This is a genomic window from Dolomitihabitans soli (assembly GCF_022213955.1).
Classification (GTDB): Bacteria; Actinomycetota; Actinomycetes; order Streptosporangiales; family Streptosporangiaceae; genus Streptosporangium_A; species Streptosporangium_A soli.
This window is the reverse complement of sequence record NZ_JAKNTW010000006.1, coordinates 173,015-230,685: the sequence shown is the minus strand read 5'-3', so window position 1 is coordinate 230,685 and position 57,671 is coordinate 173,015. Positions and strand designations below refer to the sequence as shown.

At 70.0% G+C, this 57,671-nt stretch carries 49 protein-coding genes and 1 tRNA gene (2 of these 50 running past the window's edge); 24 read left to right on the top strand and 26 right to left on the bottom strand.

Features of this window, described 5'->3' with window-relative positions; translation table 11 throughout:
• Positions 1-827 carry the 5' portion of an ABC transporter ATP-binding protein gene (locus MBA17_RS14445; RefSeq protein ID WP_238496947.1) on the bottom strand. It extends 79 nt beyond the left edge of the window, so only the first 827 of its 906 coding nucleotides appear in the window; it begins with the start codon at positions 825-827; its stop codon lies beyond the left edge, outside the window.
• A 197-nt stretch (positions 828-1,024) separates the two neighbouring features.
• On the opposite strand from MBA17_RS14445, the gene MBA17_RS14440 reads away from it, so the two are divergent.
• Positions 1,025-1,930, top strand: coding sequence for an alpha/beta fold hydrolase (locus tag MBA17_RS14440; protein ID WP_238496946.1), 906 nt, complete (start codon positions 1,025-1,027; stop codon positions 1,928-1,930).
• Positions 1,931-1,978: 48 nt separating this feature from the next.
• Here MBA17_RS14440 and MBA17_RS14435 read toward each other — a convergent pair.
• Positions 1,979-2,050 (bottom strand) — tRNA-Gln (locus MBA17_RS14435).
• Positions 2,051-2,204: 154 nt separating this feature from the next.
• On the opposite strand from MBA17_RS14435, the gene MBA17_RS14430 reads away from it, so the two are divergent.
• Genes MBA17_RS14430 through MBA17_RS14420 form a run of 3 tightly spaced genes read left to right on the top strand, consistent with a single transcriptional unit; the run spans position 2,205 to position 4,811 of the window.
• A complete protein-coding gene (locus tag MBA17_RS14430) occupies positions 2,205-4,190 on the top strand; it encodes a M3 family metallopeptidase (RefSeq protein ID WP_238496945.1) in 1,986 nt (661 codons plus the stop codon).
• Between the two features lie 40 nt (positions 4,191-4,230).
• Positions 4,231-4,473, top strand: coding sequence for a ribbon-helix-helix domain-containing protein (locus MBA17_RS14425; protein WP_238496944.1), 243 nt, complete (start codon positions 4,231-4,233; stop codon positions 4,471-4,473).
• On the top strand, positions 4,467-4,811 hold the full coding sequence (locus MBA17_RS14420; RefSeq protein ID WP_238496943.1) for a type II toxin-antitoxin system PemK/MazF family toxin: 345 nt from the start codon (positions 4,467-4,469) through the stop codon (positions 4,809-4,811). The genes MBA17_RS14425 and MBA17_RS14420 overlap by 7 nt, the downstream gene beginning before the upstream one ends.
• 39 nt (positions 4,812-4,850) lie before the next feature.
• Here the strand turns inward: MBA17_RS14420 and gltX are convergent, their stop codons facing one another.
• Both gltX and MBA17_RS14410 read right to left on the bottom strand, forming a co-directional pair.
• Positions 4,851-6,176: a glutamate--tRNA ligase gene (gene gltX, locus MBA17_RS14415; protein ID WP_238497170.1), complete on the bottom strand. Its 1,326-nt coding sequence runs from the start codon at positions 6,174-6,176 to the stop codon at positions 4,851-4,853.
• 28 nt (positions 6,177-6,204) lie between these two features.
• Entirely contained in the window at positions 6,205-6,981 is a 777-nt protein-coding gene (locus MBA17_RS14410) for a fumarylacetoacetate hydrolase family protein (RefSeq protein ID WP_238496942.1), read from the bottom strand.
• A gap of 247 nt (positions 6,982-7,228) precedes the next feature.
• Here MBA17_RS14410 and MBA17_RS14405 point away from each other — a divergent pair, with 247 nt between their 5' ends.
• The 8 genes from MBA17_RS14405 (at position 7,229) to MBA17_RS14370 (ending at position 12,153) form a co-directional block, all read left to right on the top strand.
• Positions 7,229-7,705, top strand: coding sequence for an Asp23/Gls24 family envelope stress response protein (locus tag MBA17_RS14405; protein ID WP_455432764.1), 477 nt, complete (start codon positions 7,229-7,231; stop codon positions 7,703-7,705).
• A complete protein-coding gene (locus MBA17_RS14400; RefSeq protein ID WP_238496941.1) occupies positions 7,702-8,112 on the top strand; it encodes an Asp23/Gls24 family envelope stress response protein in 411 nt (136 codons plus the stop codon). The genes MBA17_RS14405 and MBA17_RS14400 overlap by 4 nt, the downstream gene beginning before the upstream one ends.
• Positions 8,109-8,297, top strand: a complete 189-nt coding sequence (locus MBA17_RS14395; RefSeq protein ID WP_238497179.1) for a hypothetical protein — start codon at positions 8,109-8,111, stop codon at positions 8,295-8,297. The genes MBA17_RS14400 and MBA17_RS14395 overlap by 4 nt, the downstream gene beginning before the upstream one ends.
• A complete protein-coding gene (locus MBA17_RS14390; RefSeq protein ID WP_238496940.1) occupies positions 8,294-8,692 on the top strand; it encodes an Asp23/Gls24 family envelope stress response protein in 399 nt (132 codons plus the stop codon). The genes MBA17_RS14395 and MBA17_RS14390 overlap by 4 nt, the downstream gene beginning before the upstream one ends.
• Complete coding sequence (locus tag MBA17_RS14385; RefSeq protein WP_238496939.1) at positions 8,689-9,291, top strand: DUF6286 domain-containing protein; 603 nt, start codon at positions 8,689-8,691, stop codon at positions 9,289-9,291. Before MBA17_RS14390 ends, MBA17_RS14385 begins: the two co-directional genes overlap by 4 nt.
• Before the next feature lie 27 nt (positions 9,292-9,318).
• Positions 9,319-9,897 (top strand): alkaline shock response membrane anchor protein AmaP, encoded by a 579-nt coding sequence (locus MBA17_RS14380; RefSeq protein ID WP_238496938.1) that lies wholly within the window; start codon positions 9,319-9,321, stop codon positions 9,895-9,897.
• 82 nt (positions 9,898-9,979) lie between these two features.
• Entirely contained in the window at positions 9,980-10,345 is a 366-nt protein-coding gene (locus MBA17_RS14375; RefSeq protein WP_238496937.1) for an antibiotic biosynthesis monooxygenase family protein, read from the top strand.
• Between the two features lie 125 nt (positions 10,346-10,470).
• Complete coding sequence (locus MBA17_RS14370) at positions 10,471-12,153, top strand: heparinase II/III family protein (protein ID WP_238496936.1); 1,683 nt, start codon at positions 10,471-10,473, stop codon at positions 12,151-12,153.
• Positions 12,154-12,372: 219 nt separating this feature from the next.
• Here the strand turns inward: MBA17_RS14370 and cimA are convergent, their stop codons facing one another.
• Complete coding sequence (gene cimA, locus MBA17_RS14365) at positions 12,373-13,950, bottom strand: citramalate synthase (RefSeq protein ID WP_238496935.1); 1,578 nt, start codon at positions 13,948-13,950, stop codon at positions 12,373-12,375.
• Between the two features lie 365 nt (positions 13,951-14,315).
• Between cimA and MBA17_RS14360 the strand changes: the two genes are divergently transcribed.
• Positions 14,316-14,894 carry a Uma2 family endonuclease gene (locus tag MBA17_RS14360; RefSeq protein WP_238496934.1) on the top strand — a complete coding sequence of 193 codons (579 nt, stop codon included), beginning with the start codon at positions 14,316-14,318 and terminating at the stop codon, positions 14,892-14,894.
• Positions 14,895-14,945: 51 nt separating this feature from the next.
• On the opposite strand, the gene MBA17_RS14355 is transcribed toward MBA17_RS14360, so the two are convergent.
• The 3 genes from MBA17_RS14355 to MBA17_RS14345 all read right to left on the bottom strand — a co-directional run bounded on the left by MBA17_RS14355 (position 14,946) and on the right by MBA17_RS14345 (position 19,808).
• A complete protein-coding gene (locus tag MBA17_RS14355; RefSeq protein WP_238496933.1) occupies positions 14,946-16,043 on the bottom strand; it encodes a branched-chain amino acid aminotransferase in 1,098 nt (365 codons plus the stop codon).
• 169 nt (positions 16,044-16,212) lie between these two features.
• Positions 16,213-17,256 (bottom strand): 3-isopropylmalate dehydrogenase, encoded by a 1,044-nt coding sequence (locus tag MBA17_RS14350; RefSeq protein WP_238496932.1) that lies wholly within the window; start codon positions 17,254-17,256, stop codon positions 16,213-16,215.
• 602 nt (positions 17,257-17,858) lie between these two features.
• The gene (locus MBA17_RS14345) at positions 17,859-19,808 is read right to left on the bottom strand and encodes a PQQ-binding-like beta-propeller repeat protein (protein ID WP_238496931.1); all 1,950 of its coding nucleotides are present in this window, start codon (positions 19,806-19,808) and stop codon (positions 17,859-17,861) included.
• A 355-nt stretch (positions 19,809-20,163) separates the two neighbouring features.
• Between MBA17_RS14345 and MBA17_RS14340 the strand changes: the two genes are divergently transcribed.
• Complete coding sequence (locus MBA17_RS14340; protein ID WP_238496930.1) at positions 20,164-22,101, top strand: PQQ-binding-like beta-propeller repeat protein; 1,938 nt, start codon at positions 20,164-20,166, stop codon at positions 22,099-22,101.
• A 253-nt stretch (positions 22,102-22,354) separates the two neighbouring features.
• Here MBA17_RS14340 and serA read toward each other — a convergent pair whose 3' ends face one another.
• Entirely contained in the window at positions 22,355-23,944 is a 1,590-nt protein-coding gene (serA, locus tag MBA17_RS14335) for a phosphoglycerate dehydrogenase (RefSeq protein WP_238496929.1), read from the bottom strand.
• Positions 23,945-24,164: 220 nt separating this feature from the next.
• Between serA and MBA17_RS14330 the strand changes: the two genes are divergently transcribed.
• The 3 genes from MBA17_RS14330 to MBA17_RS14320 all read left to right on the top strand — a co-directional run bounded on the left by MBA17_RS14330 (position 24,165) and on the right by MBA17_RS14320 (position 27,385).
• On the top strand, positions 24,165-25,031 hold the full coding sequence (locus MBA17_RS14330) for a hypothetical protein (protein WP_238496928.1): 867 nt from the start codon (positions 24,165-24,167) through the stop codon (positions 25,029-25,031).
• A 252-nt stretch (positions 25,032-25,283) separates the two neighbouring features.
• Entirely contained in the window at positions 25,284-26,630 is a 1,347-nt protein-coding gene (locus MBA17_RS14325) for an MFS transporter (RefSeq protein WP_238496927.1), read from the top strand.
• Positions 26,627-27,385: a class I SAM-dependent methyltransferase gene (locus MBA17_RS14320; RefSeq protein ID WP_238496926.1), complete on the top strand. Its 759-nt coding sequence runs from the start codon at positions 26,627-26,629 to the stop codon at positions 27,383-27,385. Before MBA17_RS14325 ends, MBA17_RS14320 begins: the two co-directional genes overlap by 4 nt.
• On the opposite strand, the gene MBA17_RS14315 is transcribed toward MBA17_RS14320, so the two are convergent.
• From MBA17_RS14315 to MBA17_RS14285, 7 genes are read right to left on the bottom strand one after another with little or no spacing between them, the layout of a single operon-like run.
• Complete coding sequence (locus tag MBA17_RS14315; RefSeq protein WP_238496925.1) at positions 27,378-28,355, bottom strand: glycine betaine ABC transporter substrate-binding protein; 978 nt, start codon at positions 28,353-28,355, stop codon at positions 27,378-27,380. The two genes, MBA17_RS14320 and MBA17_RS14315, sit on opposite strands and share 8 nt — an antisense overlap.
• Complete coding sequence (locus MBA17_RS14310) at positions 28,356-29,117, bottom strand: ABC transporter permease (RefSeq protein WP_238496924.1); 762 nt, start codon at positions 29,115-29,117, stop codon at positions 28,356-28,358.
• A complete protein-coding gene (locus tag MBA17_RS14305) occupies positions 29,114-30,289 on the bottom strand; it encodes an ABC transporter ATP-binding protein (RefSeq protein WP_238496923.1) in 1,176 nt (391 codons plus the stop codon). Before MBA17_RS14305 ends, MBA17_RS14310 begins: the two co-directional genes overlap by 4 nt.
• Positions 30,282-30,911, bottom strand: coding sequence for an ABC transporter permease (locus tag MBA17_RS14300; protein ID WP_455432763.1), 630 nt, complete (start codon positions 30,909-30,911; stop codon positions 30,282-30,284). The genes MBA17_RS14305 and MBA17_RS14300 overlap by 8 nt, the downstream gene beginning before the upstream one ends.
• Before the next feature lie 58 nt (positions 30,912-30,969).
• Positions 30,970-33,519: an ABC transporter permease gene (locus MBA17_RS14295; protein ID WP_238496921.1), complete on the bottom strand. Its 2,550-nt coding sequence runs from the start codon at positions 33,517-33,519 to the stop codon at positions 30,970-30,972.
• 14 nt (positions 33,520-33,533) lie between these two features.
• Entirely contained in the window at positions 33,534-34,232 is a 699-nt protein-coding gene (locus MBA17_RS14290; protein WP_238496920.1) for an ABC transporter ATP-binding protein, read from the bottom strand.
• Entirely contained in the window at positions 34,229-34,753 is a 525-nt protein-coding gene (locus tag MBA17_RS14285) for a PadR family transcriptional regulator (protein ID WP_238496919.1), read from the bottom strand. Before MBA17_RS14285 ends, MBA17_RS14290 begins: the two co-directional genes overlap by 4 nt.
• An 80-nt stretch (positions 34,754-34,833) precedes the next feature.
• On the opposite strand from MBA17_RS14285, the gene MBA17_RS14280 reads away from it, so the two are divergent.
• The 3 genes from MBA17_RS14280 (at position 34,834) to MBA17_RS14270 (ending at position 38,114) form a co-directional block, all read left to right on the top strand.
• Entirely contained in the window at positions 34,834-35,385 is a 552-nt protein-coding gene (locus MBA17_RS14280) for an FHA domain-containing protein (protein WP_238496918.1), read from the top strand.
• 103 nt (positions 35,386-35,488) lie between these two features.
• The gene (gene dacB, locus MBA17_RS14275; protein WP_238496917.1) at positions 35,489-37,036 is read left to right on the top strand and encodes a D-alanyl-D-alanine carboxypeptidase/D-alanyl-D-alanine endopeptidase; all 1,548 of its coding nucleotides are present in this window, start codon (positions 35,489-35,491) and stop codon (positions 37,034-37,036) included.
• Positions 37,037-37,268: 232 nt separating this feature from the next.
• Positions 37,269-38,114, top strand: coding sequence for a CAP domain-containing protein (locus MBA17_RS14270; protein ID WP_238496916.1), 846 nt, complete (start codon positions 37,269-37,271; stop codon positions 38,112-38,114).
• A 296-nt stretch (positions 38,115-38,410) separates the two neighbouring features.
• Here MBA17_RS14270 and ilvC read toward each other — a convergent pair whose 3' ends face one another.
• The 4 genes from ilvC to MBA17_RS14250 form a co-directional block, all read right to left on the bottom strand.
• On the bottom strand, positions 38,411-39,397 hold the full coding sequence (ilvC, locus tag MBA17_RS14265; RefSeq protein WP_238497168.1) for a ketol-acid reductoisomerase: 987 nt from the start codon (positions 39,395-39,397) through the stop codon (positions 38,411-38,413).
• A 25-nt stretch (positions 39,398-39,422) separates the two neighbouring features.
• Positions 39,423-39,947, bottom strand: a complete 525-nt coding sequence (ilvN, locus tag MBA17_RS14260) for an acetolactate synthase small subunit (protein ID WP_238496915.1) — start codon at positions 39,945-39,947, stop codon at positions 39,423-39,425.
• Between the two features lie 6 nt (positions 39,948-39,953).
• Positions 39,954-41,735: an acetolactate synthase large subunit gene (locus MBA17_RS14255; RefSeq protein WP_274385404.1), complete on the bottom strand. Its 1,782-nt coding sequence runs from the start codon at positions 41,733-41,735 to the stop codon at positions 39,954-39,956.
• A 219-nt stretch (positions 41,736-41,954) separates the two neighbouring features.
• Positions 41,955-44,591 (bottom strand): putative bifunctional diguanylate cyclase/phosphodiesterase, encoded by a 2,637-nt coding sequence (locus MBA17_RS14250; protein ID WP_238496913.1) that lies wholly within the window; start codon positions 44,589-44,591, stop codon positions 41,955-41,957.
• 597 nt (positions 44,592-45,188) lie between these two features.
• Here MBA17_RS14250 and MBA17_RS14245 point away from each other — a divergent pair.
• Entirely contained in the window at positions 45,189-46,319 is a 1,131-nt protein-coding gene (locus MBA17_RS14245) for a PQQ-dependent sugar dehydrogenase (protein WP_238496912.1), read from the top strand.
• Here MBA17_RS14245 and MBA17_RS14240 read toward each other — a convergent pair.
• From MBA17_RS14240 to MBA17_RS14230, 3 genes are all read right to left on the bottom strand, one after another.
• On the bottom strand, positions 46,305-48,362 hold the full coding sequence (locus MBA17_RS14240) for a VanW family protein (protein WP_238496911.1): 2,058 nt from the start codon (positions 48,360-48,362) through the stop codon (positions 46,305-46,307). The genes MBA17_RS14245 and MBA17_RS14240 overlap by 15 nt on opposite strands.
• An 85-nt stretch (positions 48,363-48,447) precedes the next feature.
• Complete coding sequence (locus tag MBA17_RS14235) at positions 48,448-49,119, bottom strand: response regulator (protein WP_238496910.1); 672 nt, start codon at positions 49,117-49,119, stop codon at positions 48,448-48,450.
• Positions 49,116-50,693, bottom strand: a complete 1,578-nt coding sequence (locus tag MBA17_RS14230; protein WP_238496909.1) for an ATP-binding protein — start codon at positions 50,691-50,693, stop codon at positions 49,116-49,118. Before MBA17_RS14230 ends, MBA17_RS14235 begins: the two co-directional genes overlap by 4 nt.
• A gap of 180 nt (positions 50,694-50,873) precedes the next feature.
• Here MBA17_RS14230 and MBA17_RS14225 point away from each other — a divergent pair, with 180 nt between their 5' ends.
• The 3 genes from MBA17_RS14225 to MBA17_RS14215 all read left to right on the top strand — a co-directional run bounded on the left by MBA17_RS14225 (position 50,874) and on the right by MBA17_RS14215 (position 54,148).
• Positions 50,874-51,845: a tripartite tricarboxylate transporter substrate binding protein gene (locus tag MBA17_RS14225; protein ID WP_238496908.1), complete on the top strand. Its 972-nt coding sequence runs from the start codon at positions 50,874-50,876 to the stop codon at positions 51,843-51,845.
• Positions 51,846-51,910: 65 nt separating this feature from the next.
• A complete protein-coding gene (locus MBA17_RS14220) occupies positions 51,911-52,639 on the top strand; it encodes a tripartite tricarboxylate transporter TctB family protein (protein ID WP_238496907.1) in 729 nt (242 codons plus the stop codon).
• Entirely contained in the window at positions 52,640-54,148 is a 1,509-nt protein-coding gene (locus tag MBA17_RS14215; RefSeq protein WP_238496906.1) for a tripartite tricarboxylate transporter permease, read from the top strand. It begins immediately after the preceding gene.
• A gap of 374 nt (positions 54,149-54,522) precedes the next feature.
• Here the strand turns inward: MBA17_RS14215 and gatB are convergent, their stop codons facing one another.
• The 3 genes from gatB to MBA17_RS14200 all read right to left on the bottom strand — a co-directional run.
• Positions 54,523-56,028, bottom strand: coding sequence for an Asp-tRNA(Asn)/Glu-tRNA(Gln) amidotransferase subunit GatB (gene gatB, locus MBA17_RS14210; protein ID WP_238496905.1), 1,506 nt, complete (start codon positions 56,026-56,028; stop codon positions 54,523-54,525).
• Between the two features lie 68 nt (positions 56,029-56,096).
• Positions 56,097-56,750 carry a DUF4276 family protein gene (locus MBA17_RS14205; RefSeq protein ID WP_238496904.1) on the bottom strand — a complete coding sequence of 218 codons (654 nt, stop codon included), beginning with the start codon at positions 56,748-56,750 and terminating at the stop codon, positions 56,097-56,099.
• A protein-coding gene (locus MBA17_RS14200) for an AAA family ATPase (protein ID WP_238496903.1) crosses the window boundary here: on the bottom strand, positions 56,747-57,671 show its 3' portion. 428 nt of this gene lie beyond the right edge of the window; only the last 925 of its 1,353 coding nucleotides appear in the window; the start codon falls outside the window, past its right edge — the gene reads right to left on this strand; the stop codon is at positions 56,747-56,749. The genes MBA17_RS14205 and MBA17_RS14200 overlap by 4 nt, the downstream gene beginning before the upstream one ends.

Here is a 57,671-nt window from a genome sequence, read left to right as displayed (position 1 = left end):
ATCTGGTGCCTGGCGAGCACCGAGGTCACCACGTGCAGCAGGTCGCCGGTGCCGGCGACCTCGACGCGGGGGCCGTGCACGGTCACGGACGCCACCCCCGGCAGCTCCGCGAGCAGCGACTCCGCCACGGGACTCGACGGCCGGAACCTGATCCGCTGCTCCGGGAGCGTGCCGGCGATCAGGCCGGCCGGGGTGTCGATCGCGGCCACCCTGCCGCGGTCGACGACCATGAGCCGGTCGCACAGCCGCTCGGCCTCCTCCATGAAGTGGGTGACGAGCACGACCGTGACGCCGCGCTCCCCGATCCGCTCCACCAGTTCCCAGGTGTCCCTCCGGGCCTGCGGGTCCAGCCCGGTGGTGAGCTCGTCGAGCACGACGACCTCGGGGTCGCCGATCAGCGCGAGGGCGATGAACAGCCGCTGCTTCTGTCCGCCGGAGAGCTTGCCGAAGGCCGTGTCGCGCTTGGCCGCCAACCCCCATTCGTCCAGCAGCCGCCGCCAGTCGGCGGGCCGGGGATAGAAGGAGCTGTACAGGTCCAGGACCTCCGCCACCTTGAGCCGGTCGGGAAGGTGGCTCTCCTGGAGTTGGACGCCGACCCGGCGGCGCAGCTTCGCCCCGTCCGTCCGCGGGTCCATGCCGAGCACGTTGACCGTGCCGCCGTCGGGCCGTCTGAGCCCCTCGACGCACTCCACCGTGGTGGTCTTGCCGGCTCCGTTGGGGCCGACGATGCCGAAGATCTCACCGCGCTCCACGGTGAAGGACACGTCGTCGACCGCGACGTGCTCGCCGTACCTCTTGTGCAGGTTGTGCACCTCTATGACCGTCATGGTCCGAGCGTGCTCCTGGACGGGGGGCGCGCGGATCGCCCTGGTGAGGGCTCGATCGGTGGATCGGCGGCATCAACCGATCGGTGGAGGCGGGTCCACCGGACGACGGGCCGTGCAGGCGATCCGGGAGGCGGGTCCGGGTGGTCATCCTCGGGTCAGGAGGTAACACCATGTCAGAAGTAACGCGTCGTGGCGCAATGAAGATCGCATCAGTGGCGGGGGTGGGCGCGATGGCTCTGGGGCCGGCGGCCGAAAAGGAGAAGGTCACCACGTATCTGTTCGTCACCGGTGCGAACGGCGGCACGGCCGGTGACGCGGAGCTCGCGTTGCGCGGCCACCGTACGGTGGGGGTGGAGTTGCCGGGGCACGGCCCCGACACCCTGCAGTTCCGCAAGGCGTACCAGGCGCCCCAGGATCTGAAGGCGCTGGCCGCCGAGCCGTCCGCGATGGCCGGCATCACTCTCGACGACTACGTCGAAGCCGCGGTCAAGGCGGTACGGCGAGCGGCGAAGCACGGCCCGGTGATCCTGGTCGGCGGCAGCATGGGCGGTGCGACGATCACCGGCGCGGCCAACGAGGTGCCGCACCTGATCGACCGGCTCGTCTACATCTCGGCGTTCTGCTGCACGAGGTTGAAGAGCATCGACGAATACCTGGCGACGCCCGAGGGGAAGGCGAGCAAGCTGGGCGCGATCATCGGCGGCCTGGTCGGCGATCCCGCGAAGCTGGGGGCGGTCAGGGTCAACTGGCGTAGCGCCGACCCGAAGTTCCTCGCCGAGACCAAGGCCGCGCTCAGCGCGGACGCGAGCGACGCGGAGTTCATGGCGATGCTCAACAGTTCGCTGCCCGACGACACGCTGCACGTCTCGGGTGCCGACTCGCGGGGGCGTAAGGCGACGTGGGGACGGGTGCCGCGGACCTATATCCGGCACTCGCAGGACATGTGCATCCCGGTGCCGCTGCAGGACCGGATGATCGCCGACGCGGACGCGCTCACCCCGGGCAACACGTTCGACGTGCACACCGTGCGGGCGGCGCACGCCCCTTCGCGGGCCTCCTGGGCGAAGATCGTGGACATCCTCGACAAGCTGGCCAGGTCCTGAGAAACACGAAAGGCGGGTGTCTCCGTTGGGAGACATCCGCCCTACCTGCTGGGGTACCAGGACTCGAACCTAGACTAACTGAACCAGAATCAGTCGTGCTGCCGATTACACCATACCCCATCGCGCTGACAATCCCGGATGGGGCTTGCTTGGCGACCTCCGAAAGAATAGCCCAGCTTGGGTGCCAAGACCAAAACGAATACCGACTTGGCGCGGATCTGCGAGTCAAGTAGGAAGGATGGGTCCCAGGACGCCCCGTGAGGAGACCCCGATCTTGGCCGTGAACCCGTTCTTCGCACCCAGCTCCCTCCCCTATCGCCTGCCCGCCTTCGCGGACATCGAGGAGGAGCACTACCTGCCGGCCTTCGAGCGAGGGATGCGCGACCACCTCGCCGAGGTCGAGAGCATCACCGCCGACCCGGAGCCGCCGACCTTCGAGAACACGGTCGCGGCCCTGGAGCGGTCGGGCAGGCTGCTCGACCGGGTCAGCGCCGTCTTCTTCAACAAGTCCTCCGCCGACAGCACTCCCAGGTTGCGGGAGATCCAGCAGGAGGTCACGCCGAAGCTCACCAAGCACAGCGACGCGATCCGTCTGAACGCCGAGTTGTTCGCCCGGTTGCGCACGTTGCCCCGCGAAGGCCTCGCCGACGACGAGGCGTGGCTGCTCGATCGCTACCTGATCGACTTCGTCCGCGCGGGGGCTGAGCTGGGCCCGGCGGACAAAGAGCGTCTCGTCGAGCTGAACGAGGAGCTGTCGCGGCTGGCGACCGCCTTCGAGCAGAACCTCCTGGCCGACACCAACGCCGCCGCCGTGGTGGTCGAGGACCCGGCGCTGCTGGACGGCATCTCCGTGGAGGCCGCGGCGGCGACGGCCGGATCCCGCGGTCTGGAGGGCGGCTACGCGCTCGCCCTGAGCCTGCCGACCGGCCAGCCGGCGCTCGCCGATCTCACCGACAGGGGAATGCGCGAGCGCCTGCACAAGGCGTCGGTCGGCCGGGGCGCCACGGTGAACGCCGAGATCGTGGTCCGCGCGGCCCGGCTCCGCGCCGAGCGGGCCAAGCTGCTCGGTTATGCCAACCACGCCGAGTACGTCGTGGCCGACCAGACCGCGCCGAGCACCGAGGCGGTGACGGAGATGCTCGCCAAGCTGGTCCCGCCGGCCGTGGCGAACGCCCGCGCCGAAGCCGACGATCTGCGCGCCGAGGCGGGTTTCGACCTTCAGCCGTGGGACTGGGCCTACTACGCGGCGAAGGTCCGCGCCGCCCGCTACGACCTCGACAGCACCCGGATGAAGCCCTACTTCGAGCTGGAACGCGTGCTGCGCGACGGCGTGTTCCACGCCGCGGGCGAACTGTACGGCGTGACCTTCACCGAGCGTCCCGACCTGCGGGGCTACCACCCGGACACGCGGGTCTTCGAGGTCGCCGACCATGACGGCTCGCCGCTGGGCCTCTTCCTCGGCGACTACTACGCCCGCGAGTCGAAGCGCGGTGGCGCCTGGATGAACAGCCTGGTCAGGCAGTCGGAACTGCTCGGCGAGAAGCCCGTCGTGGTGAACAACCTGAACATCGTCAAGCCGCCGGCCGGTGAGCCGACGCTGATGACGTTCGACGAGGTCACCACGATGTTCCACGAGTTCGGCCACGCCCTGCACGGCCTGTTCTCCGACGTCCGCTTCCCGCGCTTCTCGGGTACGGCGGTGCCGCGCGACTTCGTGGAGTATCCCTCGCAGGTGAACGAGATGTGGGCGGTCTGGCCGGAGATCCTCGCCAACTACGCCAAACACCACGAGACCGGCGAACCGATGCCCCAGGCCATGGTCGACCGGATGCTGGAGGCCGAGAAGTTCAACCAGGGCTACACCACCGTCGAGTATCTCGCGGCGACCCTGCTCGACTGGGCCTGGCACACCTTCGAGGAGCCGCCGGCCGACTGGGAGTCCTTCGAGCGGACGGCGCTGGCCGACGCCGGGGTCGACCTGCCGCTGGTCCCGCCGCGCTACCGCAGCACCTACTTCGCGCACATCTGGTCGGGCGGCTACAGCGCCGGCTACTACTCCTACATCTGGAGCGAGGTCCTCGACGCCGAGAGCGTGGAGTGGTTCAAGGAGAACGGCGGCCTGCGACGCGAGAACGGTGACAGGTTCCGCCGCGAACTCCTCGCCAGGGGCGGCAGCATCGACCCGATGACCGCGTTCCGCAACTTCCGCGGCCGCGACCCCCACATCGAGCCCCTCCTCGAACGCCGCGGCCTCGGCTGACCACGAGCGCACACGGGTATGACCGGGTTATACTTCTCGTATGAAAACCGCGATCTCCATACCTGACGAGACCTTCTCCAAGGTTGAGCAACAGGCTGCGGCACTCGGTATGAGCCGATCGGAGTTCTACACCCGTGCCGCACAGGAGTACCTCCAGCGCCTCGAACAGAAGACTCTGACCCGCCAGATCGATGCCGCTCTCGAACTGGCGGGGTACGACGACTCAGGGGCCGTCGCAGTGGAAGCCGGTCGCCGTGTCCTCTCAGCCGACGACGAATGGTGATCCGGCGAGGCGGCATCTACTGGGCCGACCTCGGGGAGGCAGCCGGAAGCCGACCGGCCAAGCGCCGCCCAGTGATCGTGATACAGGCCGGCTCTTACAACGCGAGCAGGCTTGCTACTGCGATAACGGCAGTGATCACTACGAACACCGGCCTCGCGGCCATGCCGGGGAACGTCTTTCTCCCCGCCCTGTCCACCGGTCTGAAACGAGACTCGGTCGTCAACGTGACCTCCCTGGTCACGGTCAACAAAAATGATCTCGATGGGCCCGTAGGCCAGGCTCCCGAAGCGCTGCTTCAGGACATCGACGCCGGACTGCGCCGGGTCCTGGGACTCTGAGTACGGCTCGCGCCGGGTGGTGGCGCGAGCCGTACGGGGTCAGAGTTTGGCGAGGGCCGTGCGGATACGGTCGATGGTGCGTTCGCGGCCGAGGACCTCGATCGACTCGAAGAGCGGCAGGCCGACGGTCCGGCCGGTGACGGCGACGCGGACGGGGGCCTGGGCCTTGCCGAGTTTGAGGCCGTGCTCGGTGCCGACCTCCTCCAGGGCGGTCTTGAGCGACTCGGGGTCGAAGGAGACGGTCTCCAGCCGGGCGAGGTAGCCGGTGAGGATCTCCTTCGGGGAGTTCTTCATCCCCTTGTCCCAGCTCGCCTGGTCGAACACCGGCTCGGGGAGGAAGAGGAAGTCGACGTTCGCGGTGATCTCCGAGAGCACCGCGACCCGGGTCTGCGCCAGCCCCGCGACCTTGGCGAACACCTCAAGGTCCCAGCTCGGGTCGAGGTACGACGCGCAGCGGGCGATGAACTCCTCCGGCGGCAACGCCCGGATGTACTCCCCGTTGAAGGCGCGCAGCTTCTTCTCGTCGAAGAAGGCGGAGGACGGGATGACGTCCTCCAGGCGGAACAGCGGCATCATCTCGGACCAGGGCATGATCTCCCGGTCGTCGCCGGGGCCCCAGCCGAGCAGCATCAGATAGTTGACCATCGCCTCGGCGAGGTAGCCCTCGTCGCGGTAGGACTCCAGGGCGACCTTGTCGCGACGCTTGGAGAGCTTCTTGCGCTGCTCGTTGACGATCACCGGCAGGTGCGCCCACACCGGCGGGGTGGCGCCCAGGGCCGGCCACAGGAGCTGCTGGCGGGCGGCGTTGGACAGGTGCTCCTCGCCGCGGATGACGTGCGTGATCGCCTGGGTGATGTCGTCGACGGCGTTGGCCAGGACGTAGAGCGGGGAGCCGTCGCCGCGCGCGATGACGAAGTCTTCCTGGGCGTCGTTGGGGAACTCCACCCGGCCCCTGACCACGTCGTCGACGACGACGACGCCCTCGTCGGGAGTGCGGAACCGGACCGCGCCCGCGCTGAGCCCGCGGTCGCGGCAGTGGCCGTCGTAGCCCTTGTGCTCGGAGCCGGTGCGGGCCTGGACCTGCTCACGGGTGCAGTCGCAGAAGTAGGCCTTGCCGTCGGCCAGCAGCTTGGCGACGGCCTCGCGGTGCTGCGGCTCGTTGGCCGACTGGAAGTAGGGGCCCTCGAAGACCGGGTTCTCGCCGTTGATGCCGATCCAGGCGAGCGCGGAGATGATGCCCTCGGTCCACTCCGGCCGGTTGCGCGCGGCGTCGGTGTCCTCGACGCGCAGGACGAAGCGGCCGCCCTCCCGCTCCGCGAGGGCCCAGTTGAACAGTGCGGAACGGGCGCCGCCGACATGGAACATGCCGGTGGGCGAGGGAGCGAAACGAACCCTAATCACGGGAGACCACCCGGTTTGTGAGAGTGCCGATTCCTTCGATGCCGACGCCGACCTCGTCGCCGACGGCCAGCGGCCCGACCCCGGCGGGGGTGCCGGTGAGGATCACGTCGCCGGGGATCAGTGTCATGACCGCGCTCACGTAGGCGACCAGCGCGGGGATGTCGTGCAGGAGTTGCGAGGTGCGGGCGCTCTGCCGGATGTCGCCGTTGACCGTAGTGGTGATCGCCAGGTCGGCGGGGTCGAGCTCGGTCTGGATCCACGGGCCGAGCGGGCAGAAGGTGTCGAACCCCTTGGCCCTGGTCCACTGGCCGTCCTTGGCCTGCAGGTCGCGGGCGGTCACGTCGTTGGCGCAGGTGTAGCCGAAGATGACCTCGCTCGCCCGCTGAGCGGGCACCTCCCGGCACAGGCGGCCGATCACCACGGCCAGCTCGCCCTCGAAGTCGACCCGCTGCGACAGCTTCTCGGGGTAGGCGATCGCCTCGCCGGGCCCGATCACCGAGGTGGACGGCTTGCTGAAGATGACGGGCTCGGCCGGCGGCTCACCGCCCATCTCCCGGGCGTGCTCGGCGTAGTTCTTGCCGATGGCGACGATCTTGCTGGGAAGCATGGGCGCGACCAGCCTGACCTCGGCGAGCGGAAACCGCTCCCCGGTGAACTGGATCGTGCCGAAGGGATGCCCCGAGACCGCGGAGACGAACTCCTCGCCCTGGTCCCCCTCGACCACCCCGAACGTCACGCCCTCGCCGGTCGAGAACCTCGCTATGCGCACTGGTGACTGCCTTACGAAAGTCGGATGTCGTACGGCACGAGCCTACTGAGGTGCGGACGTGCTCGCAGACGGGCGCGGCGGGCAATGACCGGTCATCCCGAGGGAAAAAGCCCATCAAGTCCTGATTATGCCTATGACCTGGGGTATTACCGCTGTACATCGCTTTTTAGGACGACATGTCCGGAAGTAGGGCTGATGGCCAGGTGACCGCCGCGCGCGCCGGTCGCCGACGGGGGAAGGAATCAACGTGTCCGACACCATGCATCAGGGAACCGCGGTACCCCGCGCCCGAACGCAGGAAGGCGGCAAGCCACTCGCCTCCGGCAAGGGAATCACCACCATCGGCGACAGCGTGGTCGCGAAGATCGCGGCGCTCGCCGCGCGCGAGGTCTCCGGCGTCCACGAGATGGGCAGCGGGGGCGCCCGTGCGCTCGGCACCATGCGCGGGATGGTGGGCGCCGGGAAGGGCACCACGCAGGGCGTGTCCGTCGAAGTGGGCGAACGGCAGGCGGCCGTCGACATCGACCTCGTGGTCGACTACGGGGTCGGCATCCCCGACCTGGCCGCCGGCGTACGGCGCAATGTGATCTCGGCCGTGGAGCGGATGTGCGGCCTGGAGGTGACCGAGGTCAACATCAGGGTGGACGACGTCCACCTGCCCGGTGACGACCAACAGGACAAACAGGAGAAGCAGAGCAGACAGGAAGAGCCGCGAGTCCAGTGAGCGAAGTCGCCCACACCGGGGCCCACACCGGGGCTCACACCGAGGCTCACACCGAGCCGGACCAGTCCCAGCCCCAGGACCGATCCCAGGACCGATCCCAGGACCTGGTCCAAGCCGTGGTGAAGGCGGTGGAGGGCTGCCCGGATGTCGCCAGGCTGTCCCCGGGCCCCTTCGGCGCGGTCGCGACCTACCTGCCCGGGATCAGGATCTCGGGCGTGGCCGTGCGCGACGACGAGGTGGAGATCGCCATCGTCGCCCGCCACGGACGGCCGCTCCCGGCGATCGCCGACCAGGTACGGCAGGCCGTCGGCCCGCTCCTGGAGGGGCGACCGGTGAACGTGACGATCGACGACGTGGTGACAGACGTGGCGACTGAAGAGGCGACTGAAGAGAGAGGTCGACAATGAACTCCTTTCCGCTGTGGCCGATCGTCGGCCTGACCGTGGGCATGGTGCTCGGCATCGTCGGCGCGTTCGGCGGGCTGGGCGCGTTCCTGCTGGTCCTCGTGCTGGGGGCGGTCGGCCTGCTGGTCGGGCGCATCCTTGAGGGCGGGACGATCGACCTGTCCCAGTTCGCGATGAGACGTCGATGAGCGTCCCACCCGAGCGGCGTGGCAGGACCCACATCCCGGAGAACGTCGTCTCGAAGATCGCGACCCGGGCGGCCCAGGAGGTCGGCGGGGTGGTCGAGGTACGCCGTCGCGGCCCGGTGCCACGGGGCAGGGCCGCCGACGCGACCGTCCACGGCGGGCTCGCCTCGTTGCGGCTGGACGTGTCGGTGGCCTACCCGGTCCCGATCCGAAGCGTCGCCGACCAGCTCCGCCGCCATGTCGCCACCCGCGTGCACCAGATGACCGGGCTGGCCATCGGCCACGTCGACATCGACGTGGCCGCCCTGGTCCCCGGCGCGCGCCCGGCGCCCGGCCCTGAACCGGCGGCCGGGACCGTCGACGAGACGGCCGACACGCGACCGGAGGTGCCGGCATGACCACCACGGGCGCCCACCGCGTCGCCACGCCGACCCTGCCGGGGTCCGGCGGCGCGAACCGCGCGGCGGCCCGCGCCTTCCGCCCCCGGCGGTCCTGGCCCGCGGTCATCGCCGCCGTCGCCCTCCTCGTCGTCGGCCTCGTCGTCGCACTGGAGATCATCTCGGCGCTGCTGCAGAATCCCGCGCGGCTGCTGCCGTACGACAGCGTCCAGGGCTGGGCCAACGCGACCCGGTGGAACGACACCGGCGTGATCGTCACCGCCGCCGTCGTGACCGCGCTCGGCCTGCTCCTGCTCCTGATCGCGCTGATCCCCGGCCGGCCCAGGTACGTGCCGCTGCTGACCGGTGACCGCGACCTCATCATCGGGCTGCGGCGCCGTAGCTTCGCCCGTGCCCTGTCCCACGCGGCCGAAGGGGTCGACGGCGTGAGCGGCGCGAGGACCCGGGTGCACGGCAACCACGTCCACGTCACCGCCACGACCCCGCTGCACGAGACCGGCGGCCTGGACGACGCGATACGGCAGGCGGTGTCCTCCAAGCTCACCTCGCTGGCGCCCGCGAGTTCGCCGCACCTGTCGGTCTCCCTGCGCAACAAGTAGCCGAGACGAGCAGAGGAAGCAGACATCATGGAGCGAAAGACCGCACGTGGAAACCGGCTGGGCCTGGCGTTGCTCGGCCTGCTGCTGTTCGTCGTCGGCGGACTCTCGCTCGCCAGAGCCCTGGGCGCCTTCGGCCGGCTCGCGTCGATGGAGCGCGTCGTCGGACTCAGGGAGATCGTCTTCTTCGCCCGCAACCCGTGGATGTGGTGGGTGCTCGCCGCCCTCGGCCTGATCGCCGCGATCCTCGGCCTGCGCTGGCTGCTCGCCCAGGCCCGCAACGACACCGTGCGCGGCCTCCGCCTCTCCGAGGACGCCACCGGGATCACCGAGGTCGAGTCCGGCGGCGTCGCCGAGGCCCTCGAAGCCGACCTCACCGGGCACCCGTCCATCCTGCGCGCCCAGGCCGCCCTCACCGGCACCAGAACCGAGCCGGCCGTACGGCTCCGCCTGGTCGCCGACGAGGCCGCGACGATCGACACCCTCCGCGACCACCTCTCCACCCAGGCCATCCCCCGGATGCGCCAAGCCCTCGAAGTCGACCGCCTGCCCGCCCTCGTCCAGCTCACCTTGCGGGAGTCCGGCAGCCGGCCACGCCAGATCCACTGATCGGGCACGACACGCCGAGCGAGCGCCCCGTGGTGACCGTAGGGTGATCGTGGTCGATCACTCATCGCTACGAGGAGTCCCCATGGCTTCGGTCGTGAAGATCAACGTTTTGACGGTCCCGCCGGAGATGCGCGAGGAGCTCGAACGCCGGTTCGCCGGCCGTGCGGGCATGGTGGAGTCCTCCGACGGCTTCGAGTGGTTCGAGCTGCTGCGGCCGGTCGACGACTCCGGCCGCTACCTCGTCTACACCCGCTGGCGCAGCGAGGCCGACTTCGAGCGCTGGCAGAGCAGCCAGGCCTTCCAGGAGGGCCACGCCAAGGCGGCCCAGGGACACGGTCAAGGACACGGCCACGGGCAGGGGCATGGGCACGGGCAGGGGCCGGCGTCCTCGGCGGCGGAGCTGTGGGCCTTCGAGGTGGTCGAGAGCGCCGGGCCCAAGCAGCCCTGAGGTCGCTTCGGCCCAGCTGTGAGACTGATAACGATGTGGCTTTGGCGACGCCTGTGACTTGACCGGACATATGGGATTCGGAAAGCATGATCCGCCCCCCTTGTCCGGCCAGGAAGGAAACTGGCGTGCTCCGCCGCAGCCATGCCCTCGGTCTCTCCCTCATGCTCCTGCTGACCTGTGGCGGAGTGGTGAACGCCGCGCAGGCCGCGGTCGTGAAACGTACCTCGGAATGCCAGGGTGACTGGTTGCCCGCCACTCCGACCTCGGACGACGTCATGAACGGCGAGCTCTCCTTCCTCGGGTTGCCGCCCGCGAAGGTCGGCAAGAACGTCAACTGGCGCTGGAGCCCGTACCGCAACCGCTCCTGGGACATGGTGTTCCACTCGCTGCGGTGGATGGGCAGGCTCGTCGCCGACTACGAGACGAACGGCAAGGAGGCCTACCTCGCCAGGGCCAAGGAGATCGCCAAGGACTGGGTGGCGGACAACCCGCGCGGGAGCAGGAACACCAGCCCGTACGCCTGGGCGGAGCACCCGATCGCGCTCCGCGCCCCCGCGCTGGTGTGCCTGAGCAAGCACGTCAAGGAGAGCTGGCTGACCCAGAGCCTGGCCGAGCACGCCAGAATGCTGGCCGACCCGAGGCTGTACGAGAAGGGCCACAACCACGGGATCGACCAGGACATCGCACTGCTGGGCATCGGATGCAGGTACAAGCGGCCCGAATGGTCCAATCTGGCGATCAAGCGGCTGACCGAGACCGTCAGGCTCGACGTCGACTCCCAGGGCGCGCTGCGCGAACAGGCCCCCCGGTATGCGATCTACGTCCACCAGCGGCTCAAGGTCGCGATGGACAACATCAAGTCGTGCGACCGCAAGGTGCCTTCGACGATCTCCAAGCGATGGGCGTCGCTGGAGTCGTTCATCACGCACTCCACCCAGCCGAACGGGCAGATGGTCCCGATCGGCGACGGCGGCGCCGACGTACGGCCCGCCGGCTACGAGCACCCGAAGCAGACGGTGAAGGTGTTCGGCGGGGCGGGATACATCTACGGGCGTACGGCGTGGGACAAACCGGAGTCGGCCTACTACTCGATCAGGTTCGGCCCCGGGATGAAGTACCACGGGCACGAGGACCACATGGGCGTCACCTACTACGCCCATGGCCGTGACGTGCTGGTCGACGTGGGTTTCCACTCCTACGAGAACACGCCCTACCGCCGCTGGACGATGTCGCCGCAGGCCCACAACGTGCCGGTGGTGGCGGGCGCCGCCTTCCGCGGGCAGACGGTCACCAAGCTGGAGAAGTCGTCGGCGAGCAAGAACCGGCAGAGCTACCGGCTCACCGACAAGGCGTACGGCGTGAGCCGTACCAGGTCGGTTCTCGTCAACCACGGCGAGGACCTGATGGCGGTGCTCGACTGGGCGCCGGGCAGCTCCCGGATCAGCAACCTCTGGCACCTCGACCACAAGCTGACGGCGTCCAATCCGAAGGGCGGCAGGGTCGCCCTCAAGGACAAGTCCGGCTGGAAGGCCACGCTCATCCAGCTCGCACTGCCCTCGTGCGACCCGGTCAGCGGGCTGAAGGTCGTCAGGGGAGCCAGCAGCCCCTTCCAGGGCTGGGTCTCCCCGGCCTACCTGCGCAAGGAGGCCGCGCCCGCGGTGCTCTCCCCCGCCTCGGCCGACCCGCTGCTCACCATCGTGGTGCCGGGGACCGGCGACCCGAAGGTCAAGTGCGGCGGCGGCAAGGTCACGGTGGAGACCTCGGACGGCCCGGTGACGTTCCGGGCCACCGCGTCCGGCCTGGCCTGACCTCGTTCGGTGGCTCCGGCAGGGGCCACCGAAGGCGCCCTTCGTACGGCCCGGCAGGGACCGCCGGGCCGTAACTACAGGCCCCGGACGTGGTGGACTCCGCCCGACGGGCTACCTTTCACGCTGGTCGCGGATGGCCGCACCCCGCGAACGATCGGCCGCACCCCCTGCGAACGACCCGGTCTCGTGGGCCCGCCTGATGTCGCGGCCCCCTGACGGCTACTCGACCTCGCGGCCCGCGCGGAGCAGGCCGTAGGTCACGGCCTCCTCCAGGGCCTGCCAGGAAGCCTCGATGATGTTCTCGCCGACGCCCACGGTCGCCCACTCGGCGGAGGCGTCGCTGGACGTGATCAGCACCCGCGTTATCGCGTCGGTGCCGTGCGTGCCCTCGAGGATGCGCACCTTGAAGTCGACGAGCTCCAGACCGGCCAGCTCGGGGTAGAGCTTCTCCAGCGCCGACCGCACCGCCCGGTCCAGGGCGTTGACCGGGCCGTTGCCCTCGCCGGTCGCGACGATCCGCTCGCCCTTGGCGTGCAGCTTGACCGTGGCCTCGCTCACCACCTCGCCGGTGGGGAGACGCTCGACGATGGTCCGCCACGACTCCACCGTGAAGTGGCGCTTGCGCTCGCCGCTCAGCGTGTCGCGGAGCAGCAGTTCGAAGGAGGCGTCGGCGGCCTCGAAGGTGTAGCCCTTCGACTCCAGGTCCTTGACCCTGTCCACCAGCTCGCGGGACTCCGTGGCGTTCAGCTCGTAGCCCAGCTCGCGGCCCTTGAGCTCCACGGAGGCGCGCCCGGCCATGTCGGAGACGAGCATGCGCATGTCGTTGCCGACCTCGGCGGGGTCGATGTGCTGGTACAGGTTGGGATCGACCTTGATCGCGCTGGCGTGCAGCCCGGCCTTGTGCGCGAAGGCGGACACGCCGACGTAGGGCTGGTGGGAGTTCGGGGTGACGTTGGTGACCTCGGTGATCGCGTGCGCGATCCGGGTCATGTCGGCGAGCGACTCCTGGGGAACCAGCTCGAAGCCGCGCTTGAGCTGGAGGTTCGCCATGACCGTGAACAGGTTGGCGTTGCCCGAGCGCTCGCCGTACCCGTTCGCGCAGCCCTGCACGTGCGTCGCGCCGGCCTTGACGGCGGCGAGCGTGTTGGCGACGGCGCAGCCGGTGTCGTCGTGGCAGTGGATGCCGACCCTGGCGCTGGTCCTGGCCACCGCCTGCACCACCTCGGCCAGCTCGTCGGGCAGCATCCCGCCGTTGGTGTCGCACAGGGCGATCACGTCGGCCCCGGCCTCGGCCGCCGTCCTGACGACCTCCAGAGCGTAGGCTGGGTTGGACTTGTAGCCGTCGAAGAAGTGCTCGGCGTCGAGGAAGACTCGCTGGCCCTCCGCACGAAGGTGCGAAACCGTGTCGCGGATCATCGCGAGGTTTTCCTGGAGAGTCGTGCGAAGGGCCAGCTCCACGTGCCGGTCGTGACTCTTGGCGACAAGGGTCACGACCGGCGCGCCGGATTCGCGCAGTGCGGCCACCAACGGGTCGTCGGCTGCCTTCCCCCCGGCCCGGCGGGTCGCGCCGAACGCGGTGAGCTGCGCGTGCTTCAGGTCGAGCTCTGTTTGAGCCCGCCGGAAGAATTCGGTGTCCTTGGGATTGGCGCCCGGCCAGCCACCTTCGATGAAGCCGACTCCCAGGCCGTCAAGGTGCCGCGCCACGAGGAGCTTGTCGGCGACGGTGAGGTTGAGGCCCTCCTGCTGCGCTCCGTCGCGCAGAGTGGTGTCGTACACATGGAAGCTGTCGTCAGCCATGGTGTCGTCTCCCTAACGGTCTTCGGGTCAGTCGCCGCGCGCCCAAACAAAAAGACCCCTCACGGACGTGAGAGGTCTGCGCGCCGGCGTGGTCCTTTAAGTGCCGGCGCGCCTGCTGATAATGAGCAGACCGTTCAACATGGTGTCTGTAGTCTGCCACACGCACCCACCATCTGGCACATCGATCTCAGAATCCGAGACCTCGGCGCGTGTCTCCGCCCTCTGCACAAGGAGGGGCCACGATCGCGCCGTACTTCACCAACGGCGACTTTCTCGAACTCCTGTGCGGGACCGCCTGTCGGTGACTACTTTGAGTATCGCACCGAACACGTGGTGCCTGGTCATCCGGAGGAGATGATGGAAACATGGTCAAGGTGCTGGACCGACCTATGCAGGAGACGTTTCAGTCAGACACGGACCAGATCTATCGGCGTACCTGCGATCTGTTCCCGGATAGCCGAGTCGAGGTCATCAACGGGCGGGTCGTGGTCGGCGAAATGACCACCGGCGATCACAGCAGCCTAGTGTTCCGCCTCCTCGCCCAGCTCCTCCCCACGGTGACGCAGCAGGGGTGGGAGATCTGGCAGGGAATCATCCTGTTCCTCGGCCCTCAAATGGATCGTTACATCCCCGATCTGACCGTGGTGCCGGAAAAGCCGAGAATGTGGGGGTCCGATCACGTCTACGCGGACGGGATCTGCCTTGCGGTGGAGGTCGTCTCAAAGAGCAGCTCACACGATGATCACGTCATCAAACCGCGGAACTGCGCTACGGCCAACGTGCCTCTCCTCCTGGTGGTGGATCAGTTCCAGGGCACGGCCAAGCTCTTCAGATACCCAAGCGAAGACGGTTACGCACACGTGACAGAGGTCCGCTTGGGCGGTGCGCTTCGACTTCCGGAGCCGTGGGACCTCACCATCGACACCGGCAAGCTCATCGGTTGAGCCGAATCAGGACGGCCCGGACCGAATGGGCCGGGCCGTCCGAAGTCCGGGTTAGCAGATCTTGTGGATCCAGTCGTGGGTGTCCGGGCGCGCACCGTACTGGATGCCCACCAGTTCCTCGCGGAGTTTGAGGGTGACCGGGCCCGGGGTGCCGTCGCCGACGGTCCAGGCGCGGTCGGCGCCCTTGACCGAGCCGACGGGGGTGATGACGGCGGCGGTGCCGCACGCGAAGACCTCGGTGAGCTCGCCCGACTCGCAGCCCGCCTGCCACTCCTCGATGGAGAGCCGGCCCTCCTCCGGCTTCAGCCCCAGTTCCGTGGCGAGGGTGAGGACCGACTCGCGGGTGATGCCGGGGAGCAGCGTGCCGGTGAGCGCCGGAGTGAGGAGCCTGTCGCCGTAGACGAAGAAGAGGTTCATGCCGCCCATCTCCTCCACGTAGCGGTGCTCGATGGCGTCGAGCCAGACCACCTGGTCGCAGCCCTGCGCGACGGCCTGACGCTGAGCGACGAAGGCCGCCGCGTAGTTGCCGCCGCACTTGGCGAACCCGGTGCCGCCCGGTGCCGCCCGGGTGTACTCCGTGGAGAGCCACACCGACACGGGGCTGACCCCACCGGAGAAGTACGACGCCGCGGGCGAGGCGATGACCATGTACTTGTAGTTACGCGAGGGGTAGTTCACACCGAGCCCCGCCTGCGTGGCGATCATGAACGGGCGCAGGTAGAGGCTGTGCCCCTCGGTGGTCGGCACCCAGTCGCGGTCGGTCTGGACCAGCAGCTCCAGGGACTCGACGAACACGTCCTCCGGCAGCTCCGGCATCGCCATCCGCAGCGCCGACCTGTTGAACCGCCCGGCGTTGGCGAATGGCCTGAAGGACACGATCGACCCGTTGACCTGCCGATAAGCCTTCAGACCCTCGAAGAGCTCCTGCGCGTAGTGGAAGACCGAGGTCGCGGGGTCCAGGCTCAGCGGGCCGTACGGCATGAGCCTGGCGTCGTGCCAGCCGACGCCCTCCGTGTAGTCGACCGAGATCATATGGTCGGTGAAGATCTGCCCGAACCCGGGGCTCGCCAGTACCTGCTCGCGCTCGGCCGCGGTGCGCGCGTGGTCGGAGAGCTGCACGTCAAAGCTGAGCTTCGGAGCGGTGGTCATGACGAGGGTCCTTCTCTTCTCTGTGGATGGCACCTGACTCCATTGTGCGATGGAACAGGTAACGGGAAACTACTGCATCAAGTGAGACAACCGGCAGGCGCGGGCATACGAAAACGCGCATGGCGGCCCTCGCGGGGCCGCCATGCGCGTGAGACGTAGGTGGCCCGCCCTAGCCGGCTACTCGGGCGGTGATGTCGTCGCCGATCTGGCGGGTGTCGCGCGCGGGCTTGCCGCCGCGCTCGATCAGGTCGTCGGCCACGGCCTGCTCGACCCTGGCGGCCGCGTCGCCGCGCCCGAGGTGGTCGAGGAGCATGGCGACCGAGAGGATCGTGGCGGTCGGGTCGGCCTTGCCCTGACCCGCGATGTCGGGCGCGCTGCCGTGGACGGGCTCGAACATGCTGGGCGCGGTGCGGTCAGGATTGATGTTGCCGCTGGCGGCGAGGCCGATGCCGCCGGCGATGGCCGCGCCGATGTCGGTGAGGATGTCGCCGAACAGGTTGTCGGTGACGATCACGTCGAAGCGCTCAGGCTGGTTCACGAAGAACATGGAGGCCGCGTCGACATGGCAGTAGTCGGTGGTGACCTCGGGGAACTCCGCCGCGACCCGCTCCGTCGTGCGGGCCCACAGGTCACCGGCGTAGGTGAGCACGTTGGTCTTGTGGACCAGGGTGAGCTTCTTCCTGCTGCGCCCGCGCGCCTTCTCGAACGCGTAGCGCACCACCCGTTCCACGCCGAAGGCCGTGTTGAGGGATTCCTGCGTGGCGATCTCGTACGGCGTGCCGCGACGCATCGTGCCGCCGGCCCCGGCGTACGGACCCTCGGTGCCCTCGCGGACCACGATCATGTCGATGTCGTCGGGCCCGGCCTGCCCCAGCGGCGTCGCCACACCGGGGTACAGCTTCACCGGGCGCAGGTTGACATAGTGGTCGAGTTCGAACCGCAGCCGCAGCAGCAGTTCACGCTCCAGCACCCCCGGCGGCACACTCGGGTCGCCCACGGCGCCCAGCAGGATCGCGTCGTACTCCCGCAACTCCGCCAGCACCGCGTCGGGGAGCGTCTCCCCGGTGGCGTGATAGCGCTTGGCGCCAAGGTCATAGGTGGTCGACTCCACCTTGGACCCGACCGCCTCAAGCACCTTGAGACCCTCATCGACGACCTCGGCCCCGATCCCGTCTCCGGGGATGACGGCCAGCCGGACACTACGTGACTCCATGGGCCCACCCTACCGGCCCGTCTCGGGTGTCGAACACCCATCTCACAATTCGGGACAACCCCAACATCCAGCGGACGCGAGGCGACCAACCGCTAACGAGCGGGCGAACCACCGTTGTCGCGACGGTCCAGTGCGAACTGAACGGCGTCCACGGCCTCTTCGTTCTCATCGTCGAAACGGTTCCAGGGATACATCTCGTACATGGGCACATCTCGTTCTCGATAGGCGCGTACGGCTGGCACACGCGAAAAGACGGGCGAAGGAGAGCCGGATCCGGTCGGGAATCCGCAGCCGGTACTGCTGCCGGAGATCCGGGTCACGGACTCCGGGCGAGAACCGACGGCCGGCGGACGCGCACTCCACGACGGGTCGCCGGCCTGCCCTGGTCAGGCCCCGTCGCCGCAGGCGATCAAGGGGAACACCTGCCGTATTTCCAGCCAGGGTACCCCGGCATATCAGATCCGTCTCGTTGGACGTCAGAACATCTCACATGGCGAGACGCCCGGCCGGCCGTACATGGCGTGGACCGGGCGACGTCAGCGGTCTTCGAAGGCCGGACAGGTGGCGAGGCCGAGCATGATCGGCCTCGCCACCGACGGCGCTCAGGGTGTCAGAGGCGGGCAACTCGGGTCGAGCCAGAGCCGGGCGAGGTCCCTGCCGACCAGCCCCCACGCCCACCAGGAGCCGGGCTCGAAGGCGAGTTGCGGGTTGGTGTACCAGTCGTCGCCGAGGCCGGTCGCGATCAGCTGGGGCTCGTCGAGCCCGGGGCCGAGGCGGTGGATGTTGCCGCCGCCGAAGAAGGTCGCGGCGAACACGTTCCCGCGGTGGACGTGCAGCTCGCCGTACCCGGTGAGCGGGCCTTTACGGAGCACGGCGCGGGTGGCGAGGTCCATCACGAACCAGCTCGCGTTGCGTTTGTAGACGCCGTAGAGGAGGCCGTCGTGCACCTTGAGGTCCTGGAAGGTGCGGTAGCCGGGCACCGGGTCGGTCCGCCAGAGCACCTTGCGCGTCTGCAAGTCGAAGGCGGCCACGGAGGCGGCCGTGCCGACGGGCGGGACGCCGCCGCCGCCCAGCACGTCGCCGCCCAGGTAGACGATGCCGCGCGGTTCGTCGAGCGAGAGGGTCATCAGGCTCTGGTCCGGGATCACGTCGAGGTAGGTGTCCATCGCGCCGGTGTCGGGGTCCACCAGGGTCAGCGCGCCCTTGAGCTTCGGGCCCAGCGGGGCCGAGGCGACCAGCAGCTTGTCGGTCCGCGGGTCGTACTCCAGGTCCCAGGGGCGCTGCTGGCCGTGGCCGAGGAAGCCGAGGCTGCGGATCGCGTCGGTGCGCCGGTCGAGTTCGATGATCTCGCCGCTCGGGTATATGGCCGCGTAGATCTTGCCGCCCCTGCGCACCATCACCTTCGGCTCGCCGGACACCCGGATCCTGCGCTTCTCCCCCGACCGCAGGTCACGGACCTCGATGGCGTAGTGGCCCGCGACGTACACCGCCTTGCCCGGATCCAGCAGGAGCGACTGGGGGCGCTCCGCCCCGGTGGGGATCCCGGCGTCGATCAGGTCGGTGAACTCCGACTCGCCGGTGCTCAGGTCCATGGTCCACATGCCGCCGCTGCCCGAGAAGCCGAGCAGCGTGCCGTCGCCGTTCAGCACCATCCTGCGGGTCTCGTCGCCGGGCGAGGGCGGATCGCCGACCCTGGTGAGCGTGTCGTCGCCGGTGCGGTAGCGGTAGATCGCGCCGTCCGGCCGCGCCGAGGCGTAGACCGTGCCGTCGGCGGCGACGACGAGCCCGTCCAGACTGCCGGAGTCGAGGGAGACGGTTCTCTTGTCCGTCCCGTCCTTGCGGATGTCCACGAGTACGGCCCCGCTCGTGCCCAGGACGCGGTCGCCGTGGTCGGCGATCGCCCCGAAACCGGTGGAGCCGGTCGCCAGCTCGCGGGCCGTACCGTCGGCACGGTCGATCGCCAGCAGTTTGCCCTTGTCGAGCAGCCCGGCGTAGACGTTGTCGTCGTCGGCCCCGATTGCCCGCACATAACGCTCACCGGGCACGAACGGCCCCATGCCACGCACCGCGCCGGTTTCCGGGACGTACTCCCAGACCTTGCCGTCGGGGTAGGTCCCCGCGTAGATGGTGCCGTCGGGAGAGGCGGCGAGGCTCCAGATGAACCCGCCCTCCCGGCCGAACGAACGCAGGTGCTCCACCTCCCCGGTCGCCGGATCGAACCGGTAGAGATCGGGCACCGGGTAGGTGCCGACGTAGACCTTCCCGCCGGACACGACCGTGGCCCACCCGCCCTCGGCGGCACCGGCGGCCGGGCCGTCCGGCAACCGCACGCTGCGGACGACCTTGCGGGTGGCCAGGTCGATCTCCGCGAGCACCGGCGGCTTGATACCGCGCGTCACCACGTACCCGCGCCCCTCGTGTACGGCGGCGCCGACGATGGCCCCGGTGACCGACGCCTCGCCGAACCGCTGCACCCGAGGGGCCGCGCAGTCCTGCACCGCCCCTGCTTCCAGGTACGGCCGGCCGACCGGCAGGTCAGCCCCGGCCGGCACGCCGGCGGTCGTATCGGCCGCAGACGCCGGGCCGACCGTCGCGTCGGCCGTGGCAGGGATCGGTAGGAGTAGGGCCGGGAGTAACCCGGCGAGGAGGGCCAGACGGGAAAGGCGAGATCTTGGCATGCCGTACCTCCCGGAGGCGCACCGCCGCCGAAGGCCGCGCTGCGCAATCTTGCTCAATTATGGCCCAGACCGTAAATTGATGAGCATCGGCTGTCAAGCCTTGTAGTTTTCGCGGCGGGGGGATTATGGTCACGACCGGTATCCACACGATCAACTCCGGCGTCCCGGGCCAGGCCGACCGGCGAGCCGATCGCACGCGAAGCCACCCCGAACGCCCCTAGGAGCCCCCTTGATCCCCCGCCGTCACTTCCTCCAGCTCGCCGCCGTCGCCACCGGCGGGGCGGCAGCCGCCGGCGCCCTGCCCGCCGTCGCCCACGCCGAAGGGTCACCCGAGGGCACGATCACCGACCTCGGCCCGGCCAGCGTCACCACTCCGCTCGGCAACGGCGAGTTCGTCGGCGGCGTGCTGTACGCGGGCACCAGGGGCCTGTCCCCGAACGTGGTCGGCGCCTACGACCTGGCGAAGGACACGGTGACCGCGCACTTCGACATCGCCACCGGCATCGGCGTCTGGGCGATGTGCGCCGTCGGCACCGACGTCTACGTGGGCACCCACTCCCGCTCCGACCTCTACAAACTCGACACCATCACCGCGACGGTCACCAAGGTCGGCGAGTATCCGGATCACTTCATCTGGAACGTGGCCGCCTCCCCCGACGGCAAGGTCTTTCTCGGCATGTCCGAGCCGGGCCGGATCGTGGAGTACGACCCGGCCACCGGCACGAGCCGCGATCTGGGCCAGCCGACGCCCGGCGAGGCGTACGTGCGCAGCCTCGCCGCCGACGAGACCACCGTCTACGCGGGCGTCGGCGCGCACGCCCACCTGGTGGCGATCGACCGGGCGACCGGCGAGAAGCGGGAGATCCTGCCCGCCGCCCTGGCCGGCCGCGACATGGTGGGGAGCATGGCCATCTCCGGCACCCACCTCGCGTGCGGCATCACCTCCAAGGGCGAGCTCCTGGTGATCGCCAAGGACGACCCCGCCGACCACCGGATCATCACGACCGGCGACAAGTACCTCACCTCCGTCGTCATCCATGACGAGTACGTGTACTTCGCCGGACGGCCCTCCGGCACCCTCTACCGGATCGCGCTGTCCGGCGGCGAGATCGAGAATCTGGGGGTGGCCGTGCCGGAGGCCGCCACCCATCGGCTGCTGGTCCATGACGGGCGCGTCTACGGCGTCCAGGACGCCGGAATCCTCGTCTACGACCCCGCCACCGGCGAGCTCGACTTCGTCAACCTGGTGCAGCGCGGCTTCAAGGCGGCCCCCGAGCAGCCGATGTCCGTGCACTCCGACGGCCGGCGCGTCTATGTCGGCGGCAAGAGCGGCGCGGACATCCACGACATCGCCGCGGGGACCCGCTCCCGGCTCGGCATCCCCGGCGAGCCGAAGACCGCGCTGACCCTGCGGGACACCACCTACCTCGGCGTCTACACCCAGGGCCTGCTCTACTCCCACCAGGCCGGCGACCCCGAGGCCAAGCTGCTGGCCGGAGTCGGCAATCAGCAGGACCGGCCGCGCGCGCTCGCCCACGACAAGCGGACCGGCCTGATCGCGATGACCACCCAGCCGGAGCCCGGCCAGATCAACGGCGCACTGTCGCTCTACGACCCGCGCACGAAGAAGATGACGACCTACCGGCCCATCGTCGAACGGCAGAGCCTCTACGCCGCCACGTGCCGGGCGGGCATCGCCTACCTCGGCACGAACATCCAGGAAGGGCTCGGCCTGCCGCCGGTCACCAGCACCGCCCGCCTGGCCGCCTTCGACCTGCGCACCCGCAAGCTGCTGTGGGAGCTCGAACCCGTTCCCGGCGCGAAGGTGGTGCTCGGCCTGGCCCACGGGCCGCTGGCGCTCTACGGCATCACCAACACCGGCGTCCTGTTCGAGTACGACCCGCGCAGCCACAAGGTGACCAGGACCGTGCGGGTGAGCGCCCGGGGCAGCGATCTCCTCCTGCGCGGCCTCGTCGCCTACACCACGGACGGCAACGCCATCTACAAGATCGACCTCGTACGGCTCGCCGTCACGAAGATCGCCGACGGACTCGCCGGCGAATGGTTCGGCGGCGAGCCCAAACTCGCCCTCGACCCGGGCGGCCGGCTCCTGTACGGCGTGCGCGGCCGCAACCTGGTCAGCATCGCCGTCTCCGGCCACCGGTAGACCCGGCCATCGCCGGGAACGGTCGCACGAAGCCCGTGGCCCGGCGACAGGACCGATCTGTCAGACGCCCGGACCACCCGCCCGGCCACGACGTGGCCGGGCGCTCAACCCCACGACAAGCGGACCGCCCACCCGAACCTCCACCAAGCCGCACGGCTGTCCGAGACCACCCAGCGCAGCGGAACCCACACCCGCTCAGGCGCGGAACGCGTCGAACTCCCCCGAGTGCACAGCCCGGCCGCGCAGTACGGAACTAGTCGGTCAGGTCCACGGTCCGGCCGCTGTCGGCGCCGATCTCGGTGACGATCTGGTCGACGACGACGTCGGGGATGGCGGAGTCGACGGTCAGGGCGATGAGCGCGCGACCGCCCTTCTCGTCGCGAGCCACCTGCATGGAGGCGATGTTGACGGAGTGGTCGCCGAGCAGGCGGCCGACCATGCCGACGATGCCGGGACGGTCGGAGTAGGCGAAGAAGGCGAGGTGCTCGGTCGGCACGATCTCCATCGTGTAGCCGTTGACTTCGACGATCTTCATGATCTGCCGGGGACCGGACAGGGTGCCGGAGACGGAGACGTTGCGGCCGTCGGCGAGCACGCCGCGCACAGTCACCACGTTGCGCCAGTCGGGGCTCTCCGAGCTGGTGACCAGCTCGACGGAGACGCCGCGGTCCTTGGCGAGCAGCGGAGCGTTGACGTAGGTCACCGTCTCCTCGACCACGTCGGTGAAGATGCCCTTGAGCGCGGCGAGCTCCAGCACGCGGACGTCCTGGGACGCGATCTCGCCGCGGACCTCGATGTCGAGCTTGGTGGCGGTCTCGCGGGCGAGGGCGGTGAACACGCGGCCGAGCTTCTCGGCGAGCGGCAGGCCGGGCTTGACGTCCTCGGCGACGACGCCGCCCTGGACGTTGACCGCGTCGGGCACGAACTCGCCGGCGAGCGCGAGCTTGACGCTGCGCGCGACCTGGGTGCCCGCCTTCTCCTGGGCCTCGTGGGTGGAGGCGCCGAGGTGCGGGGTGACGACGACCTGGTCCAGCTCGAACAGCGGGCTGTCGGTGCACGGCTCCTTGGCGAAGACGTCGATGCCGGCGCCGGCCACCCGGCCTTCCTTGACGGCCGTGTAGAGCGCGGCCTCGTCGACGATGCCGCCACGGGCGACGTTGATGATCCGCACCGAGGGCTTCACGGTGTGCAGTTCCTTGTCGCCGATGAGACCGATGGTCTCCTTCGACTTGGGCAGGTGCACGGTGATGAAGTCGGCCTGCTCCAGGACCTCCTCCAGGGAGGCGAGGCGGACGCCCATCTGGGCGGCGCGGGCCGGCTGGAGGAAGGGGTCGTAGGCGATCAGCTCGACGCCGAAGGGCTGCAGGCGCTGGGCGACCAGCTGCCCGATGCGGCCGAGGCCGAGGATGCCGACGACCTTCTCGTCGAGCTCGACCCCGGTGTACTTCGACCGCTTCCACTCGCCGGCCTTGAGCGCGCCGTGGCCCTGGGCGACGTTGCGCGCACTGGCGAGGATGAGCGCGACCGTGTGCTCGGCGGCGCTGGTGATGTTGGAGGTGGGCGCGTTGACGACCATCACGCCGGCCTTGGTGGCGGCCTCGACGTCGACGTTGTCGAGGCCGACGCCGGCCCTGGCGACGACGCGGAGCCGGCCGGCGTGGGCGAGGGCCTCCGAGTCGACCTGGGTGGCGCTGCGCACGATCAGCGCGTCGGCCTCGGCGAGAGCGGGCAGAAGTTTGGAGCGGTCGGCTCCGTCGGTGTGGCGGACCTCGAAGTCCGCCCCGAGCACGGCGAGACCGGCCTCGGAGAGCTCCTCGGCGACAAGGACAACGGGCTTGTTCACGGGTGGATCCTTCGAGATGGCGGGTTTTGGACCTCACGCAGTCTATCCGCGCTTGTGAACGTATTCACGAGTGTCCGCGATCCGAGACGCACGACGTAGGATCTGTGGGGTTACCCACTCCCGCTGCAATCCATCCATGGAGCCTCTATGTTGGTATTGATCGCACCGAATATTCACGATTAACCTGATAAGCCGTGGTTCACTACCTATCGTTCGTCATATGAGCATCGGGAACCCCGCTCTCGGAGATGTGCTCGCGCAGCACGGCAGCCCACACCGACTTCTGGCGACACTCGCCGAAGGGGGAATCCTGGTAGCCGTGCGCCCAGACCGTTCCGTCGTGCTCGGCACGACGCAGGCCGGTGATCGAGTGCTGCTCGGCTACACCAGCCCGGAGACCTACACGCGGCACCGCGGCAGCCACTCGCTGTCCGACTGCGCCGCGGACACCATCCTGGACATCCAGCGGGTCACCGGGGTCCGGGAGATCGTCATCGACGCCGCCGGCCCCGCCGCCGCGGCGATCCCGATCGACGATCTCCAGCGCTACCTGCGTACGAACCGGACGGGCTCGACGCCGGCGATGTCGGCCGCCACCCCCACGGCGTACGCGACGGGCGCGATGGCCACGGTCAGCCGCACCACGACCGTGCACGGCCCCCCGCCCGTGCCCGCGGCTCCCCAGTCCGCGCCGTCCGCCCAGTCGTGGATCCCCGCGCCCCGGCCCCACCTGTCGGGGCCGATGCAGCAGGTGGACCCCGGCTACCAGCGGTGCGCGCACCCGATCCTGCCCGGCCTGCGCAAGGCGATAGCCCAGTTGCTCACCGACTACCCGCTGGTCCACCACGTGTGGATCTCGGAGGCCAGGACCGCGTCGGGCGCGCCGGGCATCATGCTGCACGTGAAGGTGCACATGTCGGCCGCCGAGGACGTGGTCCGCGACCTGCACCGGGGCGTCCGCGCCCGGCTTCCGCAACTCGCCGCGAGCGAGGCGCCGATCCTGATGGCCAGGGTCGCCGACTCACGCAGCGAGCGTCGAATGATCGAGATCGGCGCACACGTCGTCTGCGCGGACGTGGACGACTGAGGACCCGCACCGACCCGGAACATGCTGGTGGCGCGCGTCCGGAAGACCCCTCGGGACCTTCCGGACGGCGCGCACGTCGCCCCGCGCCGACCTGAGCGACCCAAGAGACCGAACGGGACCCGCGTCGCCGCCGCCCGCCGGTACGCGCCTGTACGGCGGGCCGCGCCCGCCCGCGCCGACCTGGCCTGCCGTACCCGGGGTGACGCGTAGCTGGGCCTGTTCAGGGCGGTGTCCGCGGGCTCTAATGGCTGCATGATCACTGCGACGGGCGGTTCCTCGCCCACGGTCCCCCGGAGCGTGCGCCTCGGTTACGGCGTGGGATCCTTCTGCACGGCGACATGGGGAGCGATCCCGGGCCTGCTGCTCCTCTACTACATGACCAACGTCATGGCGGTGCCCGCCTGGATCGCCGGCCTGCTCATCACCGCGCCCAAGGTCTGGGACCTCCTGATCAACCCCCTGGTCGGGCGCTGGTCCGACCGCACCGTCTCGCGCTTCGGGCCACGCCGTCCCTGGATGCTCGCCGGGGCGTGCACGCTGCCGATCGCGTTCGCGCTGACCTTCGCTGGCCCCTCCTTCACGGGCACCCCCGCCGCGATCTACGTCGGCTGCTGCTTCCTGGTCGCCGCCACGTCCTACTCGCTCTTCGAGGTGCCCTACAAGGCGATGCCGGCCGAGATGACCGACGACTACCACGAGCGCACCTCGCTCCTCCAGTGGCGCATGGTCTTCATCGGCGCGGCCACCGCGATCAGCGGCATCGCCGCCCCGGCGATCGTCAACACCGAGGGGGACGGCGGCACGCTCGCGAGCTACCGACTGATGGGCATCGTGATCGCGCTCGTCATGCTGGCCGCGATGCTGGGCTCCTTCTTCGGTACGGCCCGCGCGCCGATGACCGGCAGCCCCGAACCCGGCGAAGGGTCACTCTTCGCCCAGTTCGCCGCGGCGAGGGGCAACGCCTCGTTCCTCTGGCTGCTCGCGCTGAGCAGCACGCAGATGCTCGCCGTGGGCGTAATGCTGGCCGCAGCGCCCTATTTCGCGGCTTACACGCTAGACAATCCCAAAGCCACGAGCACGCTCTTCGCGGTCCTCGTCGGACCGATCCTGCTTACCATGCCGTTGTGGGTCCGGCTGTCCAAGCGGTACGACAAGCGCGGTGCGATGATTCTCGCCGGGCTGCTGTTCTTCGGCGGCACCGCCGCGGCAGTGGCCACCCCGTCGTTCGGCTCGGTCTACGCCCACCTGTGCATCTTCGTGGTGGGGGTCGGCTACTCCGGCGTGCAGCTCCTGCAGTTCTCGATGCTGGCCGACGTGATCGCGCTCGACGTGGCGTCGACGGGCAGGCGGCGGGCCGGGGTGTTCACCGGCCTGTGGACCGCCATCGAGAGCGCGGTGGCGGCGTTCGGCACCCTCATCTTCAGCGGCGTGCTCACCCTCGGCGGTTTCCTCTCCTCCGACCCCGGGCACCCCGTGACCCAGCCGGTGAGCGCGGAGACGGCCGTGCTCCTGGGCCAGACGGCGGTCCCGGCCGTCATCATCCTCTCGGCCGTCTTCATGACCATGAAATACCGACTAACGGTGGACCAAGTAACATGACCCGTTCCAATCCGCTCTACCAGCTCCGCTACGCCATCAGCCATCCGCGCAAGGTGGTCCCGCACCTGCGCCGGCTGACCAGGGACGCCTGGCTCCGGCTGCGCACCCGCGACCACGTGAGTTACTACCGGGCGGTGATGAAGTCCGACGTGGGGCGCAGCCCGGAGGCGGCGGTCGGCAGCAAGTCGCATGCCCGCTGGGTCAAGCTGGGCCGGATGCAGTTCGACTACCTCGCCGGGCACGGCCTGCGGCCCGACATGCGAATGCTGGAGATCGGCTGCGGAAACCTGCGCGCGGGCCGGATGTTCATCGACTACCTCGACCCCGGCGGCTACTACGGGATCGACATCTCCCCCGACATCCTCATGGCCGCGCAGGACGTCCTGGTGGAGTACGGCCTGCGGAACAAGCTCCCGCACCTGACCCCGGTCAAGGACCTGCGCTTCGCGTTCCTGCCCGACGAGTACTTCGACGTGGTCCACGCGCACAGCGTCTTCTCCCACTCCCCGCTGCACGTGATCGAGGAGTGTTTCGCGCACGTGGGCCGGGTGATGAAGCCGGGTGGCTGGTTCGACTTCACCTTCGACCGCACCGAGGGCCGAGAGCACCAGGTCCTGCGCGAGGACTTCTACTACCGGACCGAGACCCTGATCGACCTGGCGGCCAGGCACGGCCTCGCGGCGAAGTTCATGGACGACTGGGAGCTGCTGCCGCACAAGCAGTCGAAGATCCGGATCTCCCGGTCCGTCACCTGACGAAGCCTTCGGAACGCAGCCAGTCACGGGCGACCAGGGCGGGCACCTCGCCGCCGACGTCCATCCGGGCGTTCAGACCGCGGATGACCTTGTCGGTGAGCTTGGCGCTGATCGCGTCGAAGATGCCGACGATCTCCGGGTGGGCCCGCACGACCTCCTCCCGGATCGTGACCGACGGGTTGTAGTTGGGGAAGAACTTCCGGTCGTCCTTCAGGATCACCAGTTTGAGCGCCTCGATCCGCCCGTCGGTCGTGGACACGTCGCCGAAGGTGCACTCGCCCTTGGCGATGGAGTCGTACAGCACGCCGACGGACATCCGCCGGATGTTCGACCGGGGCACGTCGGTCCCGTAGGTCAGGCCGTACGCCTTGAGCATGCCGATGAAGCCGTCGTTGCGGCTGAAGAACTCGTTGTCCACGCAGAAGGTGCGGGCGCTCACCGGCACCTTGGCCATGTCCGAGAGGTTCGTCAGCCCCAGCCTGCGTGCCGTCGCGCCCGCCACCGCCATCGAGTAGGTGTTGTTGAACGGCGCGGGCGGCAGCCAGACGATGTGGTTGAGCCTCAGATCGAGGTCGCGCACGGCGACGTACTGCTGCCAGGGGTCCGGGATCGGGTTCTCCCGGCCGAGGTAGGTGATCCACGCCGTGCCGGTGTACTCCCACATCAGGTCGGAGTCGCCGCGGGTCAGCGAGCGGCGGGCGTTCACACTGCCCTGCACGTTGGTCTGATCGGCGACCTCGGCCCCCGCGGCGGTCAACGCCAGCACCGCGATCTTGCCGAGCAGAATCTGCTCGCTGAACTCCTTCGAGGTGACCCGGACGGTCTTGCCCACGAGCGACGGCACCGGCCGGATGCTCCCCGGCTCGACCGGCGGGATGTACGCCGACGCCGGGTGCAGCCCGCAAGCGGCGAGGAGCAGGACGGCCAGCGCGGCGGCCACCCGCCCGCTCACCCGCCGGGCGGCCCGCATTCAGGACAGTCCCTTCGGGGCGAGGAGCCGTTCGGCCACGCCGCCGAGCCAGTCGATGAGCAGCGCGAGCACCGCGATCAGCACGCAACCGGTGACCAGGATCAGCGTGCGCTGGGTGCTCACGCCGGTGGTGATCAGGTCACCGAGGCCGCCCGAGCCGATGAACGCGGCGATGCTCGCGGTGCCGACGTTCAGCACCAGCGTCGTCCGCACCCCGGACAGGATGATCGGCGCGGCCATCGGGAGCTCGACGTGCCGCAGGACTCCCGTCGCGGACATGCCGATGCCGCGTCCGGCGTCGACCAGCGCGGGATCGACCTGCTCCAGCCCGACCATCGTGTTGCGCAGCGTCGGCAGCAGGCTGTAGGCGACCAACGCCACGATCGCCGTCCAGAAACCGATCTGGAAGATCACCGCGAGCAGCACGATGAGCCCCACCGCCGGGGTGGCCTGGCCCAGGTTGACCAGGGCCAGCACGCCCGGGGTGGCCCAGCGCATCGCGCGCCGGGTGAGCAGGATCCCCAGCGGCAGCGCCACGAGCAGGACGAGCACGGTGGAGACGGCGACGAGCTGGATGTGCTCCAGGGTCCGCTGGGCGAGGAAGCCCAGGGTGAGCGAGCGCTGTTCGATGCTGTCGAGGGGGGCCACCTGCGTGTAGCCGACCATCACGGCGGCCACCGCGAGGTAGCACAACGGCGGCACCAGCATCCCGGCCGCCCGCCCGACCCCGGGTTCCGGCATCGCCTCCGTGGTGACCGTCATCCGCGTGGCCCGTCGTGCCGCCGCCTGCGGCGCTCCCGCTCCCGCGCCTTGATGTCCTGGATGGCCTGCTGCACCGTGCTCAGCGAGATCACGCCCGAGTACACCCGCCGCCTGCCCACCACGGGCACCACGTCGGTGTCGGCGTTGAGCAGCGACTCCAGGGCGTCCTGCAAGGTCATCCGGCCGAGGATCGTGTCCCCCACCGGATCCCCGAGGTCGCCCACCGGCCCCGTACGGCCGGCCAGGTCGTCGACGGTGACCCAGCGGAGCGGGTGCCGGGCCTCGTCGACGATCAGCGCGTACTGGTCGCCGCCCGCCTCGATCTCGGCGAGCAGCCGCTCGGTGTCGGCGTCCTCGGCGGCGTGCGGCACCCGGTCGAGCCGGATGTCGCCCACCTTGGTCAGCCGGAGCAGCTTCATCGACGACTCGCCGCCGAGGTACTGCTCGACGTAGTCGTCGGCGGGATCGGTGAGGATCTCGGCGGGCGCCGCGTACTGGACGATCCGTGAACCGCGCTGCATCATCGCGATCCGGTCGCCGATCTTCAGCGCCTCGTCCACGTCGTGCGTGACGAAGACGATCGTCTTGGCCAGCTCCTCCTGGAGCCGGAGCAGCTCGTCCTGCAGGCGTTCGCGGGTGATCGGGTCGAGCGCGCCGAACGGCTCGTCCATGAGCAGCACGGGCGGGTCGGCGGCGAGCGCCCGGGCCACGCCGACCCGCTGCTGCTGGCCGCCGGACAACGCGCGGGGGTAGCGGTCGCGAAACAGGCCTGGGTCCATCCCGACCAGGTCCAGCAGCTCGTCGACGCGGCCGGCGATCCTGCGGGAGTCCCAGCCGAGCAGTTTGGGCACCTGGGCGACGTTCCTGGCGACCGTCATGTGGGGGAACAGCCCCGCCTGCTGGATGACGTAGCCGATGTGCCGTCTGAGCTGGTTGGGGTTGATATCACGGGAGTTCTGCCCGTCGATCAGGATGTCGCCTGAGGTGGGCTCCTCCAACCGGTTGACCATCCGCATGGTGGTGGTCTTGCCGCAGCCAGACGGGCCGAGCAGCACGACGATCTCGCCCGCCGGGATCAGCAGGTCGAGGCGGTCCACCGCGGGAGCGCCGGCGCCGGGAAACCTCTTGGTGACGCCGCGCAGCTCGATGGGAACCCCGCCATGCTCAGGCACGGATGCCTCCCGGGATGGTGAGCCGTCCCAGCAGCACGAAGCAGGCGTCGAAGAGCAGGGCGAGCAGGATGATGCCGATCGTGCCCGTCAGGGTGGAGTTCAGGGCGTTCGCCCCGCCGAGCCGGGCCAGCCCGGAGAAGATCTGCTCGCCCAGCCCCGGCCCCGAGACGTAGGCGGCCACCGCGCCGATGCCCATGGCGAGCTGGGTCGCCACCCGGATCCCGGTGAGGATCACCGGCCAGGCGAGCGGCAGCTCCACCCGCAGCAGCGAACGGCGGCCGCTCATGCCGATCCCCCGCGCGGCGTCGACGAGCTGGGCGTCGACGCCGCGCAGCCCGACGACGGTGTTTCGGATGATCGGCAGCAAGGCGTACAGCGTGATCGCGGTGACGCTCGGGGCCACCCCCAGGCCGAGCGGCGGGATCAGCAGACCCAGCATGGCCAGCGACGGGATCGTGAACAGCACCCCCGCCATGCCGAGGGCCAGCGCGGAGACGTGTGCGCGCCGGTAGCTCAGCACGCCGACGAGCACGCCCAGCACGGCGGCGACCAGCACACACTGGGCCACCATGCTGGCGTGCTGCGCGGCCTCGAAGAGGATCAGATCCTTCCGGCTGCTCACATACTCCCACAAGCTCACATCGGTTACTTACCGTGATCTCATGAGAACTAACAGCACATCACGCGACCCGCCGGGCGAGCACCACCTTCGTACGGGCGAGCAGGCCCGCGACCAGGGCGGCCAGCAGCGGCAGCCCGATGACGATCACTGCGAGCAGCGACCAGGGGATATCGATCACCGGCGTGGCATGACCCGGATTCTCCAGGAAACTGGCATAGCGACGGCCATCCGCACCCCCATCGGACCAGGTGCTCGCCAAGCCGGGGACGAAGCCCGACAGCACGCCGAGCACCACTCCCGCCACCGCGATGATCGCGGCCTGCGCCGCGACGAACGCCCGGCGGGTCCGCGCGGGGGCGCCGACCGCGAACATGCCGGCCAGGTCGGGCCTGGCGTCGGCGGCGGCGAGCCCGGTGGCCATGAAGGTCGCCCCCAGGACCAGCAACGCGACCGCGCCGCCCAGCAGGACGAACGGCAGCGTGAAGTCCTCCGCGAACCCGCGCTCAAGATACGCGCTGACCAGGTAGGTGACGGTCTTGAGCTGTTCGTCGATCCTGGTCCGCTCCGCCTCCGTGACCTGATGTTCCCGTGGATCGATCAGCAACCGGTCGAGCTGCGGCTTCAGCCCGGCCTTCTCGGCGGCCGCGTGCGGCAGCACGGCCTGAACGGGAAGCCAGCGACCGGCGGAGACGGCGATCGCGGGCAGCGAGACGGAGCGGGTGGCCACCTCGGCGTCATCGCCATATGTGTCGACGGCGAGTTTCGCCTGGCCGCCGGTGACCATGCCGGACTGGAACACGACGGCCTTGCCCTCGGCGAACGCCGCCTCCGCCGCCGGATCCGCCCGGCCGAGCAGGTGGCGGAGCAGCCGGACGTCGCCCGTCGGCAGGGCCAGAGGGCTCGGTCGGCCACTCCGCTCAAAGGAGACGTGAGTGTTCTCCCGGGGTGACGCCGCCCAGTACTCGACCGGTGTCACCCCCGGCAACTCGCTCGTCAGCAGGTCCCTGATGGGCTGCCACTCGGCCGCCGACAATTCGTCCGTGCGCTGGACCGCCAGGGTGCCTGGCACCTCGCTCGGCTGGTAGCGCAGGCGGTTCTCGGCGAAGCCGCTGGACAGTCCGATTCCCGCCGCCGTCGCGACCGCGGTGGCGGCCATCACCGCCGCGATGGCGGGAGCCGTACGGCCCCGGTGCCGGACCGCGTCGCGACCGGCCAGCCGTACGGGGAGGGGGAGGCGGGTGGTGAGCCGGGTGATGAGCCCGACGAGACGGGGAGCGAGTGCGACGAACCCGAGCTGGGTGAGCAGTGTGCCGCCGACGAGGGCGAGCAGGCCGAACACGATGCCGGACACGGTGACCGCGATGCCCGCCACGACCAGCACCGCGCCGAAGATCGGCCAGCCGCGCCGTACCCGCGGGCGTTCCCGCCGCCCGGCCAGCACGGCGGCGGCGTCCATCCGGGCCGCCTGCCTGGCGGGGAGCACGGCCGCGATGACCGCGCTCGCGGCGCCGAGCACGACCACCACGCCGACCTCTCCCCACGGCACGTCCAGCGACGGCATCCGCGCGTCGCGCAGCCCCCCGATGACGGCCAGGCCGAGAGGCGTGAGCGCGATCCCGAGCACCCCGCCCGCGAGCGCGCTGAGCGCGCCGAGCACCAGCCCGTCAGCGAGCACGATCGAGCGCAAATGCCGGGCGTCGCCGCCCTGCGCCACGATCAGCCCCAGTTCGGTACGGCGGCGCCGCAGCCCCACGGCGAACGCCGGGCCCGCGAGCAGCACCACCTCCAGAATGACCATGCTGACGACCATGGCGACCAGTGCCACCAGGTTCGTCCCCTCGATTCCCGCGTAGCTGGCCGGGACCATCGCGCTGTTCTGGACGTCCGGGGGGTTCTCGATCACAGCGCGCGACTTGACCGCCAGTCCTTTGGCGTTGAGCGCCAGCACGTCGTCCCAGAGCAGCGGCCGCGGCGTGTCCACCAGCCATTCGACCTCGGGGTGGTTATCCGCCTGCCCGCCGGGGAAGCCGACGAGAGACTTACCGCCCCCGGCGGCTCCCGGGTCGACGACGCCGACGACCCGCTTGGGGACGCTCTTCCGCGACACCGTCAGCGTCGAGCCGACGCGCACCCCGCGTTCGAGCATCGGGGGCGAGACGGCCACCTCACCTGCGGCGGCAGGCAACCGGCCCTGGACCAGGGTGTACATGCCACGGGTCAGCGGATCACGCAGATCGACCTCCGTGATCGAAACCGCGGCGTACCACCGATCCGCCCGATAGGGCTCAGCGCGGGTCCTGATCGGGAGCATTCGGCTCCCTGCGGGAAGGCTCGCGGCCACCTCGGACCCAGCCCACGGCTTCCGGCTCGGCCCGCCGGAGTGGAGGGTCCAGCTTTCACCTGCCGGGGACTGCACCACCTGGGCGCGCCCGGCTCCGGTGATCCGCACGTCCGCCGCGCCCAGGTCGGCGGTGAGGCTCTCCTGCGGCGAGATGTCGATCGTGGCCAGCAGCGAGACCAGCGCGGTGATCACCGCGACCGGAAGGCAGATCATGGCCGCGATCAGGGCACTGCGGCCCTTGCTGCGGCGCAGCTCGCGCCAGGACATTCTCAGCGCGGTCCTCAACGGACGTTCACCGCCGGCGGGACGGTCGCGTCGGCGACCTCGCCGTCGCGCAGGAAGACCACGCGGTCGGCCCAGGCCGCGTAGCGCGGCTCGTGCGTGACCACCAGCACGGTCGCGCCGGCGTCGCACCTGGCCCGCAGGAGCGAGAGGATCTCGTCCCCGGTGTGGCTGTCGAGCGCGCCGGTGGGCTCGTCGGCGAGGACCAGGCGGCGCTCGCCGACCAGGGCGCGGGCGATGGCGACGCGCTGCCGCTGGCCGCCGGAGATCTCTTCGGGGAACCTGTCGGCCAGGTGCGCCAGGCCCACCTCGCCGAGCGCCTCCATGGCCAGTTCGCGGGCGCGGGCGCTGCGGTCGCCGTCGAGCTCGCGGGGGAGCATGACGTTCTCCACCGCGCTGAGGGACGGGATCAGGTTGAGCTCCTGGAAGACGTAGCCGACGTGGCGGCGGCGGATCGCGGCCAGTTCCTTCGCGGTCAGGGTGGCGAGGTCGGTGTCCTCGACGGTGACGGTGCCACTGGTGGGCGTGTCCAGGCCGCCCGCGAGGTTGAGCAGCGTGGACTTGCCCGATCCCGACGGGCCCATGACCGCGACCAGCTCACCGGCCTCGATCGCGAGGTTCACCCCGGAGAGCGCCGTCACGGCGGCCGGTCCCTCGCCGTGCGTCCTGGTCACGTCGGCCAGCCGTACGACACTCATGACTGTGCCCCTTCTGTGTTCGCGGCCAGCACGGCCTCGCAGTGGTCGAGCCAGCGCTGCTCGGCCTCGGCCTGAAAGATCTTGGAGTCGAGGACGAGCCGCTGGGCGGTGCCGCCGGCGGCGGACCTCTTGGCCCGGGTGAGCTCCTGCAGGGTGGCCATCGTGGCGGTGCGCTGCGTCTGGACGACCCGCCCGACGTCCACCCCCGGCGCGGTCACGGCCATGGCCAGCTTGATGACGAGCTCGTCCCGAGGCCGGTCGGCCTGGGCGACGGGGGTGCTGAACCATCGCTCCATCTCGGCGCGACCGGCCTCGGTGATCATGTAGACGACACGGCCCTGGTCGTCCTCCTCCCCGGGGGACACGAGTCCGTCCCGTTCCATCCGCGACAGCGTCGTGTAGACCTGGCCGATGTTGAGCGGCCAGGTCGCCCCCGTCGACGCCTCGAACTCGGTGCGCAACTGGTAGCCGTACCGCGGCTCCGGGCTCAGCAGGGCGAGCAGCCCGTGTCTGATCGACATGGATACTGAGTATGCATACTCAGTATGCTCTCGGCAAGCTGTCTGGACAGAGAGCCCTGCGGGGGCTGATACTCATGAGCATGAGCTCGACGCCTCCCCCGTTTCGCGCGTCCGACGGGGATCGTGATCGCGCGATCAACGAGCTCCGCGACCGCGCAGTAGAGGGACGGTTGTCCCACGACACGTTCCTCGGGCGTGTCGACATGGCGCTGCGCGCCCGGAGCCGCGGCGAACTCGACGACCTCACCTCCGACCTGCCGCCGCGCGGTCGCTGGCGCGCCAGGCTGACCGAGGGCGTGGCCGCGATCTCCGAGTTCACCTCCCGGCTGCAGAGCGCCTGGCGCCGTCCGCGGCTCCCCAAGCTGCCGCTGCCGGGCGAGGAGCGCCCCCGCTTCGTCGTGGGCCGCGGTTCCGCCTGCGACCTGGTGCTGGCCGATCTGACCGTCTCCCGCGTGCACGCCGAGCTGCGCCGCGAGGACGACGGCGGGTGGATGCTCGTCGATCTCGGCTCGCTCAACGGCACCCGGCTCAACGGCTGGCGGCTGGTCGGCCCCGCCCGGGTCAGGCCGGGCGACGAGATCTCCTTCGGCGACTGCGGCTTCCTGGTCGCGAACACCCAGCTCGCCGCCTGAGCCGGGCTCCGCGCAACATACGGAGATTTGCGTATTGCGCGACAGGCGGCCGTCTGTCGATGATCCCCGCAGACGGCTTCCCCCCACTCTCACAGGAGAGCCCGTGCGATCAAGGACAGTTCTGGTCACCGGCATGCTCGTGGCGAGTCTCGCCTGGGCATCCGCGCCCGTTCCGGCCACCGCGTTCGAACCCGCCGCCGGCGTCGCCGACCTGACGCAGGACCTCAACCAGATACTCGGCGACGCCCGCCTGACCGTCGGGCGCGCCGGAGTGGTCGTCAGGAGCGTCGCCTCGGGCGAGGAGCTCTACGGCCAGGACTCCGGCAAGATCTTCACTCCCGCCTCCAACACCAAGCTGCTCACCTCGGCGGCGGCGGCGGAGACGCTCGGCCTCGACTTCCGCTTCACCACCGACGTGCTCGCGGCCGGGCGTAAGGCGGGCTCGGTGCTCGCCGGCGACCTCTACCTCAGGGGCACCGGCGACCCGACCATGCTCGCCGCCGACTACGACGCGCTGGCCGCCAAGGTCGCCGCCGCCGGCCTGAAGGTGGTGACGGGCCGGCTCGTCGCCGACGACACCCACTTCGACTCGGTACGGCTCGGCACCGACTGGGCGTGGGACGACGAGCCGTACTACTACGCCGCGCAGATCTCGGCGCTCACCGCGTCACCCGACACCGACTACGACGCGGGCTCGGTGATCGTCTCGGTCGCCCCCGGCGACGGCGCGGGCACACCCGCCAAGGTGTCCACCAAGCCCGAGACCGACCACCTGAAGATCGTGAACAAGGCGGTCACCGGTGCGGAGACCGACGTGCTGGTGGAACGGCAGCACAGCACGAACACGGTGGTGATCACCGGTACCGTGGCCGGCGCCTACGACGAGTGGGTCGCCGTGGACGACCCGACCGGCTACGCCGCCGGCCTGCTGCGCGCCTCGCTCGCCAAGCACGGCGTGCGGGTGCTCGGCAAGACCGGCCGAGGCGCCACCCCCGCCGAGGCCAAGTCGATCACGTCGCACCAGTCGATGCCGCTGAGCGAGCTGCTGGTGCCGTTCATGAAGCTCAGCAACAACATGCACGCCGAGATCCTGACCAAGAGCATGGGCAAGAAGGTCTCCGGCAAGGGCACCTGGGCCGCCGGACTCGACGTGATCTCCGCGTTCGTCAAGGCCAACGGCATGCCCACGGTCCGGCTGCGGGACGGCTCCGGCCTCTCCCGCGTCGACGGCCTGACGCCCTCCGGCCTCACCTCGATGCTGATCGCCCTGCGCGCCAAGCCGTGGTACCCGACCTGGTACGCCTCGCTGCCCATCGCCGGTGAGCCCGACCGCATGGTCGGCGGCACCCTGCGCAGCCGGATGCGGGGCACGCCCGCCGCCGGCAACGTCCGCGCCAAGACCGGCTCCCTGACCGGCGTCACCTCCCTGTCCGGCTACGTCACCAGCGCGGACGGCGAGCCGCTCGTCTTCTCCGTGATGCTCAACCAGTACCTGTCCGGCTCGCCGAAGGACATCGAGGACAAGATCGCCATCCGGCTCGCCCAGTTCAGCAGGAACGCGCCCGCCGACGTCGCCCAGGTGCAGCTCCGCCGTACGGACGGCGGGCAGAGCGACCTGGAGTGCTCCTGGCTCAAGCCCGCTCCCTGCTGACCGTTCGCGCCCGTGACCGGGAGGAGACGCTCCCGGTCACGGTCCGGTTCGATCTTCTGAGCGACGAGATCGGCACGGTCATGCTCAAGATCGACGAGGCAGTCCCACACGCCCCATAACGTTCATCGGTTTCCCTTCAATCACAAAATTATCTCAATTCACGTGACATGTCCGATGTGTCACCGCCAGAATGCATGTTCCGTAAGGTGTCCGAACCCTTCTGGAGGATCACATGCGGAGACTCGTGCGCACACTGGTGTGCATCGGCAGCCTGGCGGCGATCAGCCCATTCGTAGGCGCGCCCCACGTACAGGCGGAGACGGAGGCGCAGGTCACCAGCGCCGCCTGCCGGGTCATCGCCGTTCCGCCGGTCGCCTCGACGACCTCGGTGCGCGCACTGGCCGTACGGTCCGGCTGCTCTGACAAGGCCGCCGTACGGGTACAGATCAAGACGAGCAATCCGGGACCGGACAAGGTCGTCAGACGGGCGGCGAAGGCGGTCACGAACGGCAAGGTGACCACCTCGGCACGGTGCACCAACCGGTTCCAGCGCTTCTACGTGACGGCCGTGGACGCCGACGGCAACGTCTCCCGCTCGAAGGCGGCCCGTCTCAAGTGCGGCTCCTCCGCCAAGCCGCTCCCCACGCCGCCGCCCACTCCGCCGCCCTCGGGGGACAACGACTCGTCGACCGGCACCACACAGGAGAACGAGGTCGTACGGCTCACGAACCAGGCTCGGAAGGGCTCCGGGTGCGGCGCGCTGACCCACGACCCCAAGCTGCACACCGCCGCGCTCGGCCACTCCAAGGACATGGCCAACAAGGGCTACTTCGCGCACAACTCACAGGACGGCAGGGACCCCGGTGACCGGATCAAGGCGGCCGGCTTCGCCCCGATCCGCGCGTGGGGCGAGAACATCGCCCTCGGCCAGCCCACCCCCGCAGCGGTCGTCAAGGCCTGGCTCGACAGCCCCGGTCACAAGGCCAACATCATGAACTGCAACTTCACCCACATCGGCGTCGGCCTCTTCAAGGGCTCCAAGGGCCCGTACTGGACCCAGTCCTTCGCCCGCCACTGACCCCCGCCACTGACCCCGCCGCCTCGGGCACCGGCCCTCGCCCTCGCCCTCGCCCGAAGCCGAGCCGTACGGCCAAGCCCCCCGCTTGTGACACCGGCCGTACACCCCCCAGGCGTGACCCGACCGGCTACCGCATGTCACGCCTGCCGTACACCCCCAGGCCCACGCAGGACCCAACCCCCCGCGCGTGACGCCCAACCACGCGCGTGACCCCGGCGCGTGACGCCGAACGCACATCCCCCAAGCCCTGCAACGACACCGGCACGCCCCCAGGACGAGGGCGTGCCGGTGACGGGTCACTTCTCCTTGAGCCAGCTCATCATCGGGCGGAGCTTGGCGCCGGTCTTCTCGATCGGGTGCTCGGCCAGCTCCGTGCGGTGCTTGCGGAACTCGGTCTGGCCGCCGTCGAACTCCTCGATGAGCTGCCGGGCGAAGGTGCCGTCCTGGACCTCGGCGAGGATGCGCTGCATCTCCTTCTTGGTCTCGGCGTTGACCACCCGCGGGCCACGGGTGTAGCCGCCGTACTCGGCGGTGTCGGACACCGACCAGTACATCTTGGAGACGCCGCCCTCGTACATGAGGTCGACGATCAGCTTCATCTCGTGCAGGCACTCGAAGTAGGCGACCTCGGGCTGGTAGCCGGCCTCGATCAGCGTCTCGAAACCGGTCTTGATCAGCTCGGAGACGCCGCCGCACAGCACGGCCTGCTCACCGAACAGGTCGGTCTCCGTCTCCTCCTTGAAGGTGGTCTTCAGCGCGCCCGCGCGGGTGCCGCCGATGCCCTTGGCGTAGGAGAGGGCGAGGTCCCAGGCGGTGCCGCTGGCGTCCTTCTCCACCGCGATCAGGACCGGCACGCCGCGGCCCGCGGAGAACTGGCGGCGGACCAGGTGGCCGGGGCCCTTCGGGGCGACCATGGCGACGTCGACGCCCTCGGGCGCCTCGATGAGGCCGTAGCGGATGTTGAGGCCGTGCCCGAAGAAGAGCGCGTCGCCCTCGACGAGGTTGGGCAGGACGTGCTCCGCGTACAGGTGGCGCTGGATGTGGTCCGGGGCGAGGATCATGATGAGGTCGGCCTCTTCCGCCGCCTCGCCCGGGCTGAGCACGCGCAGGCCGTCGTTCTCGGCCTTCTCCCGGCTCTTGCTGCCCTCGGGCAGGCCCACCCGCACGTCGACCCCCGAGTCACGGAGCGACAGGGCGTGCGCGTGGCCCTGGCTGCCGTATCCCAGGACGGCCACATGGCGACCCTGAATGATCGACAGGTCAGCCTGGTCGTCGTAGTAGATCTCGGTCACTTAACTACCTTTCGTGTTATGCGCTGCGGTCCAGGGCACGGAGCGAGCGATCGGTGATGGAGCGGGCACCGCGGCCGACGGCCACCATGCCCGACTGCACGAGCTCCTTGATACCGAAGGGCTCCAGCACCTTGATGAAGGCCTCCAGCTTGTCTGGTGTGCCGGTGACCTCGATCGTCACCGCGTCAGAGGAGACGTCGACACACCGGGCACGGAACAGCGAGACCAGCTCCAGCACGTGGGAGCGGGTCTCCGCCTCGGCCCTGACCTTGATGAGCATGAGTTCACGCTGCACGGACTGGGTGGGGTCCAGTTCAACGATCTTCAGGACGTTGACCAGCTTGTTGAGCTGCTTGGTCACCTGCTCAAGGGGCAGGTCCTCGACATTGACGACGATGGTCATCCGGGAGATGTCGTCGTGCTCGGTGGGCCCGACTGCGAGTGAGTCGATGTTGAAGCCACGACGGCTGAACAGCGCGGAGACCCGCGCGAGCACGCCGGGCTTGTTCTCCACGAGCACCGACAGAGTATGCCTGCTCATATCCCTCTAGTCCTCCGATTCCCAGATGGGAGCCATGTCTCGGGCGAACTTGATCTCGTCGTTGCTGGTGCCCGCCGCGACCATCGGCCAGACCATGGCGTCCTGGTGCACGACGAAGTCGACCACGACAGGCACATCGTTGATCTCCATCGCCTTCTTGATGGTGGCGTCAACGTCCTCGGCGCGCTCGCAGCGCAGGCCGACACAACCGTATGCCTCCGCGAGCTTGACGAAGTCGGGGATCCGGCGGACGGACTGCAGGTTCGTGTTGGAGTAACGCGACTCGTAGAACAGCGTCTGCCACTGGCGGACCATGCCGAGGTTGCCGTTGTTGATGATCGCGATCTTGACCGGCACGCCTTCGATCGCGCAGGTGGCCAGCTCCTGGTTGGTCATCTGGAAGCAGCCGTCGCCGTCGATCGCCCACACCGTCGCGTCGGGCTTGCCCATCTTGGCGCCCATCGCGGCGGGCACGGCGAAGCCCATCGTGCCGGCCCCGCCGGAGTTGATGAACGAGCCGGGCTTCTCGTAGTCGATGAACTGGGCCGCCCACATCTGGTGCTGGCCGACGCCGGCCACGTAGTAGGCGTCGGGCCCGACGATGGCGCTCAGCCGCTCCATGACGTACTGCGGGGCCAGGGAGCCGTCCTCGAACTCCTCGTAGCCGAGCGCGTAGGTGGTCTTGTACCCGTTGAGCTGGGTCCACCAGTCGGTGTAGTCGCCCCTGCGGCCCTCGGTGTACTCGTTCTCCACGGCCGTGGCCAGGTCGCCGATCACCTCGCGGCAGTCGCCCACGATGGGCACGTCGGCGTGCCGGTTCTTGGAGATCTCCGCCGGGTCGATGTCGGCGTGCACGATCTTGGCGTGCGGGGCGAAGCTGGAGAGCTGGCCGGTGACCCGGTCGTCGAACCTGGCGCCCAGCGTGATGATCAGGTCGGCGCGCTGGAGCGACCCGACCGCCGCGACGCTGCCGTGCATGCCGGGCATGCCCAGGTGCTGCGGATGGCTGTCGGGGAAGGTGCCGCGCGCCATCAGCGTGGTGATGACCGGGATGCCGGTCAGCTCCGCGAGGCGAAGCAGCTCGGCCGAGGCGCGGGCCTTGTGCACCCCGCCGCCCACGTAGAGGACGGGACGCGCCGACTCGACGATCAGCTTGGCCGCCTCCCGGATCTGCTTGGAGTGCGGCCGGGTGACCGGACGGTAGCCGGGCAGCTGCATGATCGGGGGCCAGGTGAAGGTCGTCATCGCCTGCAGGGTGTCCTTGGCGATGTCCACCAGGACGGGGCCCGGACGGCCGGTCGAGGCGATGTGGAACGCCTCGGCGATCGTGCGGGGGATGTCGAGAGGATCGGTCACCAGGAAGTTGTGCTTGGTGATCGGCATGGTGATGCCGGCGATGTCGGCTTCCTGGAAGGCGTCCGTGCCGATCGATCCGCTCGGCACCTGCCCGGTGATGGCGACGATCGGCACCGAGTCCATGTAGGCGTCGGCGATCGGGGTGACCAGATTGGTCGCACCGGGGCCGCTGGTGGCCATGCACACCCCGACCTTGCCGGTGGCCTGCGCGTATCCCTCGGCCGCGTGGCCGGCGCCCTGCTCGTGCCGTACGAGCACGTGCCGGACCTTGGTCGAGTCGTAGAGGGGATCGTAGGCGGGGAGGATGGCGCCGCCTGGGATCCCGAACACCGTGTCGACTCCGACGTGCTCCAACGCCCTGACCAGGGCCTGTGCACCTGTCATCCGTTCGGTCATCGGCTCGTTCCTTGTGGCTGAGCTTTCTGCTGGCATAAAAAATGCCCCACCCGCCCGGTCAGGGGCGGAGCTGGGGCGGCGCGCAGGTGGGGGTCTTCGTTATGCGCCTGCGCGCCAACGAAGTACTACGACCCGCAAGGGGGCCGGGTCACTGACCCGGCTGAGAGACCCACCAATACGCATGCGCCTACCTTAGCCGCCCCAGCCGCCTTCATGTCAAACCAGTGGGACAGAAGTCTCACGATTCGGACCACTTCATGCCGTGCTCTGCAGGCTGGTGCGCATCAGGGAGTCGACACCCCGGGCCGCCATCGGCCTGGCCACCAGGTAGCCCTGCCCGCGGGTGCAGCCCATCTCCCTGAGCAGTTCCAGTTGCTCGGGCCGCTCGATGCCCTCCGCGACCACGATGAGGCCGAGGTCGTGGCCGAGGCGCACGATCGTGCGGGTGAGCAGGGTGAGCGTCTCGTCCCTGCCGAGCCCGGACACGAACGAGGGATCGATCTTGATCATGTCGACCGGGAGCTGGCGCAGGAAGGCGAGCGAGGCGTAACCGGTGCCGAAGTCGTCGATCGCCAGCCGTACGCCCAGGGAGCGCAGCTCGGACAGCCGGGAGATGGTCTCCTCGGCGTCCTCGACCAGCATCTCCTCGATGACCTCCAGGGTCAGCGCGCTCGGCGGCAGTCCGCTGTCGGCCAGCGCCTCGGAGACCGTCTCGACGAAGCGGGGGGCGGTGATCTGCCGGGCCGAGAGGTTCACGGACAGGCCGATGTCCCAGGAGGAGGCACGCCAGGCGGCCACCTCGCGGCACGACTCGCGCAGTATCCACTCGCTCAGGGGCACGATCAGGCCGGTGTCCTCGGCCGCGCCGAGGAACTGCTCGGGCGGCACGAACGTGCTCCCCCGCCACCAGCGCACCAACGCCTCGACGGCGGTCACCCGCGAGGTCGCGAGATCGACGACGGGTTGGTACTCCACCGCGAACTGGTTCTCCGCCAGCGCGCGTTGCAGGTCGGCGGCGAGCTCCAGCCGGCGGACCACGTCGGCGTGCATGTGCGCGGCGAACACCTCGACCCGGCGTCCGCCCAGTTCCTTGGCCCTGGCCATCGCCACGTCGGCGTTGCGGATCAGGTCGCCCGACGGCACGCCGTCCTCGGCGAACGCCACCCCGACGCTGGCGGTCAGCGCGATGTCGCGGTCGGCCACCCGGAACGGCTCCTGCGACACCGCGCGCACCAGCCGCTCGGCGAGATCGACCACGGCCTGCGCCTCGGCGCCGCTCTCCACCAGCACCGCGAACTCGTCGCCGCCCCAGCGCGCGAGCGTGTCGTCCGACCGTACGGCGGAGCGCAGCCGGCGTGCCGCCTGACCCAGCAGGTAGTCGCCGCTGGCATGGCCCACCGAGTCGTTGACCGCGGTGAACCCGTCGAGATCGAGGAAGACCACGGCGCTGCGCCCGGCCGCCCGGCCCGCCAGCACCTCGCGGGTGCGCTCCTCGAAGTAGGCCCGGTTGGGCAGGCCCGTCACGCCGTCGTGGAAGGTCAGGTGGGCGACCTGTTCGCGGAGCGCCTCCTGGTCGCTGAGGTCGCGGGTGGACACCAGCAGCAGATCTTCGCCGCGCAGGTGCCGGGTGGCCACCGACTCGCTCGGCCGCCAGGTCCCGTCCGCGGCGCGCACCCGGCAGGCGATCTGGCAGGGCCCGCCGGCATCGAGCGTGTCGTCGAGGTCCAGCTCGCGCAGGGCCGCCTGGATGCCCGGAACGTCCTCCGGGTGGATGTAGTCGAAGATCGATCCGCCGACCAGGTCCTCGGGGCGGTAGCCGTACACGCCCTGGACCGTGTCGCCGATCTCGTGCAGCATGCCGTCGTGGTCGCAGACCAGCACCACGTCACAGGTGCTCTCGGCCAGTTCGCGGAGCCGCAGGTCGGCGACGGCGACCAGCCGCCGCAGCCGCGCGCCCTCTGTCAGCAGCACGAAGAGGCGTAACAGCAGGACCAGGACCACCGAGGCGATGACCGCGGAGATCAGCGGAGGGAGGTGCTCGGCCTGCCCGCGCATCACGTGGACCAGCACGAACGCGGTGGCGACGCCGACCAGGGCCGGCGGCAGGCCGGCGATCAGACCGGCGGCCACCGGACCGGCCGCCGTGCGCGGCTCGTCGGTCATGTCCACGGCGCGGGTCCTGGGCCCGCACCACGGCGCGGCGGCCAGCAGCAGGAACGCCACCGGGGCCGGCCAGACGCCCGCCATCGGCGTGTCCTCGCCCGCCAGCCGGGCGATCGCGGTCGCCGTCTCCCCGGCGGTGATCGCCGACAGCACGACGAGACCGGCCAGCCCGACCGGCCAGCCCGAGGAGCGGGTGGTCACCACCGCGGGGCCGACCGCGCACGCGGCGAGCAGGCAGAGCAGCGGCGAGACGAGCGGCACCACGAAGGTCCCGGGCTCGCCGATCTTCAGGTACGCCGGGCCGAGCACGACGATCCAGCCGACCACGAGCAGGGAGGCGGCGCACAGGTAGGCGTCCGTCGCGTGTCTCAGCACGGCCCGGGCGTGTGGCGGTGGCGCGGCGGCGAGCCAGCAGCCGACCGCGATCAGCACGGTGCCGGTGAGCGTGGGGAGATCGGTGAAGGAGACCGTGTAGGACGCGCCGCCGGCGACCGGCCGCAGGCCGATGCCCACCAGCCAGACCAGCCCGCCCGAAGCGAGCCAGCGCCAGGCCAGCGCCGTACGGCGGTGCGCGGGCGAGATCCGCCCGGCGGCGGCCACCAGCGAGACGACCGCCAGCAACGCGGCCGTGACGCCTGTGACCGCGCCGACGACGGCCGTCGGCGCGCCGGTCACGAGCGCGGCCGCCAACCCCATCGCTCCCGCCGCGGCGGCGGCGGTGAGTGGCACGCGTGGATCACGCCAGCGGATCAAAGTCGTCTGCCCATCCGGTGTTCCATCGGCTCGCGTCGCTCGCGAGCCTGCCGCGGATGCCTCCTCCTTGAGTCCTCCGCAACCGACAGTTTGTGCGCTCCCCAGGGCGCGGGTGGTCACAACGTTTCAGTTGTCACCGATCTGATAGCCAGCCCGGCAGGTCCGCGATCTGCTCGCCGGTCCTGCCCGCTCGTGCGCACCGGATCACGGCGTCGCATTCCTACTGACTCGCGGTTTAACCAACGGTACGCAGCACAGGTCACGGCGCAGCCACGGTCCGGAATCCATTCTTCTCTGAGTATGACCTGGTGATCACGCTCTTCAGTGGTTCCCGGCCACGTGGCGCAGGATCTGATTCCGCGACGGCCGCTCCGTGCGCCGCGCGGGAGGCGTGCACACAGCCGGCTCCCAGCACATCATCATGAGCACTGGTAGTCCCGGACGAAGGCACCCAGATCTCCATGGGTCCTCAACCTAGCGGTGCTTCGCCCTGCCGGGTGTGGAACCTCGATGGGGTGGCAGGCGTAACAGAGGGCCGGAAGAGATGCAGTATGGCGATGAGGAGGTGGCCAGATGTCCTGTGGGTCACGCGGGAGTGGAGTGGCCGTGGTCGTGGTCGCGGCCTTGCTGGCGGGGGCGTGTTCGGCGGCTCCCCCCGAACGGGTCGGCGAGGGCAGGACCCCTGCCGCCGCGGAGGCCGGCGGGACAGCGTCGGCGACGCCGAGCGCGTCCGCCCCGGCCGGGCAGCCGAAGACCCTGGTGGAGGGGCTGGCGGTGCCGTGGGCGATCGCGTTCCTGCCGGGCGGGGACGCGCTGGTGACCGAGCGCGACTCGGCACGGCTGCTGCGCGTCACCCAGCAGGGCGAGGTCACCCCGCTGGGCACGATCGAGGGGGTCTCCCCCGCCGGGGAGGGTGGCCTGATGGGCGTGGCCGTGTCGCCCGACCATGCCAGTGATCACTATGTCTTCGTCTATTTCACGGCCGATGAGGACAACCGGGTCGTCCGTTACCGGCTCGACGGCGACCGCCTCTCCGCTGCCACCACGATCCTCTCCGGCATCCCCAAGGGGACCATCCACAACGGCGGCCGTCTCGCGTTCGGCCCCGACGACCAGCTCTACGCGACGACCGGTGAGATCGGCGACCGGCAGCTCGCCCAGGACCGCGACTCCCTGGCCGGCAAGATCCTCCGGGTGAACGTGGACGGCAAGCCGTCCGCCGGCAACCCGTTCGACGGCTCGCCCGTCTGGAGCTACGGCCACCGCAACGTCCAGGGCCTCGCCTGGGACGAGCGGAAACGGCTGTTCGCGACCGAGTTCGGCGCCAACACCCACGACGAGATCAACCTGATCGAGAAGGGCGCCAACTACGGCTGGCCGGAGGTCGAGGGAGTCGGCGGCGACGACCGGTTCGTCGACCCCGTGCTGACCTGGCCGACCGCCGAGGCGTCGCCGTCCGGCCTGGCCTACGCCGGCGGTTCGCTCTGGGCGGGCGCGCTGCGCGGCGCCCGCCTGTGGCAGGTGCCGGTCGCCGCCGACGGCTCGGTGGGCAGCCCGGTCGCCCGGCTGCGGGACGAGTACGGCAGGCTGCGCGCGGTGGCGACGGCCCCCGACGGCTCGGTGTGGGTCGGGACCAGCAACCAGGACGGCCGGGGCTCCCCGGCCGACACGGACGACCGGATCCTGGTGCTACCCGTCGGCTGACGAATTCGTGCAGGTCAGCTTCGTCTGCGGGCGATAGACCGTACGAACCGGCTCGTCCCGCTTGACCTCCTGCCCGTTGTTGTAGAAGACCCGGGTCACCTCGATGGTGAACCCCCGCCGGCCCGGCATCGGCACGCAGTCCGGGCCGGCGTCGGTGTCGGTGCCGTAGTTCGTGTGGCTGTGCGGATCCGACGCCTTGGCCTCGATCCGGTCGTAGCGCTTGCCGCCCCAGAACGTGACGGTGATCGAGGTGGCGGTGGCGGAGGTCTTGATCAGCACACCGCTCTTGGAGTTGTTCTCCCACTGGAAGTCGGGCTGCGGGAAGGAGACCGTCGACTCGCGTCCCGCCGGGTAGCGGGAGATGTAGAACTCGTGGGCGGTGTGCTTGACGTCCCTCAGCCCGGCGAAGAAGACGGCGTTGTACATCGTGGTGACGAACTGGGAGATGCCGCCGCCCATCTCGTCGGCGAACCGCCCGTCCACGACCTCCGGGGCGGGCACGAACCCGCGCGCCTTGTCGCGCTGGCCGACGATCTCGTTGAGCGAGAACGTCTCACCGGGTCTCACCACATAGCCGTCGAGGATGCCGGCGATCGCCTGGATGTTCTTCGCCTGGGGCTCGCAACAGGGGTATTCGGTGGTGAATTCGCTGATCTTCTCGGTGATGTCCAGCGCCCGCGCGTCGGCGTCGTCGATCCGCGGCTTGGCCTCGACGAGCTGCACCGGAATCGTACGGCTCCCGCCGCCCTCGATGACCTTGATGAGGGCGGCGGAGAGCTCGTCCTCGTCCACTCCCTGGCCCGCCCGTCCCGGGATCAGCTGGGGCACGCCGTTCACGATTTCGTAGGTCGGCTCGATGGGTGCCTTGCCGGGGTCGATGAGCTTCTTCTCGACCTCCGTCAGCGCGTTCTTGGCGTCGAAGACGGGCCGTACCGCACCCTGGGCGTCCGGCACGAAGCTCAGGTGGGCGGCGACGGCCTCCGCGGAGAGCTGCGCCTGCCGGCCCCCGTGGGTGAGCGTGAACGGGCCGGTGACGGCCTTGCGCGCGGTGACCGCCGCCTCCTTGAACGCCTCGGCCGTGGCCTTGGGCTTCAGCACCGTGACCGGCAGCTCGACGGGACCGGCGTCACCGAGGTAGGCCCGCTGGATCGCGGTCGCCGCGGCGGCCGACTCCAGCGCCCTGCCCTCACGCGGCGCCTCGATCTCCGGCTTCCTGCCGTCGAAGCGGATCTCGCCCTCCCGCACGGGCCGGTCGACGTCGTCGGCCAGCCTCTCCACGGAGTTGGCCAGCTCGACCGAGTCGACCGTGATCTTCGGCTCCAGCAGGGTCTCGCCGGTGAGCCCGCGCAAGGTCTCGAACGGCGTGGGGAACCCGCTGGGGGCCTGCTTGATCGTGCCCACCACGTCGAGCTCCAGCCCCGACTCCTCGGGCAGCACCTCGTGGCGGACGCCGACCGCCCGGACGGCGATCGGCTGCCTGGCACGGCCGTCGAGCCGCTCCCTGAGCCGGTCGGCGGCCTGCGTGACGGTGAGCCCGCCCAGGTCCACGCCCTCGACGCTGGTGCCCGGCAGCACCATGCCCGACATCGCGACCGCGGGAACCGCGTAGGCGAGCGAGGCGACCAGCGCCACCACGACGGACGTCATCAGGAACCGGCGGCCCCTGCGGCGGCGCGGCGGGCCGGGCGAAACGGTCGCGGGGTCGCCGCCGAAGCTCTCGTCGTCGGTCTCACCCGCCGAGGCGGGGCCGGTGGGCAGGGCCACGGGATTGCGCCGCTCCGGCGCGCCGGTCATCGGCCAGGGCTGCGGCGGGGGCGGCACGGGCGGCAGACCCGAGGAGCCCGGCCGGCCGGGCGGCGGCGTGGCCGGACGGCCGAAGATGTCGGGCGAGACACCCGGGGGCAACTTCCTGCCTCGGGGCGCACCGGCACCTTCCGACGGCTCACCCGCGGCTCCGGCCCCGTTGGACGCGCGCTTCTTGGGCAGGGGCACCGCGGCGGACGGGTCCGTCGGTGGGTCTATCGACGCTCCGGCGTTCCGCACGCCTCCGTCCTCTCGCTTCGTAGCCTTACCTCTCGCAAACCATAAAGCACGGACGTCCTTGTATGTCACAGAAAGTGGACATTGCCTAACCCGTCCAGCGATATCGGTGTTCGGGCCGTCCGGCGGTGCCGTACCGGGGTCGCAGCTCGGCCCGGCCGGATGCGCAGAGGTGCTCCAGATAACGACGTGCGCTCACCCGTGAGAGCCCGGTGAGCCCGGCGGTCTCGGCGGCGGACAGGTCGGTGCCCGAGTCCCTGAGCGCGTCGGCGACCAGCGCGCAGGTGGTCGCCGACAGACCCTTCGGCAACGGCGGCGTAACCCCCCGCACCGCCCCGAACAGCCTGTCCACCTCCTCCTGCGCCGCCTGGTTGCCGAGGGCGGTGAGCTGTCTGCGCGTGTCGGCGTACTGCACGAGCCTGTCGGTCAGCGCGGCGGACGTGAACGGCTTGATCAGATAGTTGACCGCGCCGCCGCGCATGGCCGCCCGCACCGTGGCCACGTCACGGGCGGCGCTGATCACCAGGACGTCGACCGGTTGGGCCGCGCCGCGCAGCGTCTTCAGCACTTCGAGCCCCGACAGGTCGGGCAGGTAGATGTCGAGCAGGACCAGCTCGGGTGCGTGCTCCGCGACCGCCGCGACCGCCGACCGCCCGCTGTGGGCGGCGGCGACCACCTCGAAGCCGGGGACCCGCGCGACATAGCCCGCATGGATCCTGGCCACCATGAAATCGTCGTCGACGACCAGCACGCGGATCAACGGACCACCCCGGGCACCGGCAGCAACGCGGTGAAGACCGCGCCGCCCGCGTTGTGGACCCGCACCCAGCCGCCGCGCCGCAGACACGTCTGCCGGGTGAGCGCCAGGCCGAGGCCGCGCGGCCCCGCATGCGAGACCTTGGTGGTGAACCCGTCGCGGAACACCTCCTCGGCGAGTTCGGGCGTGACGCCGGGACCCGAGTCGCTGACCCGCACGTGCAACCCCTCCGCGTCGGCCCGCACCGAGACCTCCACCGTGCCGCCGTCCCCCTCCAGCGCGTCGAGCGCGTTGGCCACCAGATTGCCGACCACCAGCACGGCGTCCTGCGGGTCGCCGATCGCGTCCGCCGCCACCATGGAGTCGGCGGCGACCACCAGCGACGCGCCCCGCTCCGCCGCCTCCGCGGACTTGGCCAGCAGCAGCGCGGCGAGCGTGGGATCGGCCACCCGCTCGCGGATGCCGGAGGCGTGGTCGCTGTACGCCTGGGTGGTCCGGGTGATGTAGCCGACGGCCGCCTCGTGCTCGCCGAGCTCCAGCAGCCCGACCACGGTGTGCATCCGGTTGGCGAACTCGTGCGCCTGGGCACGCAGCGCCTCGGTCGTGCTGCTGGCCTGGTCCAGCTCCTGCGCCAGCCGTACCAGCTCGGTCCTGTCGCGCAGCGTCACGACCCAGCCGCGGTGCTGGCCGCGGACCGCCACCTGCGTGCGGTTGAGCACCAGCACACGGCCGCGGCGCAGCACGATGCGGTCCTCGCCCGGATCGTCGCCGCCGAGCACGTCGCGGATCCGGCTGGACACCTCGATCTCGGACAGCGAGCGGCCCACCGGGTCGCCCGGCAGCCCGAGCAGGTCACGCGCCGCGTCGTTGACCAGGGTCACCCGGTGGGCCAGGTCGAGCGCGAGCACCCCCTCCTTGACCCCGTGCAGCACGCCCTCCCGCTGCTCCAGCAGACCGGCGATCTCACCGGGTTCCAGCCCGAACGTCTGGCGGCGCACCCGCTGGGCGATCAGGGCCGCCCCCGCCGAACCCGCGAGCAGTACGGCGAGCACGGTCCACACCAGCGGCGGCAACGCGGCCCCGAGCTGGTCGGCGACGGTGTCCTGCAGCACACCCACCGAGGTCAGCCCGATGACGTTGCCCGCCGTGTCGAAGATCGGCGCCTTGCCGCGCACCGACGTGCCGAGGGTGCCGGTCTCGATGCCGGTCCATCTCCTGCCCGTCGAGAGCACCTGCGAGCCGTCCGTCGACAGCCGCTTGCCGATCAGCGAGGTGTTCGGGTGGGCGTAGCGGATCTGGCTCCGGTTGGCGATCACCACGTAGTCGGCGCCGGTGGCCCGCTGGACGCCCGCCGCGATCGGCTGCAGGGCCAGTTCCGGGCGCGGCGAGGCGAAGGCCGCGCGCACCGCGGGCAGGCCCGACACCGACTCGGCGATGGCCAGCGCCCGCTGTTGGTACTGGTGGTCGAGCTGCGCCCGGGTGTGCTGCACCCAGACGGCCGCGGTGCCCGCGAGGGTGAGGAACACGATCACCATCTGGAGCACGAACAGCTGGGTGCCGAGTGAAGCGTTCAGCACACGTCGCACGACCTCTACGTAACCAGCCGCAGGTCACAGCAGGGTCGCGGCGGGCCTGGGCGGGTGACGGCAGGCGTGACCAATACCACCAATACGACGGCAAACACACAAAGCATCGACAGGGTGACGCGCGGCGTTCACCATCCTCACCACACCCATATCTTGTTCGTTGGAGCGACCATGCGCCTTTCGAGACTCGCCGCCGTCCTCGCGGTCGCGGTCCTCACCGTTTCGGCCTGCGGCAACGGTTCCGGTTCCGGTTCCGGCACCACCGCGCTGCGCATCATGGCCCCCGCCGCACCCGGCGGCGGCTGGGACCAGACCTCCCGTACGGCGGAGCAGGCCCTGAAGTCGGCCGACCCCGCCCAGAAGGTGGAGGTGTTCAACGTCCCCGGCGCGGGCGGGACGATCGGCCTGGCGCAGCTCGCCGGCGAGAAGGGCAACGGCAGGCTGCTGATGACCATGGGCCTCGTCATGGTCGGCGCGGTGGAGCAGAACAAGTCCAAGATCACCTTGGCCGAGACCACGCCCATCGCGAAGCTGACCGAGGAGTACGAGATCGTCGTGGTCCCGGCCGACTCGCCGCACAAGACGCTGGCCGACCTGGTGACCGCGTGGAAGGCCGATCCCGCCAAGATCGCGATCGCCGGGGGTTCCGCGGGAGGCACCGACCACATCGTGGCCGGGCTGATGGCCAAGGCCGCGGGCATCGACCCCAAGCAGGTCAACTACATCGCGCACTCCGGCGGCGGGGAGGCGCTCAACGCCCTGCTGGGCAACAAGGTCGCGGCCGGCGTGTCGGGCATCGGCGAGTTCGCCGAGCACGTCAAGTCCGGCAAACTGCGCGCGCTCGGCGTGACCGCGCCGTCCCGCCTCGACTCCATCGACTCCCCGACCCTCAAGGAGGGCGGCCTCGACGTCGAACTCGCCAACTGGCGCGGCTTCGTCGCCCCCGGCGGCCTCAGCGACGCCGACCGGAAGTCCCTCACCGACCTGGTGACCAAGATGCACGGCTCCGCCGCCTGGCAGGACGCCGTCAAGAAGAACGGCTGGGTCGACTCCTTCCAGACCGGCCAGCAGTTCACCGACTACCTCGCGGCCGAGCAGACCCGTATCAAGGCCATCATCGCCGAGATGGGCCTCGTCTCCTGATGCCTCCCAGTCTCCCGCCATCCCACGATCCGCCACCCACCGACGAACCCCCGCTCCCCCCGTCCGTGGACACCGCGCAAGCCCCCGGCGGACCACCAGCGGAGAACCCGCCCACCGGCAACCACCCCCCAACCCCCGGCTCGCCACCACCCACCAGCTCGCCACCACCCACCAGCTCGCCACCACCCACCGGCTCGCCACCACCCACCGGAGGACCATCGGGCGAGAACCCACCGGCAGGAGAACACCCCCCTCCTCCGGACGACCCTCCGGACGATGGCGACCGGCCCGCCGGCCCGGCCGGGGACAAGGGCCGCCGGTGGAAGCCCGAGCTGGCCCTGGCGCTGACCGTGCTGGTCCTGGGCGTCTTCGTGCTGGCCGGCACGGCGGACGTCACCACCGCCGCATCCACCCTCGGCCTGGGCCCCAGGTTCTTCCCGATCCTGGTCGGCTGCGCCCTCATCCTCATCGGCGTCTGCTACGTGATCGACGTCCTACGGGGCGGCCGCGGCGACCCGGAGCAAAGCGAGGACATCGACCTCCGCATCCCCGCGGACCTCCGCAGCGTCGCCCTGGTCAGCGTGATCTTCCTGGGCTTCACCGCCGTCCTCGAAGTGCTCGGCTGGATCATCGCGGGAGCCCTGCTCTTCTTCGGCCTGTCGACCGTGCTCGGCGCGACCCACCGGCTCAGGGCCGCACTGATCGCCGTCGTGCTGGCGTTCTGCACCTACGCCGGGTTCGTCTGGGGCCTGGGCGTGACGCTGCCGGGCGGCCTGCTCTCGGGGGTGCTCTAGGTGGAGTCGTTCAGCCTGCTCCTGGACGGATTCGCGACCGCCCTGACCCCGATCAACCTGGTCTACGCGCTGGTCGGCGTCACGCTCGGCACCCTGGTCGGCGTGCTGCCGGGCATCGGGCCCGCGATGACCGTCGCGCTCCTCCTGCCGATCACCTTCAACGTGCCCCCGGCCAGCGCGTTCATCATGTTCGCCGGCATCTACTACGGCGGCATGTACGGCGGGTCCACCACGTCCATCCTGCTCAACACGCCCGGCGAGAGCTCCTCCATGATCACCGCCTTGGAGGGCAACAAGATGGCCAGGCGCGGCCGGGCGGCCCAGGCTCTGGCGACGGCGGCGATCGGCTCGTTCGTCGCGGGCACCATCGCCACCGCGCTGCTCGTCGTCGCGGCTCCCCTGGTGGTCGACTTCGCGATCTCCTTCGGCCCCGAGGACTACTTCGCGCTCGCCGTACTCGCCTTCACCGCGGTCTCCTCGGTCCTGTCCCGTTCTGTCGTCCGCGGCCTCGCGTCGCTGGGGCTGGGCCTGGCCATCGGCCTCGTCGGCATCGACCAGCAGACCGGCCAGGCCCGGCTGACCCTCGGCATCGACCAGCTCCTCGACGGCATCGACGTGGTCGTCGTCGCCGTGGGCCTCTTCGCGGTCGGCGAGGTCCTCTATGTCGCCTCCCGGCTCCGCCACGCCGCCCCCGACGTCGTGCCGGTGGGCCGCGCCTTCCTCGGCCGGTCTGACTGGAGCCGCTCCTGGCGGCCCTGGCTGCGCGGCACCGCCCTCGGCTTCCCGTTCGGCGCCCTGCCCGGCGGCGGCGCCGAGATCCCGACCTTCCTGTCCTACGCGGCGGAGAAACGCCTGGCCCGGGGGATCGCGCGCGAGGAGTACGGCAACGGCGCCATCGAAGGCGTCGCCGGACCGGAGGCCGCCAACAACGCCTCGGCGGCGGGCACCCTCGTTCCCCTGCTCACCCTCGGCCTGCCCACCTCGGCCACCGCCGCGATCATGCTCGCCGCCTTCCAGCAGTACGGCCTGCAGCCCGGCCCGCAGCTCTTCGACCACAATCCCGCCCTGGTCTGGGGAATGATCGCGTCGCTGTTCATCGGCAACGCCATGCTGCTGGTGCTCAACCTCCCGCTCGCCCCCGCCTGGGCCAGGGTGCTGCACATCCCGCGCCCCTACCTGTACGCAGGGATCGTGCTGTTCGCCGCACTCGGCGTCTACGCGCTGAACGGCTCGCGGGTCGACCTGGTGATCCTCTACCTGCTCGGCCTGCTCGGCTACGCCATGCGCCGCTTCGGCCTGCCGGTCGCCCCGGCCGTCATCGGCATGATCCTCGGGCCGATGGCCGAGATCCAACTCCGCCGCGCCCTGGCCATCGGCGCCGGAGACGTCACGGTCCTGGTGCGGAGCCCGATCGCGGTGGCCTTCCTCACCCTCGCCGCCCTGGCCCTCCTCACTCCCGTCTTCCGCCGCCTCGCGACGCGCCGCCGTACCGGGAACGCCGTCCGATGAGCCCGAGCCCGCCCAGGTGACCAGACGGGCGCGGATCCGAGCTCGCCGGATCCGCGCCCGAGAGGCAGGCGACCCCGCGGACGCGACCGGATATGGGCCGGGGTCGGCGTCTCTGGTTACTCGAAGACGCCAACCGGGCACGGCCGACCGGTACGAACCGGGGTGGCGCCTCGGTTACTCAGAGACGCCACCTGCGGACGGGCCGGGTGGCGTCTCAGTTGCTCGGAGACGCCACCCGCGGGCGCGGCCGGTAAGAGCCGGGATGGCCTCTCGGTTACTCAGAGACGCCACCTGCGGACGGGCCCGGTGGCGTCTCGGTTACTTGGAGACGCCACCCGCGGGCGCGGCCGGTAAGAGCCGGGATGGCCTCTCGGTTACTCGGAGACGCCCAGCTTCTGCAGGATGAGCTCGCGGGCGCGGCCGGCGTCGGCCTTGCCGCGGCTGGCCTTCATGACGCCGCCGACGAGGGCGCCGACAGCGGCGATCTTGCCACCGCGTACCTTGTCCGCGGCGTCCGAGTTGTCGGCCAGCACCTGTTCGATGATCGCCGACAGCTCACCCTGGTCGTTCACGATCTGCAGGCCGCGCGCCGAGACGACCTCGTCGGGAGAGCCCTCGCCTTCGAGCACGCCCTCCAGCACCTGGCGGGCCAGCTTGTCGTTCAGCGCGCCGCCGGCGACCATCGCGCACACCCTGGCGATCTGGTCGGGCGTGATCGGCAGCGCGGCGAGAGCCGTACCCGACTCGTTGGCGCGGCGGGCCAGCTCGCCCATCCACCACTTGCGCGCGTCGGCGGGCGGCGCGCCGGCCGCCACCGTGGCCTCGACGAGATCGACCGCGTCGGCGTTGTGCATCGCGGCCATGTCGAGGTCGGACACGCCCCACTCGCGCTGCAGCCGGCTGCGCCTGGCGCCGGGCAGCTCGGGAAGCTCCGCCTTCAGCTTCGCCACCCACGCCGGGTCCGGCGCGATCGGCACGAGGTCGGGCTCGGGGAAGTAGCGGTAGTCCTGCGCCTCCTCCTTCGACCGTCCCGCGGTGGTGGTCCCGGTGTCCTCGTGGAAGTGGCGGGTCTCCTGGATGATCCGGCCGCCGTCGGCGAGGATCGCGGCCTGCCGCTCGATCTCGTGCCGCACGGATCGCTCGATCGAACGCAGCGAGTTGACGTTCTTGGTCTCGGTACGGGTGCCCCACTCGGTCGTGCCGCGCGGCATCAGCGAGACGTTCACGTCGCACCGCATGGAGCCCTCCTCCATGCGCACATCGGAGACTCCCAGGGAGCGCATGACCTCACGCAGCTCCGTGGCGTACGCCTTGGCGATCTCGGGCGCGAGCCTGTCGGTGCCCTCGACCGGCCTGGTGACGATCTCCACCAGCGGGATCCCCGCCCGGTTGTAGTCGACGATCGAGTAGTCGGCTCCCTGGATACGCCCGGTCGCGCCGCCCACGTGCGTGGACTTGCCGGTGTCCTCCTCCAGGTGGACCCGCTCGATGCCGATCCTGACCGTCTTCCCCTCGATCTCGATGTCGAGGTAGCCGTCCACGCACAGCGGCTCGTCATACTGGCTGATCTGGTAGTTCTTCGGCATGTCCGGATAGAAGTAGTTCTTCCGGGCGAACCGGCACCACGAGGCGATCGAGCAGTTGAGCGCCAGCCCGATCCGGATCGTCGACTCGATCGCCATCTCGTTGGCCACCGGCAACGACCCCGGCAACGCCAGGCAGACCGGGCACACCTGAGTGTTCGCCGCCGCCCCGAACCCCGTCGGGCAACCGCAGAACATCTTCGACGCGGTCCCCAGCTCGACGTGCGTCTCCAGCCCCAGCACCGGCTCAAAGCGCTCCAGCGCCTCGTCATACGGCATGAGCGTCTCAGTGCTCATCAGATATCTCACCACTTCTCATGTGTCTATAAGTATCAGCAGAGCAAGCTCCCACTACGGCGAAGGGATCACCCATGCCGGAAGCCGAGCCGTTCCATGGCCTGCGTCATCGCCCTCCACCATTCAGCGAACGCGGGCACCTCCCGCAACAGACCTATGTTGACGTTCTCCGCGAGTTCGCTGAAATAACGTTCGACATCGTGACCGTCCGGCCTGGCACGCCGGTGACGCCGTACGAGGGTGCGCATCACCAGCCGCAACAGTTCTTTGGGTTCGGACCTGCGCTCTACCAGCTTCGGCTGCGCCGGGAGTAACGCCCTGACCTTCTCGACCGGAACGGAGAGCACCATCGCCAGGGTTTCGGGGTCGGCGAGGATCCACGCTTCGGTCTCCATCACCGGAACAACAGGGACAAACGCCTCCCTGACCCCCACGAGGCTCAGCGCCTGACGCACAGCCTCGATCTTGTCCGCGGCCGTCCTGCTGGGAAACCCGTCATGGTGGTAGAACAACACGTCGAACGCGCCATGTTCACGCGTCGCCGTAGCGGCGAGAGCCTCCGGCCGCTGGTGGTCGGCAGCCAGCACCCGGACATCTCTGACGTCGACATCTCCGGGAAAGGTCTCCAGGCAGAGTAGGTCCATCGCCCGCTGTAGCAGCACGGGGAGGAACCATTCATCCGAGGGCCCCTCGCAGATGATGACCGATTGCAGGCATCTCATGAGGCAGTGAACTCCCGGCCCGCGCGGAAGCGATCGAGTTCGCTCTCCGTCACCCGGGAGATCTTCTCCTCTGGCAGGCGGTTAGGCCGGCCCGCCTCCACCAGGCGGCGCGCCTGAGTGATGCGGGATACGACCTCCTGCTGGATTCGGGTCACGTTCTCCAGGTAAACGATGTTCGCACGCGGAACCGCATCGAGGACGATAGGCGAGTGGCTGGTGACCAGGACCTGCTTCAGCGGCCAACCCGGGTCGTCCCGGACCGGATCGGTCACCAGTCCGCGCATTGTGGTGAGCAGCTCCCGCAATCTCTCGGGAAAGACGCCGTTCTCGGGCTCCTCGATGGCGAGCAGTCCCGACTTCGCCGGATCGTTCAGCACGCTCAAGAGCGCCAGGACCCGCAGTGTGCCATCAGAAGCCACCTCCGCGCCGAACCGGGGGGTGTAGCGCCCTTCGAAGACGATGCGCACATCCCGCCGCTCCTCGTCCTCGACGACGTCGAACGAGATGACCTCGCGAACGATCCGGGTCAGATCCGCCCTGATCTCCGCAAGGATCCCCGCTGGATCCTCCTCTGTCGCGCTCATCTGACGAAGGCTGTCCAGATATGCGGGCAACCCGGCTCCGTTCGGCTGGAGAACGGGACGCGCAGGCAGGGAACTCAACTTACGCAGAGCGAGATCTTCAAGCTGGAACGCGGAGATGTCGGCGACGGACGAATAGACGGCGGCGACCACGGCGTCGTGCAGTTGCCCGTCCTCGCTGGACTCGGCGTCCGTCTCAAAACTCCGCCGGGGAGGACCTTCAGGCGCTCGGGAGAGACGCAGACGGCCTTCGCCGCCCAGCAGCCCGTCGACAAGCTCGGATTGTGGACCTGCTTCGGCGATATAGGAGACGTACTTCGCCGCCCATTCAGGATCGGCC

What these genes read in the sequence shown, in the direction of transcription:
- MBA17_RS14440 (WP_238496946.1), top strand. Translation starts at nt 1,025, where the DNA reads ATGAAGATCGCATCAGTGGCGGGGGTGGGCGCGATGGCTCTGGGGCCG.
- MBA17_RS14425 (WP_238496944.1), top strand. Translation starts at nt 4,231, where the DNA reads ATGAAAACCGCGATCTCCATACCTGACGAGACCTTCTCCAAGGTTGAG.
- MBA17_RS14420 (WP_238496943.1), top strand. Translation starts at nt 4,467, where the DNA reads ATGGTGATCCGGCGAGGCGGCATCTACTGGGCCGACCTCGGGGAGGCA.
- gltX (WP_238497170.1), bottom strand. Translation starts at nt 6,176, where the DNA reads ATGTTCCATGTCGGCGGCGCCCGTTCCGCACTGTTCAACTGGGCCCTC.
- MBA17_RS14395 (WP_238497179.1), top strand. Translation starts at nt 8,109, where the DNA reads ATGAACTCCTTTCCGCTGTGGCCGATCGTCGGCCTGACCGTGGGCATG.
- MBA17_RS14390 (WP_238496940.1), top strand. Translation starts at nt 8,294, where the DNA reads ATGAGCGTCCCACCCGAGCGGCGTGGCAGGACCCACATCCCGGAGAAC.
- MBA17_RS14385 (WP_238496939.1), top strand. Translation starts at nt 8,689, where the DNA reads ATGACCACCACGGGCGCCCACCGCGTCGCCACGCCGACCCTGCCGGGG.
- MBA17_RS14380 (WP_238496938.1), top strand. Translation starts at nt 9,319, where the DNA reads ATGGAGCGAAAGACCGCACGTGGAAACCGGCTGGGCCTGGCGTTGCTC.
- MBA17_RS14375 (WP_238496937.1), top strand. Translation starts at nt 9,980, where the DNA reads ATGGCTTCGGTCGTGAAGATCAACGTTTTGACGGTCCCGCCGGAGATG.
- cimA (WP_238496935.1), bottom strand. Translation starts at nt 13,950, where the DNA reads ATGGCTGACGACAGCTTCCATGTGTACGACACCACTCTGCGCGACGGA.
- MBA17_RS14360 (WP_238496934.1), top strand. Translation starts at nt 14,316, where the DNA reads ATGGTCAAGGTGCTGGACCGACCTATGCAGGAGACGTTTCAGTCAGAC.
- MBA17_RS14355 (WP_238496933.1), bottom strand. Translation starts at nt 16,043, where the DNA reads ATGACCACCGCTCCGAAGCTCAGCTTTGACGTGCAGCTCTCCGACCAC.
- MBA17_RS14350 (WP_238496932.1), bottom strand. Translation starts at nt 17,256, where the DNA reads ATGGAGTCACGTAGTGTCCGGCTGGCCGTCATCCCCGGAGACGGGATC.
- MBA17_RS14330 (WP_238496928.1), top strand. Translation starts at nt 24,165, where the DNA reads ATGAGCATCGGGAACCCCGCTCTCGGAGATGTGCTCGCGCAGCACGGC.
- MBA17_RS14325 (WP_238496927.1), top strand. Translation starts at nt 25,284, where the DNA reads ATGATCACTGCGACGGGCGGTTCCTCGCCCACGGTCCCCCGGAGCGTG.
- MBA17_RS14320 (WP_238496926.1), top strand. Translation starts at nt 26,627, where the DNA reads ATGACCCGTTCCAATCCGCTCTACCAGCTCCGCTACGCCATCAGCCAT.
- MBA17_RS14315 (WP_238496925.1), bottom strand. Translation starts at nt 28,355, where the DNA reads ATGCGGGCCGCCCGGCGGGTGAGCGGGCGGGTGGCCGCCGCGCTGGCC.
- MBA17_RS14310 (WP_238496924.1), bottom strand. Translation starts at nt 29,117, where the DNA reads ATGACGGTCACCACGGAGGCGATGCCGGAACCCGGGGTCGGGCGGGCG.
- MBA17_RS14295 (WP_238496921.1), bottom strand. Translation starts at nt 33,519, where the DNA reads ATGTCCTGGCGCGAGCTGCGCCGCAGCAAGGGCCGCAGTGCCCTGATC.
- MBA17_RS14290 (WP_238496920.1), bottom strand. Translation starts at nt 34,232, where the DNA reads ATGAGTGTCGTACGGCTGGCCGACGTGACCAGGACGCACGGCGAGGGA.
- MBA17_RS14285 (WP_238496919.1), bottom strand. Translation starts at nt 34,753, where the DNA reads ATGTCGATCAGACACGGGCTGCTCGCCCTGCTGAGCCCGGAGCCGCGG.
- MBA17_RS14280 (WP_238496918.1), top strand. Translation starts at nt 34,834, where the DNA reads ATGAGCTCGACGCCTCCCCCGTTTCGCGCGTCCGACGGGGATCGTGAT.
- MBA17_RS14270 (WP_238496916.1), top strand. Translation starts at nt 37,269, where the DNA reads ATGCGGAGACTCGTGCGCACACTGGTGTGCATCGGCAGCCTGGCGGCG.
- ilvN (WP_238496915.1), bottom strand. Translation starts at nt 39,947, where the DNA reads ATGAGCAGGCATACTCTGTCGGTGCTCGTGGAGAACAAGCCCGGCGTG.
- MBA17_RS14255 (WP_274385404.1), bottom strand. Translation starts at nt 41,735, where the DNA reads ATGCCAGCAGAAAGCTCAGCCACAAGGAACGAGCCGATGACCGAACGG.
- MBA17_RS14245 (WP_238496912.1), top strand. Translation starts at nt 45,189, where the DNA reads ATGTCCTGTGGGTCACGCGGGAGTGGAGTGGCCGTGGTCGTGGTCGCG.
- MBA17_RS14225 (WP_238496908.1), top strand. Translation starts at nt 50,874, where the DNA reads ATGCGCCTTTCGAGACTCGCCGCCGTCCTCGCGGTCGCGGTCCTCACC.
- gatB (WP_238496905.1), bottom strand. Translation starts at nt 56,028, where the DNA reads ATGAGCACTGAGACGCTCATGCCGTATGACGAGGCGCTGGAGCGCTTT.
- MBA17_RS14205 (WP_238496904.1), bottom strand. Translation starts at nt 56,750, where the DNA reads ATGAGATGCCTGCAATCGGTCATCATCTGCGAGGGGCCCTCGGATGAA.